The sequence below is a fragment of the Streptomyces caelestis genome (assembly GCF_001279005.1).
GTDB lineage: Bacteria > Actinomycetota > Actinomycetes > Streptomycetales > Streptomycetaceae > Streptomyces > Streptomyces heliomycini.
The window spans coordinates 1-54,795 of sequence record NZ_LGCN01000197.1 but is presented as its reverse complement, the minus strand read 5'-3'; the positions used below and the strand labels follow the sequence as shown (position 1 = coordinate 54,795).

Genomic DNA, 54,795 nt, shown 5'->3' with positions numbered 1-54,795 from the left:
GCGCCACCGGGTAGCCCACGTGCCGCCCCAGGAACAGCACCGTGTCCTTCCCCGCCAGCGACCGCGCCAGCTCCCGGACCGGCTCCATCGTCTCCAGGACCCGCTCCACGGCACCGGCGATCGACGACAGGTCCCGCACCACCGCGCGGATCTCGTCGGCCCACTTGGTGCCCCGCACCTGGCCCAGGTACAGCGCGACCAGGTAGCAGGCGACCAGCTGGGTCAGGAACGCCTTAGTCGAGGCGACCGCGACCTCCGGACCGGCGTGGGTGTACAGCACGGCGTCGGACTCGCGCGGGATCGTGGAGCCGTTGGTGTTGCAGATCGCCAGCACGTGCGCGCCCTGCTCGCGGGCGTGGCGCAGCGCCATCAGCGTGTCCATGGTCTCGCCGGACTGGGAGACGGCGATGACGAGGGTCTGCTGGTCGAGGATCGGGTCCCGGTAGCGGAACTCGCTCGCCAGTTCCACCTCGCAGGGGAGCCGGGTCCAGTGCTCGATGGCGTACTTGGCGATCAGCCCGGCGTGGAAGGCCGTGCCGCAGGCGACGATGACGACCTTGTCGGTCTCGCGCAGGACGTTCGCCGGGATGCGCACCTCGTCCAAAGTGAGCGCGCCCGATCCGTCGATACGGCCCAGCAGGGTGTCGGCGACCGCCTTCGGCTGCTCGGCGATCTCCTTGAGCATGAAGGAGGCGTAGCCGCCCTTCTCTGCGGCGGAGGCGTCCCAGTCGACGTGGTACGCGCGGACGTCGGCCGCGCGGCCGTCGAAGTCGGTGACCGTCACCGCGTCCCGGCGCAGCTCGACCACCTGGTCCTGCCCCAGCTCCACGGCGTCCCGGGTGTGCGCGATGAACGCGGCCACGTCGGAGGCGAGGAAGGCCTCCCCCTCCCCCACGCCCACCACCAGCGGGGAGTTCCGCCGCGCGCCCACCACCACGTCCGGCTCGTCCGCGTGCACGGCGACCAGGGTGAACGCGCCCTCCAGGCGCCGGCAGACCAGCCGCATCGCCTCCGCGAGGTCGGCGCAGCCGGAGAACTCCTCGGCGAGCAGGTGTGCGACCACCTCGGTGTCCGTCTCGGAGGAGAGGTCGTGGCCGCGCTCGGCCAACTCCTCGCGCAGGGCGGCGAAGTTCTCGATGATGCCGTTGTGGACGACGGCGACCCGGCCCGCGTTGTCGAGGTGCGGATGCGCGTTGGCGTCCGTCGGACCGCCGTGGGTGGCCCAGCGGGTGTGCCCGATGCCGGTGGTCCCGGTCGGCAGCGGCCGCTCGGCCAGCTCCTTCTCGAGGTTGACGAGTTTCCCGGCCCGCTTGGCGGTGGCCAGGCCGCCGTCCGCCAGCACGGCGACGCCCGCCGAGTCGTACCCCCGGTACTCCAGCCGCTTCAGTCCGGCCGTCACGACGCCCAGCGCCGACTGTGGCCCCACGTATCCCACGATTCCGCACATACTCGGCAGCCTACGGTCCGTCGGCCACCGGAAAAGGCCTTCGCCTGCCCGGAAACGGAAATTCCCACCGGTGCGCGAGGCGCCGGTGGGAACGGAACGCGGGTGCGTCAGGCGAGCTTGCCGAGCTGCGCGTCGGAGACCGCCGTCGGGAAGTCGAAGTCCTCGCCGGTGGCGGCAGCGGCGAAGTTGGTGACGGTGAAGGAGGCGACGGTGGCGCCCTTGCGGGCGACGACCAGCTTCATGGGCGCCTTCACGCCCTCCTCCGCGGCCATGAACGCCGTGACCGCGACCGCCTCGTCGCCGCCACCGGGCGCCTCGGTCTTCTCGACCGACACGATCTTGAGGGCCTCGCCCATGGCGTCGTAGGCGTAGCCTCCGGCGCACGTGCCGGCAGCGGCCTCCACCTCCTTGATCACCTGCTCGGCCCCGCCGTCCTCGTAGGAGGCGAGCGTGACGATCATCTTCTCCGCGTCGAGCCCGGCGAGCAGGGCCTCCTCGGGGCTGACGTCCCCGGCCGGCTTCTGCGGCTCGCCCGTCCAGGACCGCTTCACCGCGGCGGCCGGCGTGCCCGCGGGCACGCCCATCTGCAGCTGGGCGAGCGGCTGGCAGGCGGCGTCCTTCGACTTCACCTTGTCGGCGGAGGCGTCCTCCGCGGCGGACACCTCCGTCACCTTGCCGTCCTTGACGTCCGCCTGCGCCAGCGCGGCCTTCTCCAGCTCGGCGGCGGTGAGCGCCTTGGCCGCCGGCGCGGCGGAGGCGGAGGCGGTCGAGTCGCCCTTGCCCTTGCCGTCGCCGGCCTCGTCCTCGTCGCCGGAGCCACCGCAGGCGGTGACGAGCAGGGCGAGCGCGGCGGCGGAGGCGGCGAGCACGGTACGGCGGACGGCGGTGGTTCTCACGGGTGGGAACTCTTTCTCGAAGGCGCGGAGGACTCCGCAACGCAGTGCGCGTAATTCAAGCGGATCCCGCACACAGCCACCGCACAGATGATCATCGGGTGATCACCCGGTATGCGACCGTGACCACCGCGTGATCCGGGAAGCGGCGGGCCGGCGTGACACAGCCCACCTGTCGCCCCGTTCGAACTCCGTTAACAATGGACTGTGATCTCTCCGGTCTCCCCGATACCCCGGAGCGCCCACCGGCAGCGGCCGGAGGCGACTCCCTACCTGGACCTCACCCGCGCCGAGTGGAGCGCGCTGCGCGACAAGACTCCGCTGCCCCTCACGGCGGCGGAGGTCGAACAGCTGCGCGGCCTCGGTGACGTCATCGACCTCGACGAGGTGCGGGACATCTACCTGCCGCTGTCCCGGCTGCTCAACCTCTACGTCGGCGCCACCGACGGACTGCGGGGCGCGCTGAACACGTTCCTCGGCGAGCAGGGCTCCCAGTCGGGCACGCCCTTCGTCATCGGGGTCGCCGGCTCCGTGGCCGTCGGCAAGTCCACGGTGGCCCGGCTGCTCCGCGCGCTGCTGTCCCGCTGGCCCGAGCACCCGCGCGTGGAACTGGTGACGACGGACGGCTTCCTGCTCCCGACGAAGGAGCTCCAGGAACGGGGCCTGATGTCGCGGAAGGGTTTCCCCGAGTCGTACGACCGCCGTGCGCTGACCCGCTTCGTCGCCGACGTCAAGGCGGGCAAGGGGGAGGTCTCCGCCCCCGTCTACTCCCACCTGATCTACGACATCGTCCCGGGCGAGAAACTCACCGTGCGCCGCCCGGACATCCTGATCGTCGAGGGCCTCAACGTCCTCCAGCCCGCGCTGCCCGGCCAGGACGGCCGCACGCGCGTGGGCCTCGCCGACTACTTCGACTTCAGCGTGTACGTCGACGCCCGCACGGAGGACATCGAGCGCTGGTACCTCAACCGCTTCAAGCGGCTGCGCGAGACCGCGTTCCAGGACCCGTCGTCGTACTTCCGCAGGTACACCCAGGTCTCCGAGGAGGAGTCCCTCGACTACGCCCGCACGATGTGGCGCACCGTCAACAGACCGAACCTCGTGGAGAACATCGCCCCGACCCGGGGCCGGGCCACCCTGGTCCTGCGCAAGGGCCCCGACCACAAGGTCCAGCGCCTGAGCCTGCGCAAGCTCTGACCGCTACCCTGCCGCCATGCTGCACCTGCGCCTGATCACACCGGTCGGGAAGACCGAGGACGTGGTCCGCCTGATCGAGGGGACGATCGGCACCACGCACCTGTGCGTGCTGCCGGGCGCCGCCCGCGATCCCGCCGGGGACGTGGTGCTGTGCGACGTGGCGCGGGAGGCCGGTGACGACCTGCTCAGCGGGCTGCAGCGGCTGGGGCTGGAGACGAGCGGTTCCATCGCCGTGGAGAACATCGACCTGTCGCTGTCGACGCGGGCCGAGGAGGCGGAGAAGGCCGCACCGGGCGAGAGCGCGGACGCGGTGCTGTGGGAGCACCTGACCGAGGCCACCCACGAGGAGTCGACGCTCTCGGTCACCTATCTCGCGTTCCTCACGCTGGCCACCATGATCGCGGCGTGCGGCGTGGTGCTGGACAACGCGGTCCTGATCGTGGGCGCGATGGCGGTGGGGCCGGAGTTCGGGCCGCTGGCCGGCATCTCCACCGCGGCCGTGCAGCGCCGGCCCCGTCTCGCGCTGCGCTCGGTGATCGCCCTGCTGGTGGGCTTCGCGGTGGCGATGGCGGTGACGGTGGGGTTCAGCCTCTTCATGGACGCGGTGGGGCTGTTCACCAAGGAGCGGTTGGAGGGCGAACGGCCGCAGACCGGCTTCGTGTACGCCCCCGACTGGTTCTCCTTCGTGGTGGCGGTCCTGGCGGGTGCGGCCGGCACGCTCTCGCTGACGTCCGCCAAGTCCGGCGCCCTGGTCGGCGTCGCCATCTCGGTGACGACGGTCCCGGCCGCCGCGAACGCCGCGGTGGCGCTGAGCTACGGCGACACGGTCCAGACCTGGGGCTCCACCGAGCAGTTGCTGCTCAACCTGCTCGGCATCACCCTGGCGGGCACCCTCACCCTGCTGGCGCAGAAGTACTTCTGGTCCGGCCAGCACCGACGCCTGCGCAAACGCGCCGGGAGCTGACCGGCCGCCGGTTCCGGAGCCCTCTTGTCCACTCCGACACCCGTCGGCAATCAGCCAACTTCGGTCAGGTAATCACCACTTCCCTCATCACGTGAACACCAAAGGTTCACAAACACCCCTTGTGGCGTGAGGAAAGAGTGAACCCGGACGGCTACCGGCCAGTAGTAAAGATCGAGCCACCCCCTCTCCGGCGCGGGAACCGGCCCTCTTCCCAGTTCCTGGGGTTCTGCCTAGTGTTGCGCCCCGCGTGACCGGACCTGACCAGTCCGTCACCGCACGTCCATCAGCGACCGGGGGAACAGCGCCGTCACGGGGAGGGGCGCGTCGCATGCCGCACCATCTGCCATCCGTGCATCTCGTACCGGGTTCGTTCGCGGTTCCCAACGCCGCAGGAGTCAGGACGTCTTCATGGTCCTCCTGCGCTCACCGGCGGAACTCCGGTCGCCCTCCTCATTATGAGAAGAGAGTGCACCCTTGCATTCCAGATCACCGCTCTTCCCGACATCAGCGCCGGGGAGACCCAGGCCATTCGCCCGTGTCACCCTGCTGCTGACCGCCTTCGCCATCCCGGCCACACTCGTCGTAGGCCCCGAACCCGCTGGTCTGCCCACCGGATCGAGCACGGCCCGGTCCAGCGACCGCCCGGATGACTGGTACGAGACCACCGTCGACGAGCAGTTGCGGTTCGACCAGTGCCTGATGAACGACGCCCTGCGCTTGGGCGGGCCAGGCATGTACAGCTTCGCGCAGAACGCCCTCAACCAGACCCCGGAGAAGCTGCGCGAGCTGGCCGATTTGGACGGCTCTTTCGACGGCCCACTGCGCCAGGCGCACGAGAAGGACGAGGCCGACTGGGACGCCACGTGGGAGCGCCTCTACTCACGCCGGGATGCATGGGAGAAGCCGCTCGACGGCCTGGAGGTCCCCGGGGGATTCACCGTCGCCGAGTTCCAATGGGTGCCGGGCGTCCGCGAGGGCGAGGACTTCTACGATCAGACCGGCCTGGGCAAGTGGGCTGGCGGACCCGACTGGAATGAGGAATTCAACTTCTATGACCCGACTCCGGAGGCGGACGAGGAAACCCTCAAGGCCGTCATCGACCTCGGTACCCCGCTTTACGGTGAGAAGCCCTATGATCCGTCCCTGCCCACTGACGAGTGGCAACGGCAGTACTACGAAGAGCGGGCATTCGAGGAGCTGACGGACGGCTTCCCCACCGCGAGCGCGGACAACGCCCGTATCTTCCTGGCCTCCGGCGGCTTCCCCCGCACCGCTCCCCAGCCGGGCACGGCGGAGTACCGCATCGCGGTCGAGGACATGAAGACCCGGTTTGTGTCCTGCGCCTGGCAGGACCCGATCGATCCGAACAAGGCCCTGCGCCAGGTCGAGGACATCGCCGCGCAGGAGTGGCAGCAGGAGATCACGTCCCAGGCCACCCAGCGCAACCAGATCCTCACCGCCAACCGTGGCGCCACCGCCGCCCTGACCAAGGGCTCCGAGGCGATGGCCGACATGCTCGGCCAGTCCTGGCTCGCCGACCACCTCGCCCGCTGGCAGGACTACTGGTCCGCCGGCGGGGTGGGCTGGATCGGTGACAGCCACGTGACGATCGAGGTGCCGGGTGCGAAGGGCAGCTGCCTGGACGTGGCCGGCGGTGGCAAGACCAACGGCACTCCCGTCCAGATCTACACCTGCAACGGCGGCGCCGCCCAGCAGTGGACGCTCGAGGGCAGCGAGAACGACCTGCACCTCCGCAACGTCGGCTCACAGAAGTGCCTGGACGTGGCCGGGAACACCTCGGCGAACGGCACGAAGATCCAGATCTCGGACTGCTACAAGTCCAAGGGACAGTCGTGGAAGGGCGACGTCCGCGCCACCGCGCCGCTGAAAAGCGTGACCACCGGCAAGTGCCTGGACCTGAGCGCGTTCACCAAGAGCACGGACGCGCGGCTGTGGGACTGCAAGGACGCCTCCTCGCAGAAGTTCCTGATCAAGCCGTCCGGCCACCAGGGCACCGACAGCCTCTTCTATCCGGACAAGGCGCAGTTCGACAAGGCGAAAAAGGGTGTCACCGACGCCCAGGCTCAGGCCAAAAAGCAGCTCGCCGTCATCAAGGCGCAGCTGGAGCTCGCCAAGACGGCCGCCACTTCTTCGGACACCGCCACCCAGGCCGCCTACACCATCGCCGACGCCAAGGGTGCGCCGCGTGGTCGCGGTCTGCTGGCCGGCCAGCAGAAGGCGCAGGTCACCAAGGGAGTCGTGGCGGCGCTGACGGCCTTGGTGAAGGCCGGCGAGACCGCCGAGGCCGCCACCCGCGCGGCCGCCGGCGACAGCGCGACCATCGCCCAGCGGGCGCTGGCGCAGGCCGCCCAGTCCAAGGCCGAGTTCCGCAGGGAGGCCGCCCACGCCGCCGAACTGCAGGCGAAGGCCGCCGCCGACGCCGCCAAGGTGCACCGGGACAACGCCAAGAAGGACAAGGAGACCGCGGAGGCCAAGCTCACCGAGGCCCTGAAGGCCGAGGGCGAGGCCAAGACGGCCGCCGCCGAGGCCCGCGCCGAGCGCCTGGCCGCCGAGGCCGAGGAGAAGACGGCCGAGGCGGAGAAGAAGAAGGCCGCCGCCAAGCAGGCCGAGGCCGCCGAGCACCGGAAGACCGCCGAGGCCGAGGCGACGAAGGCCAAGGACGCCAAGGACAAGGCCGAGGCGGCCGAGGGCACGGCGTCCGACAAGCGCGACGCCGCGGTCAAGGCCAAGGACAAGGCCCGCGACCTGCGCGACGACGCCTGGGACGCCGAGCAGAAGGCCGACGCCGCACGCGCCAAGGCCGACGCGAAGGAGGCGTACGCCCAGGCGCACGAGTCCGACGCCAACGCCCAGGAGGCGAGGGCCGCGGCCGACGCGGCCAACGGGCACGCCAATGACGCCGAGGCCGCCGCGGTGAAGGCCCGCTCCGCGGCCGACGCCGCGACGAAGGCGGCCGCCGACGCGGACGCCGCCGCGACCCGCGCCGAGGCCGCCGCCAAGCGGGCCCGCGCGCACGCGGACGACGCCCAGGCGGCGAAGCTGAAGGCCGACGCCGCGGTGAGGACCGCGACCAGTGCCGCGGCGGACGCCATCAAGGCGGCGAAGCACGCCGCCTCCGAGGCCAAGACGGCCGTCGAACTGGCCGACGAGGCGGAACAGCAGGCCAAGACCGCCAAGACCCACGCGAACGAGGCGAGCAAGGAGGCCGCCAAGGCCCTCGTCGCGTCGGCGAAGGCGGCGGGATTCGCCCATGTCACCGCCCAGGCCGCGGTGGACGCCGGCAACGCCGCCGCGCAGGTCGCCAAGCCCGCCAACGACGCGATCCAGCTCGGCTCCCCCTACGTCGACACCGACTCGGCCGCCGGCCTGGTGGTGCTGACGGGCCAGGCGTCGAAGTCGATCGCCGAGCAGCAGAAGGCCGTCGCCGAGGCCCACGCCAAGAACGCGCAGGCCGAGGCCTCCGCCGCCAAGAACCTCGCCGACCAGGCGACGGGCGACGCGAAGCAGGCCTACGTCCACGCCGCGAACGCCGCCGGCCACGCCGCCGACGCCCGCGGTTACGCCAAGGAGGCCCTCGGCTACGCCGCCGACGCCGCCACCGCCGCGTCCAAGGCCGCCGCCTCACTGGCCCGCACGGTCGAGTACGACCGCCAGGCCACCGAGGACGCGGAGGCCGCCGACAAGGCCGCGGGCCGCGCCGAGAGCCACGCCGAGGCCGCCCGCGACTCCGCCGACGAGGCCGCGCTCGACGCGGAGGCCGCCCGCGAGGCCGCCACGGAGGCCGAGGAGGCCGCCAGGGACGCCCGGTCGGCCGCCGACCGCGCGGACGCCGCCGCCACTGAGGCGGAGGAGGCCGCGAAGGACGCCCTGAAGTACGCGGAGGAGGCCCAGGAGGCGGCGGAGTCCGCCGAACGCAAACAGGCCAACCAACAGGTCGCGTCGGGCGCCGGCACGGGCATCGGCGGCACGTTCTACGTCGTCGACAAGGTCACCGAGGCGGGACCGGCCAAACAGCTCAACGAGTGCGTCTACACGCTCCAGGGCTGCACGGTCACCTATGAGCTGCACGTCGACGTCACGGTCAGCTACTACTACTGCCTCAACCCCGATGTCCCCGCGACCGAGAGCGGCTGCCCGAAGCAGGACACGCAGTACCTCGGCACGGAGACGCTGAAGGACCAGACCAACAACTGGACCCACCACTTCACCTTCGAGGAGATCACCAGGATCGGCTGGCAGAACCTCTTCGGGGAAACGGTCGGAGCGGTCCTGTACGAGCTGGTGCTGGGTGATGCCTTCCAGTGCTTCCACGGCGACAAGTCCAGCTGTGCCTGGGCCGCCGCGATCCTCGTACCGCCGTCGGTCGCAACCAAGCTCGCCGAGGCCGTCAAGCTCGCCACACGGGCCGAGAAGGCCATCAAGACCGGTGAGGACGCCGCGCAGGTACTCAAGGACCTGAAGAAGATCTATGGGGAGAAGGGAGCCGCCCAGGTCGGTGACGCCACGAGCGCGGCAGGAATGGGGCTGCGCATCGCACTCGGCGTGGCGGAACGAGCCAAGATCCATCGCGGCGCACTCGATCCGAAGCTCCTGGACAAGCTCAAGGACGCCGGTGTGAAGTTCAACCAGGCGGACACGATCTGGGTGATCCAGTACGCCAAACCCGGTGTGCCTCTCGCTTGGCTCGAGAAGGGCAACGTCAACGCGGGCCTGACCCACATCATCTTCCGTCACGCGGGAGAATTCGCGGACGCGGGAGTCCGAGTGGACGACATTCCCGCCCTCGTGAAGACCGCCCTGACCGAAGGCACGAGGGTCGGCACCCAGGGGGCCGGGAGGCCGATCTTCGAGGTCGTCTTCCAGGGTAAAACCCAACGCGTGGCTGTCAGCGTGGGCGACAACGGATACGTGATCGGAGCGAACATCGCATGACCCTCGAAGAACCGCGGCACGTCCTCGTGCACGCCCGGGGCGAGCCGTCTCCGTTGTACGAGCCGCAGGACGGCGGTGTCCACGACGACCTCGGTGCCTTCACCCTTGGGGTCTCCCTGGACGACGGCCGGCTGGACCTGCCCGACGACTTGGCCGACACGCTGCGCTCCTGGTCGCTGTCCCGCCCGTCAGAGGGCTTCGCCTCCCGGCCGGACCTGCGTAAGCACGCCGAGCAAGGCTTGGTGATCGCCCGGCGTCTGGCTCGGCGACTCGGACCGTCATGGGTGGTGCGTTACCGGGACGAGCGCCACCGGACGGCGACGTGGGTGTGCTGGGGCTGTGACCGCCTGCATTGGGAACGCGACGAACACAACGCGCCACCGCACCCCGTCCACATCACGGTCGAAGGCGAGTACAAATTCGCTCCACTCCGCTCGGACGGCTTCGGTGACTTCTTTCCCGACGACCCCGCCGCAGCCCTGGACCTGTCCGACGGACTCGTCTCCTCGCTCCGCGCCTGGGCGGACGAGATCGACACCACCCTGAACCTGGACCTGCGAGACCGGGAAGAGGGGAAGTACGACACCGTGTGGCAGAGGTTGTTCCACCAGGGGATGGAGCTGGCCCAACAGGTCGCGCACGAACTCGGCCCCGCCCGGACCGTGACCTACAAGGGCTTGGCCCACGGAGGTCTCGCCGCGATGACGTCGGTCACCTGGCAAGGGGACCGGCAGATCTAGTCACGGGACGAAACCGGCCCGGTGGAACGGGGAGATCACCTGCCCCGTTCCACCGGGCCGAGTCGGAACACTCTGCGCGTCTACCCCAGCGCCGACTTCACCGCGTCCGCCAGGCGGCTCGCCACCGAGCGGGCCTGGTCGATGTCCGCGGCCTCGACCATGACGCGGACCAGCGGTTCCGTGCCCGAGGGGCGGAGGAGCACGCGGCCCGTCTCCCCCAGCTCGCGCTCGGCCTCGGTGACGGCCGTGGCGAGTTCCGCGGAGGTCTTCACGCGGGACTTGTCCACGTCCGGCACGTTGACGAGGACCTGCGGGAGGCGCTCCATCACCGAGGCCAGGTCCCGCAGCGTACGGCCGGTCCGGGCGACCCGCGCCGCGAGCAGCAGGCCGGTGAGCGTGCCGTCGCCGGTCGTCGCGTGGTCGAGGACGATGACGTGGCCGGACTGCTCGCCGCCGAGGGCGTAGTCCTTCTCCTTCATCTCCTCCAGCACGTAGCGGTCGCCGACCGCGGTCTGGACGAGCCGGATGCCCTCGCGTTCCATGGCGAGCTTGAAGCCGAGGTTGGACATCACGGTCGCGACGACGGTGTCGGAGCGCAGCGCGGAACGCTCCCGCATCGCCAGCGCGAGCACGGCGAGGATCTGGTCGCCGTCGACCTCCGCGCCGGTGTGGTCCACGGCCAGGCACCGGTCGGCGTCGCCGTCGTGCGCGATGCCCAGCGCGGCCCCGTGCTCGACGACCGCGGCCTTCAGCCGGCCGAGGTGGGTCGAGCCGCAGCCGTCGTTGATGTTGAGCCCGTCCGGGTCGGCGCCGATGGTGACGACCTCGGCCCCGGCCCGGGTGAACGCCTCCGGGGAGACCTTCGCGGCGGCGCCGTGCGCCTCGTCGAGGACGATCTTCAGACCGTCCAGCCGGTTCGGAAGGGCGCCGACGAGGTGGGCGACGTAACGGTCGAGCCCCTCCTCGTAGTCGCGCACGCGGCCGACGCCGGCGCCGGTCGGGCGGTCCCAGGGGGCGCCGGTGCGGTGCTCCTCGTACACGGACTCGATCCGGTCCTCCAGCTCGTCGGCGAGCTTGTGACCGCCGCGGGCGAAGAACTTGATGCCGTTGTCCGGCATGGCGTTGTGGCTCGCGGAGAGCATGACGCCGAGGTCGGCGCCGAGCGCACCGGTGAGGTACGCCACCGCCGGCGTCGGCAGCACGCCGACCCGCAGGACGTCCACGCCCGCGCTGGCGAGGCCCGCGACGACGGCGGCCTCCAGGAACTCCCCGGACGCGCGTGGGTCACGTCCGACCACGGCGGTGGGCCGGTGTCCCTCGAACGTGCCCGCCTCGGCCAGTACGTGCGCGGCGGCGACGGACAGCCCGAGCGTCATCTCCGCCGTCAGGTCCGCGTTGGCGACACCGCGCACGCCGTCCGTGCCGAAGAGTCGTCCCACTTGTCCTCCTGAGGGTGCGTCAGTATCGAAAGCCGTCGCCGAGGCCGTGCCGGGGCGCCGGGCCCGTCCGCGCGGTCGACGGTCGCGCCGCTGACGGTGCTGGTGAGGTGTTCGACGGTCGCGACGCGCGTGCGGCTCCGCATCCGCGGACATACGCCCCAGCGACGATATCCGACCATCCGATCACATGAGCCTTTGAGGGCCTTGTGCCGTTATACGCCCACAGCAGTGAATAAACGAACGCCCCGACAGCACTGTGGCGTGCCGCCGGGGCGTTCGGAGTACGCGCGAGCGCCTGCGAGATCAGCGCTTGCTGTACTGCGGGGCCTTACGGGCCTTCTTCAGACCGGCCTTCTTGCGCTCGACCGCACGGTCGTCGCGCTTGAGGAAGCCGGCCTTCTTCAGCGGGCCGCGGTTGTTGTCGACGTCCGCCTCGTTCAGCGCACGGGCGACACCGAGACGGAGCGCACCGGCCTGACCGGAGACACCGCCACCCGCGATGCGGGCGATGACGTCGTAGCGGCCTTCGAGCTCGAGCACCTTGAAGGGCTCGTTGACTTCCTGCTGGTGCACCTTGTTCGGGAAGTAGTCCTCGAGGGTGCGACCGTTGATCTTCCACTTGCCGGAGCCCGGGACGATCCGGACGCGGGCGATGGCGTTCTTGCGACGGCCCAGGCCGGCGGCCGGCTGGGGCTCGCCGAAGCGGGAGGCCATGGACTCCGAGGTGTACTCGCCCTCGACGGGCACCTCGGACTCGGTGGTGTAGCTGTCGATGTCAAGCTCTTCGAGCGGCTGCTCGGCAGTGGTCTCGGCCACGATTCTCCTCAGATTCTCTTCAGTCTTAGGGGGTGGCCGGACTTACTGCGCGACCTGGGTGATCTCGAACGGCACCGGCTGCTGGGCAGCGTGCGGGTGCTGGTCGCCCGAGTAGACCTTCAGCTTCGAGAGCATCTGACGGCCCAGGGTGTTCTTGGGGAGCATGCCCTTGACGGCCTTCTCGATGGCCTTCTCGGGGTTCTTGTCGAGCAGCTCGTCGTAGCGGACGGAGCGCAGACCACCCGGGTAACCCGAGTGGCGGTACGCCATCTTCTGGGTCCGCTTGTTGCCGGAGAGGTGCACCTTGTCCGCGTTGATGATGATGACGAAGTCACCGGTGTCGACGTGGGGCGCGTAGATCGGCTTGTGCTTGCCGCGCAGGATGGAGGCCGCAGTGGAGGCCAGACGACCCAGGACGACGTCCTGAGCGTCGATGACGTGCCACTGGCGCGTCACATCGCCGGGCTTGGGGCTGTACGTACGCACGGTTCGTAGCCTTCGCTTCTTCAGTGAATGAGTCCTGACAAGGTCACCGAAGACGATCACGACAGCCCTGACCGCACAGCGGTGACGCAAACCGCGTGCTGGTCGCTGGTCATCGGCCCGGTGGACCGGTGTAAGGGCCCCTCACGTGAGAATGAGTAAGCCACTACACACAACGAAAATGCAGGATACCCATCGTCGGCCGGACGGGTCAAAACGACCCCGTCCGCGAGGGGCTACGCCGATTCTACGGCCGTGCGCCGCTCCCCCGCCGCCCCACCCGGGCGGGCCGCCTCCCGCGTCCCCCGTACGCAGTGACGGGCGACCGTCGCCGCCAGCGCGCACAGCGTGAAGGAGTCGCGGAAGGCCCGGCGCCTGCCCGACTCCAGCCACGGCCAGGTCACCCCCGGCAGCTGCGGCACCAGGGCGAGCCAGAACCAGGGCCGCCGCGCCGCCGCCCCGGCGTACGGCAGGCCGGCGAGCAGCGGCGGCAGGACCACCAGGAGGTAGTGGTCGTAAGAGGGGCGCGACACCAGGAACGCCGAGAGCATCAGCCCCGCGGACGTCTCCGCCAGCCGCGGCTCCGCCGGACCCGGCCCGCGCCAGCGCCGGTACGCGCACCCCACTCCCACGGCGGCAGCGAGCAGCGCGAGCGCCGTGGCCACGGCCCCGGGCACGCCGAGCCGGGGCAGCACGGCCGCCGGCTCGGCCTCGTAGAGCCGCATGAAGGCGTCGTGGCCGCTCAGCAGGAACGGCAGGGTGCGGGTGAGGAAGCCCGTGGGGTCCGGCAGGAACAGCGCCGCCACCGCCGAGGCGACCACCGGGACCAGCACCAGCACCGCCAGCGCCGCCCAGCGGCGCGCGAAGAGGAACAGCAGCGCCATCGGCGCGAGCAGCGGCTTCAGCGCCACCGCCACCCCGATGACCGCGCCCGCCGCGACCCACCGGCCCCGGCTCGCCAGCAGCAGGCACAGCGGCAGCGCCAGCACGGCCGTCACCGTCCAGTTGCCCAGCCGCACCAGCTGCCCGAACGGCGCGAAGCCGGCCGCGAGGCCCAGCAGCCCGAGGACGGCGAGCCTGCTGCGCAACGGCACCCGGTGCAGCCGCAGGGCGCAGGCCCAGCCCAGCACGAGGGCGAGGACCGCCGCCACCGGTACGACCACGTCGAGCACGGACCGCGGCAGCAGCGCCTGTGGGGCGGCGGCCACGACCGCGCTCGGAAAATAGAGGAAGCGCCGGTCGTCATAGGGCGAACCACCGGCCAGCCAGGTCCGCCCGGCGTCCACGACGATCGCGTTGTCCATCCCTCCGCCCGAGGTCACCAGCACCGTGTGCACCGCCAGCGCCCCCAGCACCGCCGCGAGTCCGGTCCACAGGGGCCCGCTCGCGGAGCGCACCAACCACCCGGAGATGTCGCTTTTGCCCGTCGTCATGGCGGCAACGCTAAGGCCCGCGGGCCCCGTTGAGGCGGACCAGCACGCCCCGGGCCCCGTCTAAGATGCGCCCCATGAGTCTTGGGCAGGGGGGACCTCAGCCGCAGTGGGATCCCTGGAAACCGAATTCCCAGCAGCCCTGGAGCGGCGGCGGCTCCGGCCAGTCACCCGACTGGGCCGCGCTCGCCGACGCCTCCGAGGCCCGCGCCAAGCGGCGCCGGCTGCTGTTCATCGGCGGCGGGGCGCTCGCCGCCATCGCGGTGGGCACGGCCGTGGCGGTCGCCGTCGTCTCGTCCGACGGCGGCGACGAGGCCTCGCCGGGCACCTCCTCCCAGCTGCCCGGGGGCTCCGACATCGCCGTCCCGAGCCCCACGGGCACGGCCCCGTCGTTCGCCCCGACGAGCGCCCCGCCGCCGCTGGACCCGATGGACTTCATCGCCAGCGCGAAGAAGGACAAGGCCCCGCTGAGCCCCGACGTCCTCTTCCCCGGCACCCAGCTGACCATGGGTGAGACGGTGTACAAGAAGGGCCCGACGGCGGACACCGGGAACTGCGCCTCGGCCGCGAAGTCCACGCTCCCGAAGGTCCTGGACGACAACGGCTGCACCCGTCTGATCCGGGTCACGTACACCAAGGACGACATGGCGGTGACGGTCGGCGTGGCCGTCTTCGACACCGAGGCCCGGGCGACGAAGGCCAAGCAGCAGGCCGACGAGAAGAGCATCGTCAAGTCGCTGTCGGGCGGCGGCGTCAAGGACTTCTGCTCCGGCGCGGTCTGCCGCTCCACCACCAACTCCTACGGCCGCTACGCCTACTTCACCATCGCCGGCTTCACCGCCGGCAAGGACGTGACGACGAAGGACACGGCCGTCTTCACCACCGGCGACGACCTGCAGGAGTTCACGTTCCGCCAGATCCGCCGCCGGGGCGTGGCCCAGGCGTCGGCGGCGGCGAACGAGTAACCGCCGCCGGCCCGTCCGTCCGCGCCCCGGACGCGGCCGGAGCGTCGCCTTCGGCGGACACCGCGGCGCCCGGACGACCGCGGTGGCGGTGAGCCGCGTGCGTACGGCCCTTCCCGACGCGGGAGCGGCCCCCGCTCACGAGGTCTTGACCCGGATGCGGTACTCGCCGGTGCCGGCGGAGTTGCGGAACGGCAGGTTCGCCAGGAGCCGGTAGTGCGGATTGCCCCTGACCGCGCCCGCGATGACGTCGTCCACCCGGGGGTCGGTGAGCCCGTCGAGGACGATCAGGTCGAACGCGCCGTCGCGCAGCGCCGCCCGGTAGGCGGCGTCCCCGGCGGAGTACTCGCCCTTCCCGTCCGTGTACTCCATGCCGAAGACGCTCTGCCACTGGCGGTGCGTGGTCTTCTCACGGAAGGAGTAGAGGGGCGCCTCGGGCGTGGAACCGAGGTAGCGGCCGCGGGAGTTCACGTGGGGCTCGATGATCCGGACCGTCTTCGAGGAGTCGGGCCAGAGGGCGAACCGCCAGTCCGCCTGCGCGATGTCGAAGTCACGGGTGAAGCCGTTCACCCGGAGCGACACCAGGTAGTGGGCGACCGTGAAGGCGAGCAGCGGCGTGTACGCCCACAGCAGCGGCACGGACCGCGCCGGCCTGTTCTCGACGCCCTTCTTCCAGGCCTCGGGCATGACCCGGGCCCAGTCCGCCGACGAGCCCGCGGCTGCCGTGAGCGGCCTGCTCACCGCCTGGGCGGAGGACTGAGCGGCCCGCCCCGGTTCAGCAGCAGCCGGCCGTCGGGAGCGACCGCTTGTTGCGGGCCTCCTTGCTGCGGGCGGCGAGGAGTTCGTCGGCCGGGTAGCCGACCTCCTCCAGGGTCAGGCCGTGCGGGCGTACGACGTGGACGGCCGAGTCCCGTACGCCCGCCGCCAGCACCTTGCCCGGCCAGTCGGGCGGACGGTGGCCGTCGCCGACGAACAGCAGCGCGCCGATCAGCGAGCGGACCATGTTGTGGCAGAAGGCGTCGGCCCGGACGGTGGCGGTGACGATCCCGTCCTCGCCGCGCACCAGGCTCAGCTCCTGGAGGGTCCGGATGGTCGTGGCCCCCTCCCGCTTCTTGCAGTACGCGGCGAAGTCGTGCTCCCCCAGCAGATCGCGGGCCGCCTCGTTCATGGCGTCGACGTCGAGCGGCCAGTCGTGCCACAGCACGTGCCCGCGCAGCAGCGGGTCCACCCCGCCGGGGTTGTCGGTGACGCGGTAGGCGTAGCGCCGCCAGATCGCGGAGAACCGGGCGTCGAAGCCGCTGGGCGCCTCCCTGAGCGCCCACACCCGTACGTCCCTCGGCAACCGCCCGGCGAGCCGCTTGAGCAGCTTCGTGTGGTGCTCGGCCCACACCTCGCGGGGCAGGTCCACGTGCGCGACCTGACCCCGCGCGTGCACACCGGCGTCGGTCCGCCCCGCCACGGTCAGCTCGTACGTCGTCCCCCCGGACCGCGTCACGGTCCGCAGGGCGTCCTCGATCTCCCCCTGCACGGTCCGCCGCCCGCCGGCCTGTTTGGCCCACCCGGAGAATTCGGTCCCGTCATAGGAAAGGTCCAACCGGACCCGCACGCACCCTGGCTGCACTTCGTCACTCACGTACAGATCCTCTCAGACACACGAAAGCGGGCCCGCTCCTGAAAAGGAACGGACCCGCCAACACCCTCAAGGGGCGCGGGACTGTCGCTCGTATGCGGCTCCGCCGCGCGGGCGCGATCAGCCTCGCCGGTGCCGCAGCCGCCATCACACAGCCCCGGCGGAACGCTTACGCGTCCTTCGACTCCTCGGCCGGAGCCTCGGCGGCCTCGTCGGACTTGGCCTCGACGGCCTCGTCCTTCTTGAGGGCGTCTTCCTTGACCGCACGCTTGGTCGCGGCCTCGGCCTCGCCGGTGGCCTCCTGCGCCACCGTCAGCGCCTCGACCAGCTCGATGACGGCCATGGGCGCGTTGTCGCCACGGCGGTTACCGATCTTGGTGATGCGGGTGTAGCCACCGGGACGGTTCTCGTACCGCGGGCCGATCTCGGTGAAGAGCGTGTGGACGATGCTCTTGTCCGTGATGACCTGGAGCACCTGACGGCGGTTGTGAAGGTCGCCCTTCTTCGCCTTGGTGACCAGACGCTCGGCGTACGGACGCAGCTTGCGCGCCTTCGCCTCGGTGGTGGTGATACGGCCGTGCTCGAACAGCGCCTTCGCGAGGTTCGCGAGGAGCAGCTTCTCGTGCGCGGCGCTGCCGCCCATACGGGCGCCCTTGGTGGGCCTCGGCATGGTGTCTCTCCTAGGTGTCTGCCCCGGCCGTATCAGGTACCGGGGTCAGTATCCGAGCGGGCGGTCGCCCGTCGGAGATCCGGGCGCCATTTCTGACGCCCGGAGGGTCCGCGCCCCAGAGGGGCGCGGGGAACTGCGCGACCGGCCACAGCCGACCGGCAGCCGAGTACGGACCGAAGGTCCCGAGCCCTCAGTACTGCTCGGTCTCGACGAAGCCCGCGTCCGCGTCGTCGTCCGCACCGAACGCGTCCGCCGCAGCGGTCGGGTCGAACCCGGGGGGCGAGTCCTTCAGCGCGAGGCCCATGCCGGCCAGCTTGGCCTTGACCTCGTCGATGGACTTCGCACCGAAGTTGCGGATGTCGAGCAGGTCCGCCTCGGAGCGGGCGACGAGCTCACCCACGGAGTGGATGCCCTCACGCTTGAGGCAGTTGTACGACCGAACGGTGAGCTCCAGCTCCTCGATCGGCAGCGCCAGGTCGGCGGCGAGGGCGGCGTCCGTGGGGGACGGGCCCATGTCGATGCCCTCGGCGTCGATGTTGAGCTCGCGGGCCAGACCGAACAGCTCGACCAGGGTCTTGCCGGCCGACGCCATGGCGTCGCGCGGACGCATGGCCTGCTTGGTCTCGACGTCGACGATCAGCTTGTCGAAGTCGGTGCGCTGCTCGACACGGGTCGCCTCGACCTTGTAGGTGACCTTGAGGACCGGCGAGTAGATCGAGTCGACCGGGATGCGCCCGATCTCCTGACCCACCTGCTTGTTCTGCACGGCGGAGACGTAGCCGCGACCGCGCTCGACGGTCAGCTCCATCTCCAGCTTGCCCTTGCCGTTGAGCGTGGCGAGGACGAGGTCGGGGTTGTGCACCTCGACACCGGCCGGCGGCGCGATGTCGGCGGCGGTGACCAGACCCGGGCCCTGCTTGCGCAGGTACATCACGACCGGCTCGTCGTGCTCCGAGGAGACGACCAGCTGCTTGATGTTGAGGATCAGGTCGGTGACGTCCTCCTTGACGCCCGGCACGGTGGTGAACTCGTGCAGGACGCCGTCGATGCGGATGCTGGTGACGGCGGCACCGGGGATCGACGACAGGAGGGTACGGCGGAGGGAGTTGCCGAGGGTGTAGCCGAAGCCCGGCTCCAGCGGCTCGATCACGAACCGGGAGCGGAATTCGTCGACGACCTCTTCGGTCAACGAGGGACGCTGAGCGATCAGCATGTGGTGATCAGATCCTTCTTTCGTGGGCACCCGCTATTTGACGCCCGACGGAAACCGCACCCGGTGAAAAGTGCGGGTACTACAAGGGTACGGGCGGCACGGCCCTTGCGAGCCGTACCGCCCGAACCCGAAGCCGAACGAAGCGGCCGGCGTCTTGGACGCGGCGGCGCTTCGACGGACGGCAGCCGTGCTGCGGCACCGCGGGGGACGACCCCGCACCCCCAGCAGGGAGCCGACCGGCCGAACCGTCGCGTCAGACGCGGCGGCGCTTCGGCGGACGGCAGCCGTTGTGCGGGGTCGGGGTGACGTCCTGGATGGAGCCGACCTCGAGGCCCGTGGCCTGCAGGGAGCGGATCGCGGTCTCACGACCGGAGCCCGGGCCCTTGACGAACACGTCGACCTTGCGCATGCCGTGCTCCTGAGCGCGGCGGGCAGCCGACTCGGCGGCCATCTGCGCGGCGAACGGCGTGGACTTCCGGGAGCCCTTGAAGCCGACGTGGCCGGCGGAGGCCCAGGAGATCACGTTGCCGGACGGGTCCGTGATCGACACGATCGTGTTGTTGAACGTGCTCTTGATGTGCGCGTGGCCGTGAGCGACGTTCTTCTTTTCCTTGCGGCGCACCTTCTTGGCAGCGCCCTGACGACCCTTGGGGGGCATGTCGTTCTCCTACGGGAGGTGGTCGGTCCTACAGCGAAGACCGTGGACAGAGGTCCGCTGCGGACTACTTCTTGCCCGGCTTCTTCTTGCCGGCGATGGCGCGACGCGGGCCCTTGCGGGTACGCGCGTTGGTGCTGGTGCGCTGACCGCGGACGGGCAGGCCGCGACGGTGACGCAGACCCTGGTAGGTGCCGATCTCGACCTTGCGGCGGATGTCGGCCTGGACCTCGCGACGGAGGTCACCCTCGGTCTTGATGTTGTTGTCGACGTACTCGCGGATCGCGACGAGCTGCTCCTCGGAGAGGTCGCGAACGCGGGTGTTCGGGTCGACGCCGGTGGCGGCCAGCGTCTGCTGCGAAAGGGTCCGGCCGATGCCGAACACGTAGGTGAGGGCGATCTCCACGCGCTTTTCGCGCGGGATGTCAACACCGGAAACGCGTGCCATTCAATGGCTCCAGTTGATTGTCGGAGGTCTTCCGCAGGACCGGATCCCAGCCCGCCGTACCAGGTACGGACCAGGTCCCCGGCCTCCGAGCCGGGGGTGTCGAGCCGTGCGGCTCGGGACCTGCGTATGAACGTGTACTGCTCGCGTCGCGCGAATTTCTGCGGAAGTCGCAGAGGGTCGATCGTGCTGCGGTCAGCCCTGGCGCTGCTTGTGGCGCGGGTTCTCGCAGATGACCATGACCCGGCCGTGACGGCGGATCACCCTGCACTTGTCGCAGATCTTCTTGACGCTCGGCTTGACCTTCATGGGTGTGAGGTTCTCCGGGTCAGTGCCATCACCCCGGCGGGCCGGGGAGCGGGCAAGATCTACTTGTACCGGTAGACGATCCGGCCACGCGTCAGGTCGTACGGAGAGAGCTCCACCACGACCCGGTCGTCAGGGAGGATGCGGATGTAGTGCATACGCATCTTGCCGCTGATGTGTGCCAGGACCTGGTGGCCGTTCTGGAGCTCGACCCTGAACATGGCGTTCGGAAGAGACTCGACGACAGTGCCCTCGATCTCGATGGCACCTTGCTTCTTGGCCACGCTTCGCCCTTCGAATCGACTACCTTGATCGACTCTGGCGTGCACCGTGTGTAGTACATGCGGACATGCGGGTGCACGAGAGCCGACGAGTCAGTCTACGTCAGCACACCCGGAAAAACGAATCGAGAATCCTGCCCCGCCTCGGAGATCCTTAACCGGACGAAGCCCCTCCCCGGCGCCGCCCGCGACCGGTCGCCGGCCGAGCGGACCCGGCGCCGTGATCCCCGTCGCCGCCGGCTTCGCCCTGCCTCCGCCGGGAGCCGCCGTCAGGACCAGCGCCCCCCGCTCGGCCAGGGCCACCGCATGCTCCCCGTGCGAGGGCCAGGTGCCGCCGGTGATGACGGCCGTCCGGCCGGCCGGTTCTCCACGCCGCTCCCGCGGGCTCGGCGCCGGGGCGTCCCACAGGCTTCGAGCGGCTGCACCGGCCTCCGCCGGCCCGCCCGCCCGCGGCCGGTCGTCAGCCGAGCGGGTCCGGCGCCGCCGTGATGCCCATCTCCGCCAGCTTCGCCCTGCCCCCGTCGGGAGCCGTCAGGACCAGCGGCCCCTGCTCGGTCAGGGCCACCGAGTGCTCCCAGTGCGAGGACCAGGTGCCGTCGGTGGTGATGACCGTCCAGTCGTCGGAGAGGACCTTCGTCTTCGGGGTGCCCAGGGAGACCATCGGCTCGATGGCGAGGCAGAAGCCCGGGACCAGCTTGGGGCCCTTGCCCCGCTTGCGGTCGACGTAGTTCAGCAGGTGCGGGTCCATGTGCATCTCGGTGCCGATGCCGTGGCCGCCGTAGTCCTCGATGATCCCGTACTTGCCGCCGCCCGGCTTGGGCTGGCGCCGGATGTACGTCTCGACGGCGCGGGAGATGTCGACGAGCCGGTTGCCCTGCTTCATGGCCGCGATGCCGGCCCACATCGACTCCTCGGTCACCCGGGACAGCTCGACCAGCTCCGGGGAGTGGCCGGACCCGACGAACGCGGTGTAGGCGGCGTCGCCGTGCCATCCGTCGATGATCGCGCCGCAGTCGATGGAGATGACGTCGCCGTCCTTGAGGACGACGTCGTCGGAGGGGATGCCGTGGACGACGACGTCGTTCACCGAGGTGCAGATCGTCGCGGGGAAGCCGCCGTAGCCGAGGAAGTTCGGCTTGGCGCCGTGCTCCGCGAGCACCTTGCGGGCGACCTGGTCCAGATCCTTCGTCGTGGCCCCGGGCACGGCGGCCTCACGGGTGGCCGCGTGGATGGCGGCGACGACCAACCCCGCCTCACGCATCTTGGCGATCTGCTCAGGGCTCTTGATCTGCACCATGGGGACGACGGCCTTTCTGGGACCAGGAGAGGGGACGAACACGTCCAACGATACGGGGCCCCGACCTCGCCACCGCGGGCAGTCGCGCCTCCCCCGGCGCCTTAAGGGCCTGGGAGGCACCCCGGGGGCGATGAGGGTGCTTTCCTGTTCGAGCGAAGCCGGAAGCGGTGGAGGGTGGGCACAGGCGGCGCCCCCTCCGGGGGAGGCGCCCCGCGGACGCCGGGCCGCGCGAACACCGCCCGGCCAAGCCACAGCCGCAGCCCCTCGCACAAGGGAACCGCGGCTGTGACCGACGTACAGCACTACTTACCGCTCTTCAGCGCCTCCAGCGCACGGCCCGTGACCTCGTCGACGGGCCCCATCGCGGAGATGGTGACGACCAGCCCCTGCGCCCGGTAGTAACCGATGATCGGCTCGGTCTGCGTGTGGTAGACCTCCAGCCGCGTCCGCACGGTGTCCTCGGAGTCGTCGTCGCGCTGGTACAGCTCACCGCCGCAGAGGTCGCACACGCCCTCCTGCTTCGGCGGGCTGTACGTCACGTGGAACACGTGCGCCGAGTCCTTGCGGCAGACCCGCCGCCCGGCGATCCGCTTGACGACCTCGTCCTCGGGGGCTTCCAGATCGAGCACGGCGTCCAGCTTGATGCCCTCGGTCTGCAGCAGCTCGTCCAGCGCCTCGGCCTGCGACACGTTGCGCGGGAAGCCGTCCAGCAGGAAGCCTCCCTCGGCGTCGGACTGCTCCATGCGGTCCTTGGCCATGGCGATGGTGACCTCGTCGGGGACGAGATTGCCCGCGTCCATGTAGGACTTGGCGAGCTTCCCCAGTTCGGTCTGCCGGCTGATGTTGGCGCGGAACAGGTCGCCTGTGGAGATGTGCGGGATGCGCAGTTTCTCGGCAAGGCGGGTGGCCTGCGTACCCTTACCGGCACCCGGCGGCCCGACGAGGACGATTCGCATCAGCGGAGGAACCCTTCGTAATTGCGCTGCTGGAGCTGGCTCTCGATCTGCCTCACCGTCTCGAGACCGACACCTACGATGATCAGGATGCTGGTCCCGCCGAACGGGAAGTTCTGGTTTGCCCCGAAACCGGCCAACGCCATTGTCGGCACGAGAGCGATCAGACCCAAGTACAGCGAACCCGGCCAGGTGATCCGGTTGAGTACGTAGCTGAGGTACTCAGCGGTCGGTCGGCCAGCCCGGATGCCCGGGATGAAGCCACCATACTTCTTCATGTTGTCGGCGACTTCCTCGGGGTTGAAGGAGATCGCCACGTAGAAGAAGGCGAAGAACACGATCAGGAGGAAGTACAGAACGATGTGCGCCGTGGCCCCGGGGTTGGCGAGATTCGCCTCGATCCACGTCGCCCAGCCCGCCGTCGAGCTGGAGAACTGGACGATCAGCGCCGGGATGTACAGCAGCGACGCGGCGAAGATGACGGGGATCACGCCCGCCTGGTTCACCTTGAGCGGGATGTACGTCGACGTGCCGCCGTAGGAGCGGCGGCCGACCATGCGCTTGGCGTACTGCACGGGGATCCGGCGCTGGGCCTGCTCGACGAAGACGACCAGGCCGACCATGACGAAGCCGACGAGCATGACGGTGCCGAACTCGATCCAGCCGCCCGCGAGGCTGCCCTGCTCCTTGATGGCCCACAGGGCGGAGGGGAAGGTCGCGGCGATCGAGATGAACATCAGGATCGACATGCCGTTGCCGATGCCGCGGTCGGTGATGAGCTCACCGAGCCACATGACGAGGGCCGTACCGGCGGTCATGGTGATGACCATGGTGACGGTCACGAAGATCGACTGGTCCGGGACGATCTGGCTCGCGACCGGACAGCCCTGGAACAGGGCGCCGCTGCGGGCGGTGGCCACCAGGCCGGTGCCCTGCAGGATGGCCAGCGCCACCGTCAGATAACGGGTGTACTGCGTGATCTTCGCCGTGCCGGCCTGGCCCTCCTTCTTGAGGGCTTCCAGACGCGGGATCACCACGGTCAGCAGCTGCAGGATGATCGACGCGGTGATGTACGGCATGATGCCCAGGGCGAAGATCGTGATCTGGAGCAGCGCACCGCCGCTGAACATGTTGACCAGACCGAACAGACCCGAATTGGCTTCGGCATTGTCGATGCAGGTCTGGACGTTGCGGTAGTCGACGCCCGGAATGGGAACGTTGGTACCGACGCGGTACACCACGATGATGCCGAGCGTGAAGAGCAGCTTCTTGCGCAGGTCGGGCGTCTTGAACGCCCGGGCGAACGCGGTGAGCACGGTGCCTCCTGCGACCCCCCGCGCATCTGCGTCAAGGGTGACGGTCTTGAGATTCCGACTAAGGACGAATTACGTAACGGTCAACTGCCGTCCCGAGTGCCCGTACGAGGCGCCCGGGGTCAGTGGGCAGCGCAGGCCACCTTACCGGCGACCATGCCGCCCTAGGAACGACCAACCGGGGATACCCCAAATGTGGAGTATCCCCGGTCGGGATCGTTCTACGTCATCGAGACACCTGAAAGGGTCAGACGAGCTCGGTGACGGTACCGCCGGCGGCGGTGATCTTCTCCTTGGCGGAGCCGGAGACGGCGTCGACCGTCACCTGCAGCGCCACCGAGATCTCGCCCTGGCCGAGGACCTTGACGAGGCTGTTCTTGCGCACGGCACCCTTGGCCACGAGACCCTCGACGGTGACCTCGCCACCCTCGGGGTAGAGCGCGGCCAGCTTGTCGAGGTTCACGACCTGGTACTCGGTCTTGAACGGGTTCTTGAAGCCCTTCAGCTTCGGGAGGCGCATGTGGAGCGGCATCTGGCCACCCTCGAAGCGCTCCGGAACCTGGTAACGGGCCTTGGTGCCCTTCGTACCACGACCGGCCGTCTTACCCTTCGACGCCTCACCACGACCGACACGGGTCTTGGCGGTCTTGGCGCCCGGGGCGGGACGGAGGTTGTGGATCTTGAGCGGGTTCTGCTCCGCCATGATCAGTCGACCTCCTCGACCGTCACGAGGTGGCGGACGGTGTGCACCATGCCGCGGAACTCGGGGCGGTCCTCCTTGACGACCTGCGTGTTGATGCCCTTGAGACCAAGGGAGCGCAGGGTGTCACGGTGGTTCTGCTTGCTGCCGATGTAGGACTTGACCTGCGTGATCTTGAGCTGCGCCATGATCACACACCCGCCCCGGCACGCGCACGGAGAAGAGCCGCGGGGGCGACGTCCTCGAGCGGCAGACCACGGCGGGCCGCGATCTCCTCGGGACGCTGCAGGCCCTTGAGGGCCGCCACGGTCGCGTGCACGATGTTGATCTGGTTGTCGGAGCCGAGCGACTTCGACAGCACGTCGTGGATACCGGCGCACTCGAGCACGGCACGCACCGGACCACCGGCGATCACACCGGTACCGGGCGACGCGGGCTTGAGCAGCACGACGCCGGCAGCCTTCTCACCCTGGATGGGGTGCGGGATGGTGCCCTGGATGCGGGGGACCTTGAAGAAGTGCTTCTTGGCCTCCTCAACGCCCTTGGCGATGGCGGCCGGCACCTCCTTGGCCTTGCCGTATCCGACACCCACGGTGCCGTCACCGTCGCCCACCACGACCAGCGCGGTGAAGCTGAAGCGACGACCACCCTTCACAACCTTGGCGACGCGGTTGATCGCGACGACGCGCTCAACGTACGCGGTCTTCTCGGCGGCAGCTGCGCCGCCGTCACGGCCCTTCCGGTCCCGCCGCTCGCCGCCACCGGCACCGCCACCGCGGCGCTGGGGTCCAGCCATTGGAATTACCTCTCTCTGTTTCCGCTAGCTACGGAACCGGCTCAGAACTTCAGTCCGGCTTCGCGGGCGGCGTCCGCCAGGGCGGCGATGCGCCCGGCGTACTGGTTGCCACCACGGTCGAACACGACGGCCTCGACACCGGCGGCCTTGGCGCGCTCGGCGACCAGGGCGCCGACCTGCTTGGCCTGCGTGGACTTGTCGCCCTCGCCGCCCCGGACCGACGCGTCCAGGGTGGACGCCGACGCCAGGGTGTGGCCCTTCAGGTCGTCGATCACCTGCGCCACGATGTGGCGGTTGGAACGGGTCACGACCAGGCGAGGACGCTCGGCGGTGCCGGCGACCTTCTTGCGGATCCGGATGTGACGACGCTTGATAGCAGCACGCTTGTAGGCGTCGCCCTTGAGGATCTTCTGCCCGTATGCCATGGCTTACTTACCCGCCTTTCCGACCTTGCGGCGGATGACTTCGCCCTCGTACTTGACGCCCTTGGCCTTGTACGGGTCGGGCTTGCGCAGCTTGCGGATGTTGGCCGCAACCTCGCCGACCTTCTGCTTGTCGATGCCCTCGACCGAGAAACGGGTCGGGGCCTCGACCTTGAAGGTGATGCCCTCGGGCGCCTCGACCGTGATCGGGTGGCTGTAGCCGAGGGAGAACTCCAGGTTCGAACCCTTGGCGACAACGCGGTAACCGACACCGCTGATCTCGAGCTTCTTCACGTAACCCTGGGTCACGCCGGTGATCATGTTCGCCACCAGCGTGCGGGACAGGCCGTGCAGGGCCTTGTTCTGACGCTCGTCGTTGGGGCGGGTGACGCTCAGCACGCCGTCCTCGCCCTTGGCGATCTCGATCGGCGCCACGACGGTGTGGGTCAGCGTGCCCTTGGGGCCCTTGACCGAGACCGTACGGCCGTCGATGGTGACGTCCACGCCGGCGGGAACCGCGATGGGGAGCTTGCCGATGCGCGACATAGCTGTTTCCTCCGTTCCCTTCCGCTACCAGACGTAGGCGAGGACTTCCCCACCCACGCCCTTCTTGCCGGCCTGCTTGTCGGTGAGGAGCCCGTGCGACGTGGAGATGATCGCCACGCCGAGGCCGCCCAGCACCTTCGGCAGGTTGGTGGACTTCGCGTACACCCGGAGACCGGGCTTGGAGATCCGCTTGATGCCCGCGATGGAGCGCTCACGGTTCGGGCCGAACTTCAGCTCGAGAACGAGGTTCTTGCCGACCTCGGCGTCCTCGGTCTTCCAGCCCGTGATGAAGCCCTCCTGCTGGAGGATCTCCGCGATGTGCGACTTGATCTTCGAGTGCGGCATCGCCACGGAGTCGTGGTACGCCGAGTTCGCGTTCCGCAGACGCGTGAGCATGTCTGCGATCGGATCAGTCATGGTCATGAATTGGCCTTCGGCCTCTCTCGCCGGGGTTTCCTGGTGCGCCATCCCTCTCCCCGATCCGAGACGGGACGGGTGCGGCGCGGTGGACCTACGGCGTAGTAAGTCGTCTGGGGCACGGCAGGTGCCCAACCCCGCAAGCCTAAGCCATACGGAGCGGGCCTCCCGCCGTTCCCCTTGCTTACCGAGAGTCCTGGGGGTCCGGAATTACCCGGACTACCAGGAGCTCTTGGTCACGCCCGGCAGCTCGCCACGGTGAGCCATCTCACGAAGGCACACGCGGCACAGGCCGAACTTGCGGTACACGGAGTGCGGACGGCCGCAGCGCTGGCAGCGGGTGTAGCCGCGCACTCCGAACTTGGGCTTGCGAGCAGCCTTCGCGATGAGAGCCTTCTTCGCCATCTCGCTCACGCCTCCTTGAACGGGAAGCCGAGGTGACGGAGAAGGGCGCGGCCCTCTTCGTCGTTGGTCGCCGTGGTGACCACGGTGATGTCCATACCCCGGACACGGTCGATCTTGTCCTGGTCGATCTCGTGGAACATGACCTGCTCCGTGAGACCGAAGGTGTAGTTGCCACGGCCGTCGAACTGCTTGGGGGACAGACCGCGGAAGTCGCGGATGCGCGGCAGCGCGAGCGACAGGGTGCGGTCCAGGAACTCCCACATGCGGTCACCGCGGAGCGTGACGTGGGCACCGATCGGCTGGCCCTCACGCAGCTTGAACTGCGCGATGGACTTGCGGGCCTTGGTGACGGCCGGCTTCTGACCGGTGATCGTGGTGAGGTCGCGGATGGCGCCATCGATCAGCTTGGAGTCGCGGGCGGCGTCGCCCACACCCATGTTGACCACGATCTTGACGAGGCCGGGAACCTGCATGACGTTCTCGTAGGAGAACTGCTCACGCAGCTTGCCCGCGATCTCCTCGCGGTACTTCGTCTTCAGACGCGGAGTGGTGGTGGTAGCCATCAGATGTCCTCACCCGTCCGCTTGGCAACGCGGATCTTGTTGCCTTCGTCGTCGAAGCGGTAACCGACGCGCGTGACGACCTTGTTGCCGTCCTTCTCCACGACCAGCTGGACGTTGGAGACGTGGACCGGGGCCTCGGTGGTCACGATGCCGCCGGCCTGCGAACCGCCGGCGGTCGGGCCGGCCTTGGTGTGCTTCTTGACCCGGTTGACACCCTCGACCAGGACGCGGTCCTCCCGCGGGTAAGCGGCAATGACCTTGCCCTGCTTGCCCTTGTCCTTGCCGGTGATGACCTGGACCAGGTCGCCCTTCTTGATCTTCATGCTTACAGCACCTCCGGCGCGAGCGAGATGATCTTCATGAACTTCTTCTCGCGCAGCTCACGGCCGACCGGGCCGAAGATACGGGTGCCGCGAGGGTCGCCGTCGTTCTTCAGAATGACGGCGGCGTTCTCGTCGAAGCGGATGTACGAGCCGTCCGGACGGCGGCGCTCCTTGACGGTGCGAACGATGACCGCCTTGACGACGTCACCCTTCTTCACGTTGCCACCGGGGATCGCGTCCTTGACGGTGGCGACGATGACGTCACCGATGCCCGCGTAGCGGCGACCGGAGCCACCGAGCACACGGATGCAAAGGACTTCCTTCGCCCCCGTGTTGTCGGCGACGCGCAGTCGCGACTCCTGCTGGATCACGTCTATCTCCTGTTTGTCTGCCGGTTCCCCGGGGGCCGTTCGGCTGAACGGCCCCCGGAGCCTGGCGGAACTGTCCTGCGAGGGATGCCTAGCAGGAACGTACTTTTGGGAACTCCCTTGCGGGAATTACCTACTTGGCCTTCTCGAGGATCTCGACGATGCGCCAGTGCTTCGTCGCGGACAGCGGCCGGGTCTCCATCAGGAGGACGCGGTCGCCGACGCCGGCGGCGTTCTGCTCGTCGTGGGCCTTGAGCTTGCTCGTGCTGCGGATGACCTTGCCGTACAGCGCGTGCTTCTTGCGGTCCTCGACGGCGACGACGACGGTCTTGTCCATCTTGTCGCTGACGACGATGCCCTCGCGGGTCTTACGGTCGCCCCGAGCCTCGGTGTTCGTCTCAGTCACGTTGTTCTCGCTCATGCGTTCTCCACCGTTTCGATGCCCAGCTCGCGCTCGCGCATCAGGGTGTAGATCCGCGCGATGTCCTTACGGACGGCCTTCAGCCGACCGTGGTTCTCGAGCTGACCGGTCGCCGCCTGGAAGCGGAGGTTGAACAGCTCTTCCTTGGCTTCGCGGAGCTTCGCCAGAAGCTCCTCGTCACCCAGCTCGCGCAGCTCGGACGCCTTGGTACCGGCCGACATCACGCTTCACCTGCCTCGCGCTTGACGATCCGGCACTTCATCGGCAGCTTGTGGGCTGCGCGAGTGAGGGCCTCACGGGCGATCTTCTCGTTGGGGTAGGACAGCTCGAACATGACCCGGCCCGGGTGCACGTTCGCGATCCACCACTCCGGCGAACCCTTACCGGAACCCATGCGGGTCTCGGCCGGCTTCTTCGTGAGCGGGCGGTCCGGGTAGATGTTGATCCAGACCTTGCCGCCACGCTTGATGTGGCGGGTCATCGCGATACGGGCCGCCTCGATCTGGCGGTTGGTCACGTATGCCGGCGTGAGGGCCTGGATGCCGTACTCGCCGAACGCGACCGTCGTACCACCCTTGGCCATACCGCGGCGCTTCGGGTGGTGCTGCTTGCGGTGCTTGACCCTACGGGGGATCAGCATGTCGGTCAGGCCTCCGTTCCGGTGCTCTCAGCCGGAGCGGCAGCCGGAGCCTCGGCCTTGGGGGCCTCGGCAGCGGGAGCCTGCTGCGGCTTGCGGCCGCGACCGCCACGCTCGCCACCGCGGCCACCACGGGCCGGGCGGTCAGCGCCACCACGGGCCGGGCGGTTGCCGGCACGGGCGGCGGCGTTCTCGGCGCGGACCTCGGCGATGTTCTTGACGTCGCCCTTGTAGATCCAGACCTTCACGCCGATGCGGCCGAAGGTCGTCTTGGCCTCGAAGAAGCCGTAGTCCACGTTCGCGCGGAGCGTGTGCAGGGGCACGCGGCCCTCGCGGTAGAACTCCGAGCGGGACATCTCGGCGCCACCGAGGCGGCCACCGCACTGGATCTTGATGCCCTTGGCGCCCGCCTTCATCGCCGACTGCATGCTCTTGCGCATGGCGCGGCGGAAGGAGACGCGGGAGGAGAGCTGCTCGGCGACGGCCTGGGCCACGAGCTGAGCGTCCGTCTCGGGGTTCTTGACCTCGAGGATGTTCAGCTGGACCTGCTTGCCGGTGAGCTTCTCGAGGTCGCCGCGGATGCGGTCGGCCTCGGCGCCGCGGCGGCCGATGACGATGCCCGGACGAGCGGTGTGGATGTCCACCCGCACGCGGTCACGGGTGCGCTCGATCTCGACCTTGGAGATGCCGGCGCGCTCCATGCCGGACGTCATCATCCGGCGGATGGCGACGTCTTCCTTGACGTAGTCCTTGTACAGCTTGTCGGCGTACCAACGCGACTTGAAGTCGGTCGTGACACCGAGCCGGAACCCATGCGGGTTAACCTTCTGGCCCATTACCGGGTTCCTTCCTTGCTGCTGACGACCACGGTGATGTGGCTGGTCCGCTTGCGGATCCGGTAGGCGCGGCCCTGGGCGCGCGGACGGAACCGCTTCAGGGTCGGGCCCTCGTCGACGTAGGCCTCGGAGATGTAGAGGCTGTCGGCGTCGGTGTGGTCGTAGTTGTGCGCGGCGTTGGCGATGGCGCTGTCCAGCACCTTGCCGACCGGCACGCTCGCGGCCTGCGGGGCGAAACGCAGGACCGCCTGAGCCTCCGTGGCGTCCATGCCACGGATGAGGTCCACCACTCGGCGGGCCTTCATGGGCGTGACGCGGATGTACCGCGCCTGGGCCCTGGCTTCCATGGTTGTCCCTTCAGTGTTTGTCATGGTCATCACCCCGCTGACTAGCGGCGCTTCGACTTCCGGTCGTCCTTGACGTGACCCCGGAAGGTGCGCGTCGGCGAGAACTCGCCGAGCTTGTGGCCGACCATGGACTCGGTGACAAACACCGGGATGTGGGTCTTGCCGTTGTGCACCGCGATCGTGTGGCCCAGCATCGCCGGGACGATCATCGAGCGACGGGACCAGGTCTTGATGACGTTCTTGGTACCGGCTTCGTTCTGGACGTCCACCTTCTTGATCAGGTGGTCGTCGACGAAGGGTCCCTTCTTCAAGCTACGAGGCATCTCAACCCGTCCTTAGCGCTTCTTGTTCGTCTTGCGGCGGCGGACGATGTACTTGTTCGACGCCTTCTTGGGCGAACGAGTACGGCCTTCCTTCTTGCCCCACGGGGACACGGGGTGGCGGCCACCGGAGGTCCGGCCCTCACCACCACCGTGCGGGTGGTCGACCGGGTTCATGACGACACCACGGACGGTCGGGCGGACGCCCAGCCACCGCTTACGGCCGGCCTTGCCCCAGTTGATGTTCGACTGCTCGGCGTTGCCGACCTCGCCGACCGTGGCGCGGCAGCGCTGGTCGACCAGGCGGATCTCTCCGGACGGCATGCGGAGGTGGGCCATCGAGCCCTCCTTCGCGAGCAGCTGCACGGAGGCGCCGGCGGAGCGGGCGAACTTGGCGCCGCCACCGGGACGGAGCTCGATCGCGTGGATCGTGGTACCGACCGGGATGTTGCGGAGGGCCAGGTTGTTGCCCGGCTTGATGTCGGCCCCGGGACCGTTCTCGACGCGGTCGCCCTGCTGCAGGTTGCGCGGGGCGAGGATGTAGCGCTTCTCGCCGTCGGCGTAGTGCAGCAGCGCGATGCGCGCGGTGCGGTTGGGGTCGTACTCGATGTGCGCGACCTTCGCCGGCACGCCGTCCTTGTCGTGACGACGGAAGTCGATCACGCGGTAGGCGCGCTTGTGTCCACCACCCTGGTGGCGGACGGTCACACGTCCGGAATTGTTACGGCCGCCCTTGCTGTGCAGGGGACGGACCAGCGACTTCTCCGGCGTGGACCGCGTGACCTCGACGAAGTCGGCGACGCTGGAGCCACGACGGCCCGGAGTCGTCGGCTTGTACTTGCGGATACCCATTTCTCAGTCCTCGTCCGATATCGAACGATCCTGACCGCTTACGCGGTCGGACCGCCGAAGATGTCGATACGGTCGCCCTCAGCGAGGGTCACGATCGCGCGCTTGGTCGCCGCGCGCTGGCCGAAGCCGGTGCGGGTGCGCTTGCGCTTGCCGACGCGGTTGATCGTGTTGACCCCGGTGACCTTGACCTCGAAGACCGCCTGGACGGCCTCCTTGATCTGGGTCTTGTTGGAGCCCGGCGCGACGATGAACGTGTACTTGTTCTCGTCGATGAGCGCGTAGCTCTTCTCGGACACGACCGGCTTCAGCAGGACGTCACGGGGGTCCGTGAACGCCTTGCTCGCCGGGGTGACGACGGTGTTCTTGCCTTCGGCCTCGTGGCGGCGCGCCTTGGCGACGCGGGCGGCCTTGGCCGCCTTGGCGGCCTTCGAGGCGATCGAGGGGTGACGGGCAGCCATCAGACCTCGCTCCCTTCGTTGTCGTTGGCCTTGTTCGGGCCGGCGACGAAGGACTCGAAAGCGGCCTTGGTGAAGACCACGTCGTCCGAGACGAGAACGTCGTACGTGTTCAGCTGGCCCGGCTCCAGGATGTGGACCTGGGGCAGGTTGCGGGCGGACAGCCACGCGGCCTCGTCGGCGCGGTCGACGACCAGGAGCAGGTTCTTGCGCTCCGAGATCTTGCCGAACAGCGACTTGGCGGCCTTCGTGGAGGGGGTCTCGCCCTCGATCACGCCGGAGACGACGTGAATGCGGTTGTGGCGCGCCCGGTCGGTGAGGGCGTGACGCAGAGCGGCGGCCTTCATCTTCTTGGGGGTGCGCTGGGAGTAGTCGCGCGGCACGGGACCGTGCACGACGCCACCACCGGCGAACTGCGGCGCGCGGGTCGAGCCCTGACGGGCGCGGCCGGTGCCCTTCTGGCGGTACGGCTTCTTGCCGCCACCACGGACCTCGCCGCGACGCTTGGTCTTGTGCGTGCCCTGGCGGGCAGCGGCGTTCTGCGCGACGACGACCTGGTGGATCAGCGGAATGCTGATCTTCTCCACGCCGAAGATCTCCGCGGGGAGCTCGACGCTACCGGTCTTCTCGCCCGCAGGCGAAAGGATGTCAACAGTGCTCATCGGTTACCTCAGGCCCCCTTGGCCGCGGTGCGGACCAGGACGAGGCCGCCGTTCGGACCGGGAACCGCGCCCTTGATGAGCAGCAGACCCTTCTCCGCGTCAACGGCGTGGACGGTCAGGTTCTGGGTGGTGACCCGCTCGTTGCCCATGCGACCCGCCATGCGGAGGCCCTTGAACACGCGGCCCGGGGTGGCGCAGCCACCGATGGAGCCCGGCGAGCGGTGCTTGCGCTGGGTGCCGTGACCGGCGCCGAGGCCCTTGAAGTTGTGACGCTTCATGACACCGGCGAAGCCCTTGCCCTTGCTCTTGCCGGTGACGTCGACCTTCACGCCCGACTCGAAGACCTCGGCGGTGACTTCCTGGCCCAGCGTGTACTCGGAGGCGTCCGACGTGCGGATCTCGACGAGGTGACGACGGGGGGTGACGTCGGCCTTGGCGAAGTGGCCCTTGAGGGGCTTGTTCACCTTGCGCGGGTCGATCTCGCCGAAGGCGATCTGGACCGACTCGTAGCCGTCGACGTCGTTCGTGCGGACCTGGGTGACGACGTTGGGGCCGGCCTTGACGACGGTGACCGGAACAACACGGTTGTTCTCGTCCCACACCTGCGTCATGCCGAGCTTCTCGCCCAGGATGCCCTTGATCTGCTTTGCCATCTCTTCAGATCACCGGCCTCAGAGCTTGATCTCGATGTCGACACCGGCCGGGAGGTCGAGTCGCATCAGAGAGTCAACGGTCTTGGGGGTCGGGTCGAGGATGTCGATCAGGCGCTTGTGCGTGCGCATCTCGAAGTGCTCGCGCGAGTCCTTGTACTTGTGCGGCGACTTGATGACGCAGTACACGTTCTTCTCAGTGGGCAGCGGCACCGGGCCCGCGACCGACGCACCAGTGCGAGTCACCGTCTCGACGATCTTCTTCGCCGAGGAGTCGATGACCTCGTGGTCGTAGGCCTTGAGCCGGATGCGGATCTTCTGTCCCGCCATGGCTACTTCGTAGTCCTGTCTCTCTTTACGCTCCGGAACCCGATGTCCAGGGCTCGTCCTCCGACCCACGCGGTCGGGTGTGTCGCAGTCCCGCCGACATGAATGTCCCTTGTTCGAACATCCCTGCGGGATTGACACGGCCCTACCAGAACCGCGGACCGGGGGCGAAAGGCCCACCGGGCGCCTGGCCGGCGCCGCGCAACACTTCCCGGAAGATTCCCGTACGTCCGTTCCTGATCAGGAACGACGAGTACTGTGGGACTCGCTTCCGGTCCTCCCGGCGGGAGGCGCGCAGCATCAACGCTCGACCGAGCAACTCGGACAGTCTGCCACACGGGGGCCGGGACTGGCCAATCGAGCGGAAGAGATTACCCCGGAAGTGACGGGGATCAAACGCAGGTGCCCTGAAACGGCGCGGTGGGCCGGCCACCCCGCGGCACCGTCCCCTGCACGGATTCACGGGCGGCGCCGTCGCAGGGCGCGCCGGGCGTCCTCCACCGCGTCCTCGGCGCTCAGCCACCAGCCCTCCAGGGTGCCCCGCACCGTCAGACACACCGACCGCCGCTTGAACCAGGGCGGCAGATCCCGGAACGGTACGAACGTCAGCGTGTCCCTGATGGCGTCCTCGGCGGTGCCGACGAGTCCTTCGTCCCGCAAGGCGGCGTACAGCTCCGGCGTCAACGCCCCGTTGAGCCGGGCCGCGGCGCCCACCGCCGTGAACGCGAACCCGCGCTGAGCGGCGTCCGGCAGCCGCGTCGCCCGGACGATCCGGGGCGACGCCTCCTCCAGCAGGCAGTTGAGGGCCAATCCGATCGCCGCCGTCCCCAGGCTCCGCTCGCCGCGCTCGAACGCGGCGTCCCAGTCCGCGGGGTCGTCGACGCCCAGCAGCCCCTCGCCGGTTTCCCAGTCCCACTCGGATCCCACAGGTCCCCGCCCGCCTTCCCTCTCCCCGCGGCCCCGGCTCCCGGACACGTCACATCACGCGGGAGAGGCCGGCGGTGGTGTGGACGTCGGTGAGGTCCTCGATGAGGCGGAGGTCGTCGCACAGGGCCTGGAGGGCCGAGCCGGCCGCGGCGGCGCGCGGGACTCCGCCGACCAGGCCGAAGACCCGGAAGCCCGGCCGGCGCCCGGTGGCGTTCCAGGCACGCGTCCACTGCTCGGTGACGCCGCAGTCGTCATCGGTGATCATCGCGATGTCGCCGCGGGCGCGGGCGGTGTCGTGGAACTCCGCCCTCCCGGGCGGCCCGAGCACCGACGAGTGCTGCCCGGCGAGCAGCGTCACCAGCAACGTCCTTACGATGTCGGCCCGTTCGTGGGACCGCTCCGACGGCTCGTCACCGACCGGCCGCAGCCGCCCGGCCGTGTCCTCCGCGCCCATGCCCCCTCCCCTTCCGTACGCCCCCGCGGCCCTCGGTCCACGATGCCTTACGTCCGCGCGGGCCGGACCGACGGCTGTCCGGCCCAGCGGCGGTTCAGGGTTCCCCGTGCCACGGGGACGACCCGGAAGAAACGGTTCGCCCCTCTGCTCCGGTCCCGGAGACGCCCCGGCGCGGGAGATCCCGGCCCTCACCGCCCGATCGATTTCATCGGCCGGACCATATCTCGTCCCGACCGTCCGCTCCGTTCCAACGGTGCCCGTCACCACGAACCGTCCTTCCCCGTTCGGGTCGCTCCGCCCTCGCCGCGGTACCGACCACTCGGTGAGGCCGTGCACCGGCGCCCGTGCCGACGGAAGCCGCACCTCTCACAGAACGACTGCATTCACGAACACTCGTACGCTTGTATGCCTTCATGCGAAGATCCACGACGGGAACGCGTGCATGGGGTGGGGCGGCGCTGGTGTGGGCCGCGGTCGCGGCGCTGCTGCCGTTGTCGCGTTACGGCGCTCCGACTCCCCGCTGGGACGTCCTCGCCGCGCTGGGCGCGGCGCTGCTGTGCGGACTGGGCTGGGTGGCGGCGACCTGGCGGGCCCCGCGGTTCGTCCCGGCGCCCCCGGAGGACCGGCCCGCGGACGATGCCGCCCGCCTGCCCGCCCGGCTGCCGCACCCGCCGCTGGTCTCCCTGGCCCGCGGCCTGGCGGGCGCCCTCGCCGGGTACGCGCTGGTGTCGGCGCTGCTGCTGGCCTGGCAGCCGGACGGCCGTCAGGCACGCACCCTCGCCGCGCTCCAGGACGCGGGCGCGACCGTCTCCACCGGCACGATCACGGCGGTGACGTCGCAGGAGGAGTCGAACGTGGGGGTCTCCGGACAGAAGTTCGGCAGCTACTGGTACGCCTCCTTCACCGCCGAACTGTCCGACGGCACCCGGCTGCCCGTGGACCGCGGCATCGTCGCGGGCGTCCCTTCGGGGTGGCGGGAGGTCGAGGTGCTGCACGTCCCGGGCCGGCCCGAGCTGGGCGGCTGGGTGGACGACAGCACCGACATCACGGCGTACGTCCGGACCTGGCGGCCCCCGTTCACCGCCGGCCCCTGGTTCCTGACCGCCTTCGCGGTCGCGGCGAGCCTGGCGCACCTCGGCAGGCGCAGCGGGCGCTTCGGGCCCCACCGGGTGCTTGCCGAGGACGCGGCGGCGGGCCGGGTGAAGGCGTTCCGGGTGGACACCCTCACCGCGGTGCGAAACGAACACACGACCGTCGGCTCCCGCGCCGGCACCACCCAGGTGGTGGTCCACCGCTCCCTGCGTGCCTCCGGTGAGCGAGGGAAACTCGAACTGCACGTTCCGGACGCGGACATACCCGCCCTGGCGGCGGAGTTCGGGGCGTCGGGGGGTTGGCTGATGTGGGCGAACCGCTGGCGGCTGGTGCGCGAGAGCAGGTTCGTTCCCTGCTTCTTCGTCGCCCCCGACGGCCGGGTCTTCCGCTGTACCGCCTACCCGAAGGACCTCGCCCGCCTGCGGGAACGCGAAGTGGCGTCGGAGCGGTCGACGGACCCGTCCGTCACGGTCCGCGACTGGGCCGGCCTGTGCGGGACGTCGCCGGCCGTCCGTCTGCTGCTGGTCGTCCTCCACACCGCCGTGGCCGCCTGCGCGCTGCCCGCGCTGACGGGCACGGCGAGCCACCTCACGGGCTATCTGCCGCTGGCGGCGGCCGGGGTGGCCGCGGCCGTCACCGGGTACCTGGTGACGCGCCCCGCCGCCACGGACGACCTGCCGGTCTGGGAGCGGCGCAGGAGCCGGGACCGGAGAGTGCGGCGGGCGGAGGCCTGAGCGGGCCCGGCGAATTCCGCCGCGGTCCGGCAGCGCTCTGCGGGGGCACGGGACTGCGTCTCCGTGCGGCTACCATCGCGCGGGCGCGACCGGCCGACGGCACGTCGTCGTACCGCCGGCGGGGCGCTCAGCCCTGTCTCGCGACCGTGAGCAGCACCGCCGCGTCCTCCAGGGCCTCCAGGCCGTGCCGGGCGGGAGGGATGACGATGAGATCACCGGTGCGGCCTTCCCAGTCGGCGTCGCCGCTGGTGAGGCGGACGCGGCCGCGCAGGACCAGGAGGGTGGCCTCGCCGGGGTTGTCGTGCTCGGCGAGGGCGGTGCCGGCGGTCAGCGCGAGGAGGGTCTGGCGCAGGGTGTGCTCGTGGCCGCCGTGGACGGTGGTGGCGCTGCGGCCGTGAGAGGCGGCGGCGGCATGTTCCAGGTGTTCGCGGGCGAGGGCGTCGAGGGAGATCTTCTGCATGGCTCCGAGCCTTCCCGAAGCGCCCCGCGGTCGCCAGGGCCATGTGGGGTACGTCGTGGCGGCCGCCACGTCCGCCCGTCGTGCCGTACGGCCGTCCGCGCCCTCCGCGATACTGGCGTGGTGCCGTCGACACCGCCGCCCCCGCAGCCCATCACGCCCGACCCGCCGGAGGCGATCGCGCGTCCGCTGCTCACCCAGTCGTGGCTGGACCTGACCTTCGTGCACTGGGCGGTGGACCCGGCCGACGTGGCCCCCCTGCTGCCGCCGGGCACCGTGCCCGACACCCTGGACGGTGTCACGTACGTCGGTCTCGTCGCGTTCCGGATGCACCGGGTGGGGTGGCTGCGCCTGCCGGGCGTCCCCTATCTCGGGAGCTTCCCGGAGACCAACGTCCGCCTGTACTCGGTGGACGCGCACGGGCGGCGCGGGGTGGTCTTCCTCTCCCTGGACGCCTCCCGGCTGATCCCGGTGGTGGTCGCCCGCCTCGGGTTCCGGATGCCGTACCTCTGGTCCCGGATGCGCGTGGAGCACCTCGACGGCAGCACCGTGAGGTACACCGCTTCCCGGCGCTGGCCCGGGCCGCAGGGCGCCGGCGGACGCATCACCGTGCGCAGGGGCGAGCCCATCGAGGAGCCGACCGGGCTGGAGCACTTCCTCACCGCCCGCTGGGGCATGCACAGCGTCTTCTTCGGGCGGTCGATGTACCTGCCCAACGCCCATCCGCGCTGGCCGCTGCACCGGGCCGAGCTGCTGGAGTGCGAGGAGGACCTGGTCACCGCGGCCGGGCTGCCGAGGCCGGCCGGGGAGCCGGTGAGCGTGCTGTACTCACCGGGCGTCCCCGCCCGCTTCGGACGCCCGGCCCGGCCGGCCGGCATCCCCACACCCTGACGGCGTGCCGGACCCGGTTCCGCGGCCTCGGGGGGGGCGGTCAGGCGGTGCCGTTCAGCATCGCGGCCGTGAGGACGTTGCCGGCGACGCCCCAGCCGCCGTCGGGGACCTCGTCGACGAGGACGACGGTGGTGGGGCGGGCCCGTTCCCCGTAGATCTCCGCGTAGAGGTCGGTGGTGCGCTCGACGAGCTTCCTCTTGTCCTCGGCGGTGAGGGTGCCCGCGGGGACCTTGAACTGGGCGAAAGGCATGGGTGTCTCCTGACAGGGGGTGGTGGGTTCGTTGTCGTGCGGTCGCGCCGGCGTCAGACCATGCCGCCGTTGGCGCGCAGGACCTGGCCGTTCACCCAGCGCCCCGCGGGGCTGCCGAGGAAGGCGACCACGGCGGCGATGTCGTCGGGCGTGCCCAGTCGCTCCAGCGGCGGCGTCTTGGCCAGCCGGTCGACCTGCTCGGGGGTCTTGCCCGTGAGGAACATGTCCGTGGCCGTCGGGCCGGGGGCCACGGTGTTCACCGTGACGTCCCGTCCGCGCAGCTCGCGCGCCAGGATGAGCGTCAGCGCCTCCACGGCGCCCTTGCTCGCCGCGTACCCCCCGTACTCCGGGAACTGCGTGCCGACCACGGAGGACGAGAACGCCACGAACGAGCCACCCGCGCGCAGCCGACGGGCCGCCTGCTGGGCGACCACGAAGGTGCCCCGGATGTTGGTGCGGTGCATGGCGTCGAGTGCCGCCAGGTCCAGGTCGGCGATGGGCGACAGGACCATCCGACCGGCCGAGTTCACGACCACGTCGACGCCGCCGAACTCCTCCTCCGCCCGGTCGAACAGCGCGGCGACCTCCTTCTCCTCCGCCACGTCCGCCCGTACGGCGACCGCCCGTCCGCCGGCCCCGGTGATCGCCGCCACCGTCTCCTCGGCGGCGGCCTCGTCACGGGTGTAGTTCACGACGACGGCCAGGCCGTCCTCGGCGAGCTTGCGCGCGACCGCCCGGCCGATGCCGCGCGATCCGCCGGTGACGACGGCGACGCGTACGGCTGCCGGAGCGGAAGTGTCCTGGTCCCGGTTCTGGTTCTGGTGCTGGTTCGTGGTCATGCCTCCACCCTGCGCGGCGGCGGCCGGCGCATCCAGGGGATGACATCCCCTGGGTCGGCGGCCCGGCCCGACGCACAATGGGCGTCATGAGCGCTGCGAAGTACGCCGAGCTGGGGACGTTCCTGCGTTCGCGGCGGGAACGCATCCGCCCGGCCGACGTCGGTCTGCCGGCCGGGCCCAGACGTCGGGTGCCCGGGCTGCGCCGCGAGGAGGTGGCCCAGCTCGCCGGAGCGTCGGTGGACTACTACAACGAGCTGGAGCGCGGGGCCGGATCCCAGCCGTCCGAGCAGATGATCGCCGCGCTGGCGAGGGCGCTGCGGCTGAGCGCCGACGAGCGCGACTACCTGTACCGCCTGGCGGACCGCCCGGTGCCGGTGCAGGGCGGGGCCGCCTCGCACGTCCACCCCGGCATGCTGGACCTGCTCGGCCGCCTGGCCTCGACGCCGGCGCAGGTGATCACCGACCTGCACGTCACCCTCGTGCAGAATCCGCTCGCGGTGGCGCTGCTCGGGGACCAGTCCGGTTTCCGGGGCCCCCGGGCCAGCTTCGTCCACCGGTGGTTCACCGAGCCCGCGGCCCGGGACCAGTACCCCGAGGCCGACCACGAGAGGCACTCCCGCTCCTTCGTCGCGGACCTGCGGGCCGCCGTCGCGCGGAGGGACGCGAAGGACCCCGAGGCCGGGGCGATGGTACGGACGCTGCTCGACGTCTCACCGGAATTCGCCGCGCTGTGGGCCGACCACGACGTGGCCTTCCGGCGGGACGACCGGAAGCGGCTCGTACACCCCACGCTGGGTCCGATCGAGGTCAACTGTCTGCACCTGTTCAGCGAGGACGGGCGTCAGCGGCTGCTCTGGTTCACCCCGGCCGTCGGGACGGACAGCGCGGGGCTGCTGGATCTGCTGTCGGTGGTCGGAACGCAGGAGGTCGTCGAGCCGTCGGGCTGACGCCCTTCCCTCGCGCGCCCTTCCACGCGCACCCTTCCCCGCGCGCTTTCCCCCCGCGCGCCCCACCGTCGGAGGCCGGACGGTCCCCGGCCGGCCGGTCACCGGGCGCTGGTGCGGTGGCGCACGGCCGCGGGACGGCGCCGGCCCACAGGGCCCGGGCGGGCGGGCGGCGGAAGCGGCTGCTTCGACCGCCCCGCCGCTCGTCCCGCTACCCGCCGCCCGCGCCCCTCGCGGGGGCCGGCGGCGGGCTCACCCGTGCGTCAGATGACGCCCTGCGCGAGCATCGCGTCCGCCACCCGCTCGAAGCCGGCGATGTTCGCGCCGGCCACGTAGTCGCCGGGGGCGCCGTAGCGCTCGGCGGTCTCGGCGCAGGTGGTGTGGATGTCGGTCATGATGCGGGCCAGCTCGTCCTCGACCTGGTCGGCCTTCCACGACGTGCGCGACGCGTTCTGCGTCATCTCCAGCGCGCTGACCGCGACCCCGCCCGCGTTGGCCGCCTTGCCGGGGCCGAAGGCGACGCCGGCCCGCTGGAACAGCTGCACGGCCTCCGGCGTGGTCGGCATGTTGGCGCCCTCGGAGACCGCCTTCACGCCGTTGCGGATGAGGGCGTCGGCGTCCACGGCGTTCAGCTCGTTCTGGGTCGCCGACGGCAGGGCGACGTCCGCCGGGACCTCCCAGACCCGCCCGCCGGGCACGAACCGCGCGGAGGCGCCCCGGCGCTCCGCGTAGTCGTTCACCCGGCCGCGCTCGACCTCCTTGATCTGGCGCAGCAGCTCCAGGTCGATGCCCTTCTCGTCGACGACGTAGCCGCTGGAGTCGGAGCAGGTGACCGGGTTGGCGCCGAGGGCGGCCAGCTTCTGGATGGTGTAGATCGCGACGTTGCCGGAGCCGGAGACGACCGCGGTCTGCCCCTCCAGGTCCTCGCCGCGGGCGCGCAGCATGGCCTCCGCGAAGAGCACGTTGCCGTATCCGGTCGCCTCCGGGCGGATCAGCGAGCCGCCCCAGCCGGCGCTCTTGCCGGTGAGCACGCCGCCCTCCCAGCGGTTGGTGATCCGCCGGTACTGGCCGAAGAGGTAGCCGATCTCGCGGGCGCCGACGCCGATGTCGCCGGCCGGGATGTCGGTGTACTCACCGATGTGCCGGTACAGCTCGGTCATGAAGGACTGGCAGAAGCGCATGACCTCCGCGTCGCTGCGGCCCTGCGGGTCGAAGTCGCTGCCGCCCTTGCCGCCGCCGATGCCGAGGCCGGTGAGCGCGTTCTTGAAGATCTGCTCGAAGCCGAGGAACTTGATGATCCCGAGGTTCACGGAGGGGTGGAAGCGCAGGCCGCCCTTGTAGGGGCCGAGGGCGCTGTTGTATTCGATCCGGAAGCCCCGGTTGACGTGGACCCGGCCCTGGTCGTCCTGCCACGGCACCCGGAACATGATCTGGCGCTCCGGCTCGACCAGTCGCGCGACGAGTCCCGGCTCGGCGTACTCGGGGCGCGCGGTGAGCACCGGGGCGAGGGTGTCCAGCACCTCGCGTGCGGCCTGGTGGAACTCGGGCTCCGCCGGGTTGCGGCGCTCGATCTCGGCGCGGAGCAGGTCGAGGGAGGTCTTGGGGTCGGGTCGTGAGGTCACGAGGTCCCTTTCTGGCGCGGCTGACACCGATACGGTGACCGGTGATGGGCGCTCGGCGCCGTTGCCGCGCGCAGGACAGCGGCCGCTCGGGGATGGTTGCCCAAGGCGGCCAGCCTTTCAGTGTTACCTCTGTGTAAACCGGAACGGCAAGACGCTCGCACGATTGTCCGCTATCTGAGACCTCCCGCACGGACACAGGACGCCACGGCGTCTCACTCCCTGTATACGATCGGGAGCGGGATCTCGCCCCTGGGAGAGCCGGGTCCCCACGTCCTTCCGGGGTGCCGGATCCCCTCGGCGTCCTCCCGCGACGAAGCACGAGGGCCCTCATGAGTTTCACGGTCTCCGCGGACGAACTCCTCGGCGCGTTCGGTCTCACGGGTGTCGTGTACTTCCCCCGCCACGAGGAACCGGACAGCCGCCTCGACGTACGGACGGCGGACTTCCTCAGCAGGATCGGTCTTCCGGACGACGAGTACTTCAAGTCGAAGGCCGGCGTCGGCCAGGAGGAGTCGATCCGCCTGGCCGAGTGGTTCGGGCCCGAGGGCGGGCCCCTGCCCGAGGAGTGCGGGTCCTGGCTGGTGCTCGCCCACTTCGCCGCCTCCCTCATCACCCTCGACCCCGAGAGCGGGAAGGTGTACGCGTTCGGCGAGGGCGAACCCCTGGACTCGTACACGCAACTCCACCGTGACGTCGAGTCCCTCGTCTACGCCCTGCTCCTCTTCAAGAGGTTCGAGGAGCACGCACGGGACGACGCCGGCATCGACGAGCAGGTCGACCGGTTGCGCGCGCGGATCGAGGCCTTCGACTTCCTCCCCTTCGAGGACGACCAGTCGCAGTGGAACCTCGTCCTCGACGAGGTCGCCGAGGGCATCTGGTGAGACGGGCCGCCGAGCCCACGCGTCCTTGACCGGCCGCGTCACCACAACCTCCGACATCACCCGGATCGCCCTCTAGGCTTTCCCGGGTGCGACCAGCCGTGTACGGCGGTCGCCGGACGGGCCGGGACGGGAGAAGAGGACGTCATGACCAGGGGTGGGGCAGCTGTGCGGCCGGTAACGGATGACACTGACGACACGGCGGCCGACGACGGTCCCGACCTCGCCCGCCCCGCCGACGGCGCGGCGCCCGTGGCTCCCGGCCAACTGGTGACCGTACGCAATCGCCCTTGGGTGGTGACGGAGGTGACCCGTTCCGCCCTGACCACCGACGACCCCGCCCGCAGCGCCGGGGCCGCCGCACCGCACCTCGTCTCCCTGACGTCCGTGGAGGACGACGCCCGTGACGAGGAGCTGCGGGTGGTGTGGGAGCTGGAGCAGGCGACGAGCGTCCACGACCAGTACGAACTGCCGTCACCGGCCGCCGGGTTCGACGAACCGGGCCGCCTTGACGCCTTCCTGGACGCCGTGCGCTGGGGCGCCATCGCCTCCGCCGACAAGACGGCGTTGCAGGCGCCGTTCCGCTCCGGCGTGGAGATCCAGCACTACCAGCTGGACCCGGTGGTCCGCGCCCTGTCCATGCCCCGCACGAACCTGCTGATCGCCGACGACGTCGGCCTCGGCAAGACCGTCGAGGCCGGCCTGGTCATGCAGGAGCTGATGCTGCGGCACCGGGCGCGTTCCATGCTGATCGTCTGTCCCGCCGGTCTGACCCTGCAGTGGCGGGACGAGATGCGGGACAAGTTCGGCCTGGACTTTCGCATCGTCGACACGAAGCTGCTACGCGAGCTGCGCCGCTCGGCCGGCCTGTACGCCAACCCGTGGACGCACCACCCGCGCCTGATCGTGTCGATCGACTGGCTGAAGCGGGAGCGTCCGAAGCGGATGCTGCGGGAGATCCTCCCGCCGGTGCCGGAGTACCCGCGCGCCTTCGACCTGCTGGTGGTGGACGAGGTCCACACCTGCGCCCCGTCCGGCACGGGCAGGTACGCGGTCGACTCCCAGCGCACCCAGGCCGTGAAGCTCCTCGCCCCGCACTGCGAGCACCGCCTCTTCCTCTCCGCGACCCCGCACAACGGCTACCTGGAGTCCTTCACGGCCCTCCTCGAACTGCTCGACGACCACCGCTTCGCGCGCGGCGTCAAGCCGACGGACGAGCAGCTGCGCCGCGTGATGGTGCGCCGGCTGAAGTCGGAGCTGCCACGGACGTGGAACGACAAGCCCCGCTTCCCGCAGCGCGTTCCCCACGCCCTGGAGGTGCGGTACAGCGACGAGACGCGGGCGGCCTACGCGAAGCTCGCCGAGTACGCCCGCTCCCGCCGTGAGGGGAACGGCGGCGGGAAGGCGGGCGGGACGGCGGCGGACTTCGTGACGACGCTGCTGAAGAAGCGGTTCCTGTCGTCGCCGAAGGCGTTCGCGGAGACGATCGCCACGCACCTGGAGACGATGACGTCCCGGCGGCCCGCCGAGGAGGCGGAACCCGCACCGAGCGTCCGCGTGCTCAGGCCGCTGATCGACGGCGTGGAGGAGGCCGAGGAGGACGGCGAGCAGGAGCAGGCGGAGGCCGCGGCCCGCGCCCTCACCGCCGCCCGCCAGGCCATGCGGCCCCTGTCGGATCGCGAGCGCACCCTGCTGAAGGAGCTGGACACCTGGGCCGTGACGGCCGGCAAGCGCCCGGACGCCAAGTTCGCGCGCTTCCGCGAGTGGCTGGACCGGATCACGTGCCCGGACGGCCCTCTCGGTGAGTGGGAGGACCAGCGGGTCATCGTCTTCACCGAGTACCGGGACACCCAGCGCTGGCTGTACGAGCAGCTGATCGCGGCCAAATACCCGGCGGACCGGATCGCCCTGCTGTACGGCGGCCAGGACCCGAAGGAACGCGAGCACGTCAAGACGGTGTTCCAGGAGAGCCCCGACCTCTCCCCCGTGCGCATCCTGCTCGGCACCGACGCGGCCAGCGAGGGCATCAACCTCCAGGCCCACTGCCACCGGGTCCTGCACTGGGAGATCCCCTGGAACCCCAACCGCCTGGAGCAGCGCAACGGCCGTGTCGACCGGCACGGCCAGCGGGCAGACCAAGTGGACGTCCACCACTTCGTCCCGGAGGGCTGGCAGGGCTTCGACGCCGCACACGACCACCAGACGGAATCCGGGTACGAGGACGGGGCGCTGGAGGACGAGATGCACTTCCTCGCGGTGGCCGCCCGCAAGACCGAGCGCATCCGCGAGGACCTGGGCAGCGCGGGCGAGATCATCGCCGCGCAGGTCGAGCAGAAGATGCTGGGGCGCCGGTCCAGCTGGACCACGGCCGACGTGGAGATCACCAAGCGGTCCGGCAAGGCGGTGCTGAAGGTCGAGCGGGACCTCGCCCGCGACCTGGAGCAGCTGGTGAAGGCTCTGACGGGCAGCCGGCAGGAACTGCACCTGAACGCCGAGACGCTGGAACGCGTCGTGCGTACGGGTCTCCAGCTCGCCCACCGCAAGGACCTGACCGAGGTTCCCGACCCGCAGCCGGGCAAGGGTGCCCGTTGCTTCCGGCTGCCCGAGCTGCCCGGTGCGTGGGCGCGGGCCCGCAACGACGGTCTGCGGCACCCGCTCACCGGCGCGGACCGCCCGGTCGTGTTCGACGAGGCCGAGGCCCGCGACCGCACGGACGTGGTCTACCTCCACCTGGGCCACCGCCTGACGCAGATGTGTCTGCGGCTGCTGCGGGCGGAGCTGTGGTCGGGCGGGGACGCGCAGTCGCTGGGCGCGGGCGGCAACGGTGTGCAGGGCAGGAAGCTGTCCCGGGTGACGGCCCGCGTGGTGCCGGACGGTGTCCTGCGCGGTCCCGCCGTCGTCGCGCACGGCCGTGTCGTCATCAGCGGCAGCGGTGGCGCGCGCCTCCACGAGGAGGTGATCGCGGCGGGCGGCCTCATCGAGAGCGGGAAGCTCGCCGCGGCGAGGAGGGAGGACGTGGAGGGCTGGCTCGCCGCCGCGACGGACGACCTGCCGCCGGAGGGGATCCGCGACGACCTGTCCGCGCTGTGGCCGGACAACCTGGACAAGCGGCTCTCCAAAGCCCTGAACACCCAGGCGAACCGCCGCTTCCGTTCCCTTCAGACCCTGCTCGCCAAACGCTGCGACGAGGAGGTCGACGGGATGCGCGCGGTCCTGGAGGACCTCGGCCGGTCGATCCGGGAGCGGCTGGACGATACGGGACACTGGCAGCAGGAGTCGCTGTTCGACGTCGACGACGAACGCCGCCAGCTGAACGCCGACCGGGACGCCCTCAAGGAGCGCCTGAGGCGGCTGCCGGAGGTGATCGAGTCCGAGACGTCGGCCCTGCGCCGCCGCTGGGCCGACCCCACGACCCGCTGGTTCCCGGTGTCCGTCACCTTCCTCGTCCCCCGTTCCCTCACCATGACCGCCGCCCGCCAGGAGAGCCGCTGATGCCGACCGCCGCCAAGAAGAAGGTGCTGCCGAAGGGCAAGGTCCCCACGCCCGCGGAACAGCACGAGGACTGGCTGCGCCTGCTCCGCCCCGACGGCCCGTTCGTCTCACTGCCGGTGCTGGTCGGCGCGTTCCCGCAGGGCCTGGACACCATCCCGTCCGAGATGTGGACGCGGCTGCGGCAGGCCTGGGCGGAGGTCCAGGAGGACCCGGCGCTGCTGCGTCACGCCTGGGAGAAGCTGGTCCTCGACGAGCTGCTCGGCTGGCGCTCCCCCGGCTTGCGCGACGGCTCCGCGATCCCCGAGTCCCTGCGGGCCGGCGCGAACACCCCCGACGCGGTCCTTCTCGGTCCCGGCGAGTCGGGGCTCACCCCGCGCGCCCTCCTCTTCCGTACGCCGGAGTGGGAGGCTTCCCTCATTGATTCGCGCGGGGACCAGCCTTCTCTCGCCGACCGGGCCGCCGACCTGTGCCGGGCACGTCAGGTCCCGCTCGCCCTGCTGACCAACGGCCGCGAGTGGGCCCTCGTCCACGCCCGTCCCAAGGAGGCCACGACCGTCGCCGTCTTCGACGCCGACCTGTGGTCCGAGGAACCGCTGCTGGCCCGCGCCTTCGCGAGCCTGCTCACCGCCCGCCGAATCGTCCGCCCGCCGCTGGACGCCGCGGGCAAGCCGTCCGACTCCACGGCGGGCCTGTTCGCCCGCACCGCCGACGCGCAGTCCGAGGTCACCGACACCCTCGGCCGCCAGGTCCGCGAGGCGGTGTCCCTGCTGGTCGCCGAGGTGTCCCGGCTGGACCGCGAGTCGCACGGCGCCGTGCTGCGGGACGTCCCCGCCAAGCAGGTCTACGAGGGTGCGCTCACCGTCATGATGCGCCTGGTCTTCCTCCTCTACGCCGAGGAGCAGCGCCTCCTACCGGCCGGGGACGAGCTGTACGACGCCTCGTACGCCGTCGGCCCGCTGCACGAGGAGCTGCGCACCGCCCGTCGCCTGCACGGCGGTGAGCTGGGTGACCGCTCCGCGGCGACCTGGCCGCGCCTGCTGGCCACGTTCGCCGCGATCCACGGCGGCTGCACCCACGACCGCCTGTGGATCCCCCCGTACGGCGGCTCCCTCTTCGACCCGTCCCGCTTCCCCTGGCTGGTGGACGCCAAGGTCACCGACCGGGTCGTCTACGAGATCCTCGACGCCCTCCTCACCCTGCGCGCGCGTAAGGGGTTCAAGGGAGAGGAGCGGCTGTCGTACAAGGGCCTGGACGTCGAGCAGATCGGCCACGTCTACGAGGGTCTGCTGGAGTACGGCTGCCACTGGGCCGACGAGCCGTACGTGGGGGTGTCCTTCGGGCGGGACAAGAAGTACGAGGCGGTGCTGCCGCTGGCCCGCCTGGAGGAGTGGACGGCGGCCGGCACGCTGGCGGAGGAGGTCGCCGCGGCGGCCGGGACCAAGTCGGCGACGGTGACGGCGGCGCAGGCCAAGTCGGGTGTCGTCACGGTCGAGTTGGAGACCGCGTGCGGCAGTGATGCGGCTCTCGTCGAGCGGGCGGTCGTCTTCTCGGGGCTGTACGGCATCGACCTGCGCGGCGAGCCGAAGGTGTGGCCGGCGGGCTCGGTCGTCGTGGTGCGGTCGGGCAACCGGCGTGACACGGGCACGCACTACACGCCGAAGGCGCTGGCGGAGGAGGTCGTCGAGCACACGCTCGCGCCGCTGTGCTTCGCGCCCGGTCCGGCGGAGGGGGCCCAGCCGGGTGTGTGGCGGGCGAAGACGGCCGAGGAGCTGCTGAAGCTTCGGGTGCTGGACCCCGCGATGGGCTCGGGCGCGTTCCTGGTGTCGGCGTGCCGGTACCTGTCCGACCGGGTGGTCGAGGCGTGGCTGCGGGACGGCTTGCCGCCGGAGATCGCGCGGGACGTCGACGTGGACGACCGCGAGCAGGTGCACCAGATGGCACGGCGGCTGGTGGCCGACCGGTGCCTGTACGGGGTTGACCGCGACCCGATGGCGGTGGAACTGGCCAAGCTGTCGCTGTGGCTGGTCACGCTGTCGAAGGGGCGGCCGTTCTCGTTCCTGGACCATGCGCTGCAATGCGGGGACTCGCTGGTCGGGGTCATCGATGTGGAGCAGGTGAAGGCGTTCCATCTCGACTCGAGAGCACGGCAGTTGAGCCCCGAGGTGTCGCGGGCGCTGGACGTGACGGAGACGCTGCTGTCGGAGGCGGCGGAGCTGCGCCGGAAGATCGAGTCGACGGCGGTCAATGACATCCGGGTGGTCCGGGACAAGGTCGAGCTGCTGAAGAAGGCAGAGGCGTTGAGCGGCAAGCTGCGGCTGGCGGCGGATGCGGTGGTGGGGGCCGCGCTGGCGGCGGAGGGCATCTCCGACGAGGAGGCCAGCGAGATCTCCGGCGTGGAGAACGTCGGGGGTGCGCGGGGGCGGGCGGCTCACGCGGAGGCCAAGGAGGACGCCAAAGGGAAGGCGTACCGGAACCGGTTGGAGGCGGTGGCCGGGCTGGTCGCGGCTGCTATGGGGGACGGGGCTGGGGCTGAGGAGGCTGCGGGTCGGGCTCGGGGGATCGTGGAGGGGTGGCTGAAGGGGTCGAGGACTGAGGCGATCAAGCCGCTGCATTGGCCGTTGGAGTTTCCCGAGATTATGGGAGTGGAGGGCTCCAGCGGGTTCGATGCGGTGGTGGGAAATCCGCCGTTTGTGGGCGGGCAGAAGCTCACGGGTGCGCTAGGGCACGACTACCGCGAGTACCTGGTCAATCGGATCGGGGGCGGTAAGCGGGGCAGCGCGGACCTGTGCTCGTACTTCTTGCTGCGGAATCTTTCACTGGCTCCGGGATGCCGTACGGGAATCATTGCTACCAACACGATCGCCCAAGGCGACACCCGTGAGGTCGGGCTCGATCAGGCTACGGCGAACGGCTGGACGGTGTACCGGGCAGTCAAGTCGCAGCCGTGGTCGGGGACTGCTGCGGTGGTCGTATCGCTGTTGTGGCTAGCTGGGAAGCTCGGCGCAAGCGAGGTTCCCGTGCTGGACGGCAATAAGGTACTGGGGATCACATCGGGACTTGATCTTGCATCGAGGGTGTCGGGAACGCCACATCGATTGGTGGCAAATGAGGCCCAAATTTTCATCGGGTCGTACGTACTAGGGAAGGGCTTCGTGCTGCGGCCTGAACAGGCGCGGGCACTCATTGCGAAGGATCCGAAGAACGCGGAAGTACTGTTTCCGTACCTCAACGGTGAGGACCTCAATCAGCAGCCCGGGGCCATCGCGAGCAGATGGGTGATCAACTTTCACCACTGGTCTCTGGAGAAGGCAGCGGAATACCCGGATGTGTTCGCGATTGTTGAGCGGGACGTCAAGCCCGTGCGGGCGCAGAACAACCGTGCAGTGCGGCGGGAACGATGGTGGCAGTACGCCGAGCGGGCCCCGCAGCTTTACGAGGCGATCGCAGACCTGGAGAAGGCAATCGTGATCGTCCGCCACAGCAACTCACTGGTTCCCAGTCGACTGTCTACCAGCCAAGTTCTTTCAGATGCATTGTCCGTAATTGCAAGCTCATCACCCGCGCAACTCGCTATCGTATCAAGCGGACTGCACGTGGCCTGGGCCTGGAAATGGGGTTCCAGCCTAAAGGGCGACCTTCGTTACAACCCGTCCGACGTCTACGAAACCTTCCCTCGACCCGACGAGACCTCGCGTCTCCACACTGCTGGTGAGGTCCTGGAAGCAACCCAGCGCGCCATCATGGCTGCCAGGAACATCGGTCTCACTCAGGTCTACAAGCTCGTACACCTACAGTCCGAAACCACCCCCGACGTCGAGTCAGTTCGGCGAGCGCAAGTCGAGGTGGACCAAGCTGTCGCCGAGGCGTATGGCTGGACCGATCTCGATCTCAAGCATGGCTCCCACACCACACCCCAAGGGGAACGGTTCACTATCGCTCCCGATGTCCAGACCGAGGCGCTCGACCGGCTCCTAGAATTGAACCACGCCCGCTATAAGGAAGAGCTGGATAAGGGCCTGCATACGCCCGAGGCAAAAAGGCGGAGGGCTGCCGCCCGTAAGGCCAAGGCGAAGGCGCGGGCCGCTACGCGTAGCCCTCAGCACGCTATGGAGAACTTCTCTGACGACGGGCTGTTCCCCAAACCCGACGCATTGTTCTGAGCTATACGCCAGCGCGCCCCGTTCCCTGTGCCAACCAGGCGCGGGGCGCATGCCGTTGGTGCGTCAGCGTTCCGACGTGTACGTCACGAAGCTCGCCCACGCGTCTGGCGTGAGCGCGAGCCGAGGGCCTGCCACGTTCTTGGAGTCGCGGACGTGGATGGTGCGGGGCGCTATCGCGATCTCCACACAGGAGTCGCCCTCGGGACCATCGCTGTAACTGCTCTTGAACCATGCCAGTTCGGAGGCATCACCGGCAGCGGTCTCGCGGATCATTCTTCTCCCAGCAGTTGCTCGATGAAGGCCAAGGACTCCCTCGGGCAGAGAGCCTGAGCCCGAATAGTGCTGTACCGCAGCTCAAGGATGCGGAGCTGCTTCAGTTCAGAGGTCGGGCGGCCGTTGAACGCCCCATCGGAGCGCCCTACCGCCGTACCGTCCCCGAACTTCAGCACCTCGATCTTGCCGCTCAGCCCGGGGTGCTCCCCCGCGCTCGTCGGCATCACCTGGAGAGTGACGTTGCGCCGCTGTGCCAACTCCAGCAGGTGTTCGAGTTGCTGACGCCACACCATTGTGCCCCCAACCCGTCGGCGCAGCGCCACCTCTTCCTGCACGAAGCTGAGCATCGGTGCCGGGCTCCGCTCGAAGATCGATTTGCGTGCCATCCGCGCGGCCACCAGCTCATCCAACTCTTCTTCTGAATAGGCGGACTGGGACACCTCGAACAAGGCCCGCGCATGCTCCGGCGTCTGCAACAACCCATGGATGCTGAGCCCGACGTACACACCCAGCTCAACCGCCTTGGCCTCCAGCTCCGCCAGTGCCCGCACGCTCTTCGGATACCGGACCCTCTTCACGTCCTCCCAAGCCGCCGAGAGCAACCCACCCGCCCCCAACACCTCGTCGGCCCTGTCCAGATACTCCCGTTGAGGGATCCGCTTCCCGCCCTCGACCTTGTAGACGAGGTCCTCCCCATACCCGATCGCCGCCCCGAACTGGCCGGCCCGCATCCCCGCCGCCTCGCGCCGCAGCTTCAACTGCCGCCCCACCGTGGTGATGACGGCGACGCCCCACTCGTCGTCCGGGTCCACCTCCCACCCCGGCTCGTCCGCCTCACCCTTGAGCCGTACCGCCTCACCATCCACCGCCGTCATGCCGCACCCCTCCGTCGTCCCGCGCCGTACCGCGGCGCCCTACCCGTACCAACCACCCCGACAGCCCGGACAGCACCGGACAACCAGCGGACAGTCACCACATGTAGGGAAATCCGCCACCACTCACGTTAGATCGCGACATGAACCCCAGTGCAGGCCGAACGCACAATTCACACGTTCGAGCGGCTGCGCCCCGCCCTCGGTCAGCGCGCCAGTACCGAGTTCCCGGTGCGGGTTGCCGCCGGGAGTTGAATCGTGAAGAGCGGTGTACCAAGCAGGTGTTGGCTGGCCAGCGGCAGGACGGACGGGTCCGCGATCCGGCGGTGCGGCTGACAGCGGAGCGCAACCGGCGCCCCACCGCTCAGCCGATGTCGGATTCCGGGAAGATGCCCTCGCCCCCGAACTCGAAGGGCGTACGCAATAGCACGCCCTTGTAGGTGTCGCCCGGGGAGAAGTCGCGGAAATTGCGGGTCATGAACACCTCGGCCCCGGCGAAGCAGGCGCACGCCAGATGCACCGCGTCAGCGCCCTTGATCTTCGGGCGGTCGGCGGTGAGGTCGTTCGCGAGGAGCCCGACGCGCCGGGTCACGTCCACGAGCGTGATGTACGGCTCCTGAAGCAGGGTCCGGATGCGTAGCCGGTGTTCGCTCGCACTCGTGCCCCGAGCCTCGGCCAGGGTGAGCGTGGAGGTGAAGAGACGAACGTGTCCGGCGCGCCCGGCCCGGAGCATGCTTTCCGCCTCACGGTGACAGTGGGTTCCCTGCGCCCAGTCGACGAAGCAGTTGGTGTCCAGGTAGACCGAGTCGGGGCGGTCAGTTGTCCCCACGAAGGGCCTCCACATACTCCACCGCGTCCTGGCCGCTCGTCATGTCGGGCCAGAACCCGCCCCGCAGATCGTCATCGGAGAGCTGGGGACTCGTCGCCAGGAGTTCGATGTCCCGAGCGCGCATCCACATGCTCTGCCCCTGCGCGTTCTCGGTGATCTCACCGGTGATCTCCACCCGGTCACGCCGCCAGGCCCGCCTGAGCTCGGGGTCGAGGTCGTCACCGAAGTACACGGGGATCACCTCACCGCCGACCTCGGTACGGAGCACGCCTCGAAGACGGCGCTGCCTGCCCCCTTCCTGCAGACCGCTCAGGCGGCCCCTGCGAGAACCGAACGTGCGGTGGCGCGTCCTGGTGGCTTCGTCCAGGTGCAGCGCGGCCCGCTGGGTGATCTCCGCGGTGCGCAGGGCCTCCCCATCGCCCCGCACCTCAAGGATCATGCCGACGTCGGGAGACGCCCCGAGCGACTTGGCGACCCGCCGGCCGAGACCCGCGGCCTTCAGCGTCCAGCCGGTGGGAATGCGCGCGGTGGACTCGGCCTCGTACAGTCCGCCCACCGCGTTGCGCGCCACCCGTTCGACCACGTCGTAGGTCGAGTGTTCGGCGATCCGCAGCGGCTCCAGAACGCACGTCACACTGCCGAGCCGTAGTTCGTTGAAGGTCCAGCGGGTTCCCTGCACACCCGGCCGGGCGGTCTCGGTGGCCTCCAGTTCCCGCAGGAGGGCCAGCATGGTGGTGAGCGTCTGGAGCGAGTCCTGGGCGTCCATGCCCGCGTGCGGGCCGAGCAGCTTCAGCGCGAGCTCGATCCTCATGATGTCCCTCCCTCCCACGGCCGCAGTTTTCCAGCGTCACAGTATGCGAACCCTTCCATCAGACTGGGCGCATTCCCCGCAACTGTCACCCGCAGGAGATCGGCGAGCCCACGGGGAAGTCTGACGCCCATGCGCCCGGAGCATCGTTCTGCCGCACCGAAGCGTGAGCGATCTCCCCGCTCTGCCGGTCCGCATGTGATCGTGGGCGGGCGCCGCAGCGTAGGGACCACGCTGTCACACAGTCGAGCCGACAACGCCGACAGCCTCGGACACATCACCGACAGTCACGGCACGCGCCTCCGTAATCACGCACGGCGACGGATGCGAGCCATCACTCTGAATGCCGTGCATCAGGAAACCGCCGGCATCACGGCTCAACCGACCAGCCCTTTCCCCCACTTCAGCGTGCTGCTGTCCGCCACCCCGCGCAGTGCCCGCCTCGCCCGCCTCCTCACGGACGCCCAGCTCCGCAGCTGGGGATACGACTCGGACGCCGCCCGTCATGTCGTGGCCGAGCTGGCGGCCAACGCCGTCACCCACGGTCGCGTCCCGGGCCGGGACTTCCGTCTCGATTTCTACGTGGTGGACCACACGCTCCGTATCGAGGTCACCGACACGCGGGGCGAACGCCTACCCGAGCCCCAACCGCCCTCCCCCGAAACCGAGTCGGGTCGCGGCCTGCTTCTCTTGGAGGCGCTCGCGGACCGCTGGGGTGTGACCGAGGGCCGCTTCCCGCGTAAGACCATCTGGGCCGAACTACGGCTTACGGCACCGGAACCCGGGATCTGAAGCTCCGGTGCCGTCGGCGCCTCACCAAGCAAGAACATGAGGGGAAAGAACCCCACCAGGCCCCACCCTTTCCCGCCCGAGGCGCGTGATCACTCGGGCGGGTGAACATCACCGGCTCAGCTGGATTTCCGCACCCCCGACACCCTTACGCTCAGCGCACACGACCCGAAAAAGACTTCGGCCCCCGCCGGGATTGCCGTCCCGGTGCGAGGGCCTAACCACCAAGGAAACGAGACCTTTCCCGATGGATACCCAAAACACTAGCGCGCCCCCGCGCGCCCGGTCAGCCCCCGCCGGCAATCCGACCCGATCGCGTCACCACACCGGCGGTGTCCTCCACGAGAACA

Annotated in this window: 59 protein-coding genes and 1 pseudogene (1 of these 60 only partly in view); 12 read left to right on the top strand and 48 right to left on the bottom strand. The window is 69.8% G+C overall.

The features are described 5' to 3' along the window. Positions 1-1,447: the 5' portion of a glutamine--fructose-6-phosphate transaminase (isomerizing) gene (gene glmS, locus ADK41_RS19390; protein WP_078662080.1), read on the bottom strand. It extends 401 nt beyond the left edge of the window; only the first 1,447 of its 1,848 coding nucleotides appear in the window; the start codon lies at positions 1,445-1,447; its stop codon lies off the left edge, out of view. Between the two features lie 107 nt (positions 1,448-1,554). Beyond that, positions 1,555-2,343, bottom strand: coding sequence for a hypothetical protein (locus ADK41_RS19385; RefSeq protein ID WP_030831614.1), 789 nt, complete (start codon positions 2,341-2,343; stop codon positions 1,555-1,557). A gap of 204 nt (positions 2,344-2,547) precedes the next feature. On the opposite strand from ADK41_RS19385, the gene coaA reads away from it, so the two are divergent. The 4 genes from coaA to ADK41_RS19365 all read left to right on the top strand — a co-directional run bounded on the left by coaA (position 2,548) and on the right by ADK41_RS19365 (position 10,194). Then, positions 2,548-3,537, top strand: coding sequence for a type I pantothenate kinase (coaA, locus tag ADK41_RS19380; protein ID WP_030831623.1), 990 nt, complete (start codon positions 2,548-2,550; stop codon positions 3,535-3,537). A 16-nt stretch (positions 3,538-3,553) separates the two neighbouring features. Beyond that, complete coding sequence (locus tag ADK41_RS19375) at positions 3,554-4,501, top strand: DUF389 domain-containing protein (RefSeq protein ID WP_030831626.1); 948 nt, start codon at positions 3,554-3,556, stop codon at positions 4,499-4,501. 699 nt (positions 4,502-5,200) lie between these two features. Next, the gene (locus ADK41_RS19370; protein WP_106979535.1) at positions 5,201-9,454 is read left to right on the top strand and encodes an RICIN domain-containing protein; all 4,254 of its coding nucleotides are present in this window, start codon (positions 5,201-5,203) and stop codon (positions 9,452-9,454) included. After that, a complete protein-coding gene (locus ADK41_RS19365) occupies positions 9,451-10,194 on the top strand; it encodes a hypothetical protein (RefSeq protein WP_030831632.1) in 744 nt (247 codons plus the stop codon). The genes ADK41_RS19370 and ADK41_RS19365 overlap by 4 nt, the downstream gene beginning before the upstream one ends. Before the next feature lie 80 nt (positions 10,195-10,274). Here the strand turns inward: ADK41_RS19365 and glmM are convergent, their stop codons facing one another. The 4 genes from glmM to ADK41_RS19345 form a co-directional block, all read right to left on the bottom strand. Next, a complete protein-coding gene (gene glmM / locus ADK41_RS19360; protein ID WP_030831635.1) occupies positions 10,275-11,633 on the bottom strand; it encodes a phosphoglucosamine mutase in 1,359 nt (452 codons plus the stop codon). A 303-nt stretch (positions 11,634-11,936) separates the two neighbouring features. Then, the gene (rpsI, locus tag ADK41_RS19355; protein WP_030831638.1) at positions 11,937-12,449 is read right to left on the bottom strand and encodes a 30S ribosomal protein S9; all 513 of its coding nucleotides are present in this window, start codon (positions 12,447-12,449) and stop codon (positions 11,937-11,939) included. Positions 12,450-12,491: 42 nt separating this feature from the next. Continuing rightward, positions 12,492-12,935, bottom strand: coding sequence for a 50S ribosomal protein L13 (rplM, locus tag ADK41_RS19350; protein WP_004927173.1), 444 nt, complete (start codon positions 12,933-12,935; stop codon positions 12,492-12,494). Positions 12,936-13,168: 233 nt separating this feature from the next. Next, a complete protein-coding gene (locus tag ADK41_RS19345) occupies positions 13,169-14,365 on the bottom strand; it encodes a glycosyltransferase 87 family protein (RefSeq protein WP_037804817.1) in 1,197 nt (398 codons plus the stop codon). A gap of 74 nt (positions 14,366-14,439) precedes the next feature. Between ADK41_RS19345 and ADK41_RS19340 the strand changes: the two genes are divergently transcribed. Continuing rightward, on the top strand, positions 14,440-15,327 hold the full coding sequence (locus tag ADK41_RS19340; protein WP_030831647.1) for a hypothetical protein: 888 nt from the start codon (positions 14,440-14,442) through the stop codon (positions 15,325-15,327). A 135-nt stretch (positions 15,328-15,462) separates the two neighbouring features. On the opposite strand, the gene ADK41_RS19335 is transcribed toward ADK41_RS19340, so the two are convergent. The 34 genes and pseudogenes from ADK41_RS19335 to ADK41_RS40940 form a co-directional block, all read right to left on the bottom strand. Continuing rightward, positions 15,463-16,065 (bottom strand): hypothetical protein, encoded by a 603-nt coding sequence (locus tag ADK41_RS19335; protein WP_234318941.1) that lies wholly within the window; start codon positions 16,063-16,065, stop codon positions 15,463-15,465. A gap of 34 nt (positions 16,066-16,099) precedes the next feature. Beyond that, on the bottom strand, positions 16,100-16,957 hold the full coding sequence (gene truA / locus ADK41_RS19330; protein WP_030831653.1) for a tRNA pseudouridine(38-40) synthase TruA: 858 nt from the start codon (positions 16,955-16,957) through the stop codon (positions 16,100-16,102). Positions 16,958-17,123: 166 nt separating this feature from the next. Further along, complete coding sequence (rplQ, locus tag ADK41_RS19325; protein WP_030831656.1) at positions 17,124-17,624, bottom strand: 50S ribosomal protein L17; 501 nt, start codon at positions 17,622-17,624, stop codon at positions 17,124-17,126. 190 nt (positions 17,625-17,814) lie between these two features. Further along, positions 17,815-18,837: a DNA-directed RNA polymerase subunit alpha gene (locus ADK41_RS19320; protein WP_003966937.1), complete on the bottom strand. Its 1,023-nt coding sequence runs from the start codon at positions 18,835-18,837 to the stop codon at positions 17,815-17,817. A gap of 253 nt (positions 18,838-19,090) precedes the next feature. Beyond that, entirely contained in the window at positions 19,091-19,495 is a 405-nt protein-coding gene (rpsK, locus tag ADK41_RS19315) for a 30S ribosomal protein S11 (RefSeq protein ID WP_003956432.1), read from the bottom strand. Between the two features lie 64 nt (positions 19,496-19,559). Next, positions 19,560-19,940 (bottom strand): 30S ribosomal protein S13, encoded by a 381-nt coding sequence (gene rpsM / locus ADK41_RS19310; RefSeq protein WP_003974244.1) that lies wholly within the window; start codon positions 19,938-19,940, stop codon positions 19,560-19,562. A gap of 192 nt (positions 19,941-20,132) precedes the next feature. Continuing rightward, positions 20,133-20,246, bottom strand: coding sequence for a 50S ribosomal protein L36 (gene rpmJ / locus ADK41_RS19305; RefSeq protein WP_003998809.1), 114 nt, complete (start codon positions 20,244-20,246; stop codon positions 20,133-20,135). 59 nt (positions 20,247-20,305) lie between these two features. Continuing rightward, positions 20,306-20,527, bottom strand: coding sequence for a translation initiation factor IF-1 (gene infA, locus ADK41_RS19300; RefSeq protein ID WP_004927214.1), 222 nt, complete (start codon positions 20,525-20,527; stop codon positions 20,306-20,308). A 457-nt stretch (positions 20,528-20,984) separates the two neighbouring features. Continuing rightward, positions 20,985-21,821, bottom strand: a complete 837-nt coding sequence (gene map / locus ADK41_RS19295) for a type I methionyl aminopeptidase (protein WP_030831660.1) — start codon at positions 21,819-21,821, stop codon at positions 20,985-20,987. A gap of 302 nt (positions 21,822-22,123) precedes the next feature. Continuing rightward, positions 22,124-22,777, bottom strand: coding sequence for an adenylate kinase (locus ADK41_RS19290; protein ID WP_030831663.1), 654 nt, complete (start codon positions 22,775-22,777; stop codon positions 22,124-22,126). Further along, positions 22,777-24,090, bottom strand: coding sequence for a preprotein translocase subunit SecY (gene secY, locus ADK41_RS19285; RefSeq protein WP_030831665.1), 1,314 nt, complete (start codon positions 24,088-24,090; stop codon positions 22,777-22,779). The genes ADK41_RS19290 and secY overlap by 1 nt, the downstream gene beginning before the upstream one ends. Positions 24,091-24,334: 244 nt before the next feature. Continuing rightward, a complete protein-coding gene (rplO, locus tag ADK41_RS19280; RefSeq protein WP_014674382.1) occupies positions 24,335-24,790 on the bottom strand; it encodes a 50S ribosomal protein L15 in 456 nt (151 codons plus the stop codon). 2 nt (positions 24,791-24,792) lie between these two features. Then, positions 24,793-24,975: a 50S ribosomal protein L30 gene (gene rpmD, locus ADK41_RS19275; protein ID WP_003974250.1), complete on the bottom strand. Its 183-nt coding sequence runs from the start codon at positions 24,973-24,975 to the stop codon at positions 24,793-24,795. Positions 24,976-24,977: 2 nt separating this feature from the next. Then, positions 24,978-25,583, bottom strand: a complete 606-nt coding sequence (gene rpsE, locus ADK41_RS19270; RefSeq protein WP_030831667.1) for a 30S ribosomal protein S5 — start codon at positions 25,581-25,583, stop codon at positions 24,978-24,980. Between the two features lie 41 nt (positions 25,584-25,624). After that, complete coding sequence (rplR, locus tag ADK41_RS19265; RefSeq protein WP_030831668.1) at positions 25,625-26,008, bottom strand: 50S ribosomal protein L18; 384 nt, start codon at positions 26,006-26,008, stop codon at positions 25,625-25,627. A 3-nt stretch (positions 26,009-26,011) separates the two neighbouring features. After that, the gene (gene rplF / locus ADK41_RS19260; protein WP_030831669.1) at positions 26,012-26,551 is read right to left on the bottom strand and encodes a 50S ribosomal protein L6; all 540 of its coding nucleotides are present in this window, start codon (positions 26,549-26,551) and stop codon (positions 26,012-26,014) included. 24 nt (positions 26,552-26,575) lie between these two features. Beyond that, positions 26,576-26,974 (bottom strand): 30S ribosomal protein S8, encoded by a 399-nt coding sequence (gene rpsH, locus ADK41_RS19255; RefSeq protein WP_030831671.1) that lies wholly within the window; start codon positions 26,972-26,974, stop codon positions 26,576-26,578. Between the two features lie 213 nt (positions 26,975-27,187). Next, on the bottom strand, positions 27,188-27,373 hold the full coding sequence (locus ADK41_RS19250; RefSeq protein ID WP_003948630.1) for a type Z 30S ribosomal protein S14: 186 nt from the start codon (positions 27,371-27,373) through the stop codon (positions 27,188-27,190). A gap of 5 nt (positions 27,374-27,378) precedes the next feature. Further along, the gene (gene rplE / locus ADK41_RS19245; protein WP_030831674.1) at positions 27,379-27,936 is read right to left on the bottom strand and encodes a 50S ribosomal protein L5; all 558 of its coding nucleotides are present in this window, start codon (positions 27,934-27,936) and stop codon (positions 27,379-27,381) included. Continuing rightward, a complete protein-coding gene (gene rplX / locus ADK41_RS19240; RefSeq protein WP_030831677.1) occupies positions 27,936-28,259 on the bottom strand; it encodes a 50S ribosomal protein L24 in 324 nt (107 codons plus the stop codon). The genes rplE and rplX overlap by 1 nt, the downstream gene beginning before the upstream one ends. A gap of 2 nt (positions 28,260-28,261) precedes the next feature. Next, positions 28,262-28,630 carry a 50S ribosomal protein L14 gene (gene rplN, locus ADK41_RS19235; RefSeq protein WP_030831680.1) on the bottom strand — a complete coding sequence of 123 codons (369 nt, stop codon included), beginning with the start codon at positions 28,628-28,630 and terminating at the stop codon, positions 28,262-28,264. Positions 28,631-28,760: 130 nt separating this feature from the next. Further along, on the bottom strand, positions 28,761-29,048 hold the full coding sequence (gene rpsQ / locus ADK41_RS19230) for a 30S ribosomal protein S17 (protein ID WP_004927263.1): 288 nt from the start codon (positions 29,046-29,048) through the stop codon (positions 28,761-28,763). Further along, entirely contained in the window at positions 29,045-29,269 is a 225-nt protein-coding gene (gene rpmC, locus ADK41_RS19225; protein ID WP_030831683.1) for a 50S ribosomal protein L29, read from the bottom strand. The genes rpsQ and rpmC overlap by 4 nt, the downstream gene beginning before the upstream one ends. Then, positions 29,269-29,688: a 50S ribosomal protein L16 gene (gene rplP, locus ADK41_RS19220; protein ID WP_007443989.1), complete on the bottom strand. Its 420-nt coding sequence runs from the start codon at positions 29,686-29,688 to the stop codon at positions 29,269-29,271. Before rplP ends, rpmC begins: the two co-directional genes overlap by 1 nt. A 5-nt stretch (positions 29,689-29,693) precedes the next feature. Further along, positions 29,694-30,521 carry a 30S ribosomal protein S3 gene (gene rpsC, locus ADK41_RS19215; RefSeq protein WP_004927271.1) on the bottom strand — a complete coding sequence of 276 codons (828 nt, stop codon included), beginning with the start codon at positions 30,519-30,521 and terminating at the stop codon, positions 29,694-29,696. Then, positions 30,521-30,868, bottom strand: coding sequence for a 50S ribosomal protein L22 (gene rplV, locus ADK41_RS19210; protein WP_019329637.1), 348 nt, complete (start codon positions 30,866-30,868; stop codon positions 30,521-30,523). Before rplV ends, rpsC begins: the two co-directional genes overlap by 1 nt. A 41-nt stretch (positions 30,869-30,909) precedes the next feature. After that, a complete protein-coding gene (gene rpsS / locus ADK41_RS19205) occupies positions 30,910-31,191 on the bottom strand; it encodes a 30S ribosomal protein S19 (protein WP_003948639.1) in 282 nt (93 codons plus the stop codon). 12 nt (positions 31,192-31,203) lie between these two features. Next, complete coding sequence (gene rplB / locus ADK41_RS19200) at positions 31,204-32,040, bottom strand: 50S ribosomal protein L2 (protein ID WP_004927281.1); 837 nt, start codon at positions 32,038-32,040, stop codon at positions 31,204-31,206. A gap of 38 nt (positions 32,041-32,078) precedes the next feature. Then, positions 32,079-32,498 carry a 50S ribosomal protein L23 gene (gene rplW / locus ADK41_RS19195; RefSeq protein ID WP_030220990.1) on the bottom strand — a complete coding sequence of 140 codons (420 nt, stop codon included), beginning with the start codon at positions 32,496-32,498 and terminating at the stop codon, positions 32,079-32,081. Beyond that, the gene (gene rplD / locus ADK41_RS19190; protein WP_030831688.1) at positions 32,498-33,157 is read right to left on the bottom strand and encodes a 50S ribosomal protein L4; all 660 of its coding nucleotides are present in this window, start codon (positions 33,155-33,157) and stop codon (positions 32,498-32,500) included. The genes rplW and rplD overlap by 1 nt, the downstream gene beginning before the upstream one ends. Before the next feature lie 8 nt (positions 33,158-33,165). After that, positions 33,166-33,810 (bottom strand): 50S ribosomal protein L3, encoded by a 645-nt coding sequence (gene rplC / locus ADK41_RS19185; protein ID WP_004927290.1) that lies wholly within the window; start codon positions 33,808-33,810, stop codon positions 33,166-33,168. 18 nt (positions 33,811-33,828) lie between these two features. Further along, the gene (gene rpsJ / locus ADK41_RS19180; RefSeq protein WP_003948644.1) at positions 33,829-34,137 is read right to left on the bottom strand and encodes a 30S ribosomal protein S10; all 309 of its coding nucleotides are present in this window, start codon (positions 34,135-34,137) and stop codon (positions 33,829-33,831) included. A 456-nt stretch (positions 34,138-34,593) separates the two neighbouring features. Further along, positions 34,594-35,061 carry a hypothetical protein gene (locus ADK41_RS19175; RefSeq protein WP_030831691.1) on the bottom strand — a complete coding sequence of 156 codons (468 nt, stop codon included), beginning with the start codon at positions 35,059-35,061 and terminating at the stop codon, positions 34,594-34,596. 301 nt (positions 35,062-35,362) lie between these two features. Then, positions 35,363-35,515, bottom strand: a pseudogene (locus tag ADK41_RS40940) (AAA family ATPase); the annotation flags it as partial. Positions 35,516-35,928: 413 nt separating this feature from the next. Between ADK41_RS40940 and ADK41_RS19165 the strand changes: the two are divergent. Beyond that, positions 35,929-37,341: a hypothetical protein gene (locus tag ADK41_RS19165; RefSeq protein WP_158717697.1), complete on the top strand. Its 1,413-nt coding sequence runs from the start codon at positions 35,929-35,931 to the stop codon at positions 37,339-37,341. Between the two features lie 127 nt (positions 37,342-37,468). On the opposite strand, the gene ADK41_RS19160 is transcribed toward ADK41_RS19165, so the two are convergent. Next, a complete protein-coding gene (locus tag ADK41_RS19160; RefSeq protein ID WP_030831700.1) occupies positions 37,469-37,801 on the bottom strand; it encodes a cupin domain-containing protein in 333 nt (110 codons plus the stop codon). A 120-nt stretch (positions 37,802-37,921) separates the two neighbouring features. On the opposite strand from ADK41_RS19160, the gene ADK41_RS19155 reads away from it, so the two are divergent. Further along, positions 37,922-38,689 (top strand): YqjF family protein, encoded by a 768-nt coding sequence (locus ADK41_RS19155; protein WP_030831702.1) that lies wholly within the window; start codon positions 37,922-37,924, stop codon positions 38,687-38,689. 40 nt (positions 38,690-38,729) lie between these two features. Here ADK41_RS19155 and ADK41_RS19150 read toward each other — a convergent pair whose 3' ends face one another. Together ADK41_RS19150 and ADK41_RS19145 are read right to left on the bottom strand one after the other, a co-directional pair. Further along, positions 38,730-38,939, bottom strand: coding sequence for a 4-oxalocrotonate tautomerase family protein (locus tag ADK41_RS19150; protein WP_030831705.1), 210 nt, complete (start codon positions 38,937-38,939; stop codon positions 38,730-38,732). A gap of 53 nt (positions 38,940-38,992) precedes the next feature. Then, positions 38,993-39,778 carry an SDR family oxidoreductase gene (locus tag ADK41_RS19145; RefSeq protein WP_030831706.1) on the bottom strand — a complete coding sequence of 262 codons (786 nt, stop codon included), beginning with the start codon at positions 39,776-39,778 and terminating at the stop codon, positions 38,993-38,995. Between the two features lie 86 nt (positions 39,779-39,864). On the opposite strand from ADK41_RS19145, the gene ADK41_RS19140 reads away from it, so the two are divergent. After that, positions 39,865-40,725 carry a helix-turn-helix transcriptional regulator gene (locus tag ADK41_RS19140; RefSeq protein ID WP_106979537.1) on the top strand — a complete coding sequence of 287 codons (861 nt, stop codon included), beginning with the start codon at positions 39,865-39,867 and terminating at the stop codon, positions 40,723-40,725. Positions 40,726-40,985: 260 nt separating this feature from the next. Here the strand turns inward: ADK41_RS19140 and gdhA are convergent, their stop codons facing one another. After that, the gene (gene gdhA / locus ADK41_RS19135) at positions 40,986-42,344 is read right to left on the bottom strand and encodes an NADP-specific glutamate dehydrogenase (RefSeq protein ID WP_030831713.1); all 1,359 of its coding nucleotides are present in this window, start codon (positions 42,342-42,344) and stop codon (positions 40,986-40,988) included. 329 nt (positions 42,345-42,673) lie between these two features. Between gdhA and ADK41_RS19130 the strand changes: the two genes are divergently transcribed. From ADK41_RS19130 to ADK41_RS43950, 3 genes are all read left to right on the top strand, one after another. Then, positions 42,674-43,225 (top strand): SUKH-4 family immunity protein, encoded by a 552-nt coding sequence (locus tag ADK41_RS19130; protein ID WP_030831716.1) that lies wholly within the window; start codon positions 42,674-42,676, stop codon positions 43,223-43,225. Positions 43,226-43,528: 303 nt separating this feature from the next. Then, positions 43,529-46,714 carry a DISARM system SNF2-like helicase DrmD gene (gene drmD, locus ADK41_RS19125; RefSeq protein WP_234318944.1) on the top strand — a complete coding sequence of 1,062 codons (3,186 nt, stop codon included), beginning with the start codon at positions 43,529-43,531 and terminating at the stop codon, positions 46,712-46,714. After that, positions 46,714-50,874 (top strand): Eco57I restriction-modification methylase domain-containing protein, encoded by a 4,161-nt coding sequence (locus ADK41_RS43950; protein WP_063756576.1) that lies wholly within the window; start codon positions 46,714-46,716, stop codon positions 50,872-50,874. Before drmD ends, ADK41_RS43950 begins: the two co-directional genes overlap by 1 nt. 63 nt (positions 50,875-50,937) lie before the next feature. On the opposite strand, the gene ADK41_RS19115 is transcribed toward ADK41_RS43950, so the two are convergent. The 4 genes from ADK41_RS19115 to ADK41_RS19100 all read right to left on the bottom strand — a co-directional run bounded on the left by ADK41_RS19115 (position 50,938) and on the right by ADK41_RS19100 (position 53,659). Then, positions 50,938-51,147, bottom strand: coding sequence for a DUF397 domain-containing protein (locus tag ADK41_RS19115; RefSeq protein WP_030831729.1), 210 nt, complete (start codon positions 51,145-51,147; stop codon positions 50,938-50,940). Beyond that, positions 51,144-52,022 carry a helix-turn-helix domain-containing protein gene (locus ADK41_RS19110; RefSeq protein WP_030831732.1) on the bottom strand — a complete coding sequence of 293 codons (879 nt, stop codon included), beginning with the start codon at positions 52,020-52,022 and terminating at the stop codon, positions 51,144-51,146. Before ADK41_RS19110 ends, ADK41_RS19115 begins: the two co-directional genes overlap by 4 nt. 361 nt (positions 52,023-52,383) lie before the next feature. Continuing rightward, positions 52,384-52,848, bottom strand: coding sequence for a type II toxin-antitoxin system VapC family toxin (locus tag ADK41_RS19105; RefSeq protein WP_158717698.1), 465 nt, complete (start codon positions 52,846-52,848; stop codon positions 52,384-52,386). Beyond that, positions 52,835-53,659, bottom strand: a complete 825-nt coding sequence (locus ADK41_RS19100) for a hypothetical protein (RefSeq protein ID WP_030831738.1) — start codon at positions 53,657-53,659, stop codon at positions 52,835-52,837. The genes ADK41_RS19105 and ADK41_RS19100 overlap by 14 nt, the downstream gene beginning before the upstream one ends. Before the next feature lie 336 nt (positions 53,660-53,995). On the opposite strand from ADK41_RS19100, the gene ADK41_RS19095 reads away from it, so the two are divergent. Then, positions 53,996-54,448, top strand: coding sequence for an ATP-binding protein (locus ADK41_RS19095; protein WP_420706777.1), 453 nt, complete (start codon positions 53,996-53,998; stop codon positions 54,446-54,448). Positions 54,449-54,795: the final 347 nt, after the last annotated feature.

Coding starts and splice junctions, on each gene's coding strand:
- rplP (WP_007443989.1), bottom strand. CDS start 29,688: ATGCTGATCCCCCGTAGGGTCAAGCACCGCAAGCAGCACCACCCGAAG.
- ADK41_RS19165 (WP_158717697.1), top strand. CDS start 35,929: ATGCGAAGATCCACGACGGGAACGCGTGCATGGGGTGGGGCGGCGCTG.
- rpsS (WP_003948639.1), bottom strand. CDS start 31,191: ATGCCTCGTAGCTTGAAGAAGGGACCCTTCGTCGACGACCACCTGATC.
- ADK41_RS19130 (WP_030831716.1), top strand. CDS start 42,674: ATGAGTTTCACGGTCTCCGCGGACGAACTCCTCGGCGCGTTCGGTCTC.
- ADK41_RS43950 (WP_063756576.1), top strand. CDS start 46,714: ATGCCGACCGCCGCCAAGAAGAAGGTGCTGCCGAAGGGCAAGGTCCCC.
- ADK41_RS19370 (WP_106979535.1), top strand. CDS start 5,201: ATGAACGACGCCCTGCGCTTGGGCGGGCCAGGCATGTACAGCTTCGCG.
- rpsE (WP_030831667.1), bottom strand. CDS start 25,583: ATGGCTGGACCCCAGCGCCGCGGTGGCGGTGCCGGTGGCGGCGAGCGG.
- rplO (WP_014674382.1), bottom strand. CDS start 24,790: ATGGCGGAGCAGAACCCGCTCAAGATCCACAACCTCCGTCCCGCCCCG.
- ADK41_RS19340 (WP_030831647.1), top strand. CDS start 14,440: ATGAGTCTTGGGCAGGGGGGACCTCAGCCGCAGTGGGATCCCTGGAAA.
- ADK41_RS19110 (WP_030831732.1), bottom strand. CDS start 52,022: ATGACGGCGGTGGATGGTGAGGCGGTACGGCTCAAGGGTGAGGCGGAC.
- rpsC (WP_004927271.1), bottom strand. CDS start 30,521: ATGGGCCAGAAGGTTAACCCGCATGGGTTCCGGCTCGGTGTCACGACC.
- ADK41_RS19250 (WP_003948630.1), bottom strand. CDS start 27,373: ATGGCGAAGAAGGCTCTCATCGCGAAGGCTGCTCGCAAGCCCAAGTTC.
- ADK41_RS19345 (WP_037804817.1), bottom strand. CDS start 14,365: ATGACGACGGGCAAAAGCGACATCTCCGGGTGGTTGGTGCGCTCCGCG.
- ADK41_RS19320 (WP_003966937.1), bottom strand. CDS start 18,837: ATGCTGATCGCTCAGCGTCCCTCGTTGACCGAAGAGGTCGTCGACGAA.
- rplR (WP_030831668.1), bottom strand. CDS start 26,008: ATGGCATACGGGCAGAAGATCCTCAAGGGCGACGCCTACAAGCGTGCT.
- ADK41_RS19290 (WP_030831663.1), bottom strand. CDS start 22,777: ATGCGAATCGTCCTCGTCGGGCCGCCGGGTGCCGGTAAGGGTACGCAG.
- rpsM (WP_003974244.1), bottom strand. CDS start 19,940: ATGGCACGCGTTTCCGGTGTTGACATCCCGCGCGAAAAGCGCGTGGAG.
- rpmC (WP_030831683.1), bottom strand. CDS start 29,269: ATGTCGGCCGGTACCAAGGCGTCCGAGCTGCGCGAGCTGGGTGACGAG.
- rplF (WP_030831669.1), bottom strand. CDS start 26,551: ATGTCGCGCATCGGCAAGCTCCCCATCGCGGTTCCCGCCGGCGTGGAC.
- rpsJ (WP_003948644.1), bottom strand. CDS start 34,137: ATGGCGGGACAGAAGATCCGCATCCGGCTCAAGGCCTACGACCACGAG.
- ADK41_RS19100 (WP_030831738.1), bottom strand. CDS start 53,659: ATGAGGATCGAGCTCGCGCTGAAGCTGCTCGGCCCGCACGCGGGCATG.
- rplC (WP_004927290.1), bottom strand. CDS start 33,810: ATGGCAAAGCAGATCAAGGGCATCCTGGGCGAGAAGCTCGGCATGACG.
- ADK41_RS19150 (WP_030831705.1), bottom strand. CDS start 38,939: ATGCCTTTCGCCCAGTTCAAGGTCCCCGCGGGCACCCTCACCGCCGAG.
- rpsH (WP_030831671.1), bottom strand. CDS start 26,974: ATGACCATGACTGATCCGATCGCAGACATGCTCACGCGTCTGCGGAAC.
- ADK41_RS19375 (WP_030831626.1), top strand. CDS start 3,554: ATGCTGCACCTGCGCCTGATCACACCGGTCGGGAAGACCGAGGACGTG.
- ADK41_RS19145 (WP_030831706.1), bottom strand. CDS start 39,778: ATGACCACGAACCAGCACCAGAACCAGAACCGGGACCAGGACACTTCC.
- rpsQ (WP_004927263.1), bottom strand. CDS start 29,048: ATGAGCGAGAACAACGTGACTGAGACGAACACCGAGGCTCGGGGCGAC.
- ADK41_RS19365 (WP_030831632.1), top strand. CDS start 9,451: ATGACCCTCGAAGAACCGCGGCACGTCCTCGTGCACGCCCGGGGCGAG.
- ADK41_RS19140 (WP_106979537.1), top strand. CDS start 39,865: ATGAGCGCTGCGAAGTACGCCGAGCTGGGGACGTTCCTGCGTTCGCGG.
- rpmJ (WP_003998809.1), bottom strand. CDS start 20,246: ATGAAGGTCAAGCCGAGCGTCAAGAAGATCTGCGACAAGTGCAGGGTG.
- rplV (WP_019329637.1), bottom strand. CDS start 30,868: ATGGAAGCCAGGGCCCAGGCGCGGTACATCCGCGTCACGCCCATGAAG.
- rplX (WP_030831677.1), bottom strand. CDS start 28,259: ATGAAGATCAAGAAGGGCGACCTGGTCCAGGTCATCACCGGCAAGGAC.
- ADK41_RS19160 (WP_030831700.1), bottom strand. CDS start 37,801: ATGCAGAAGATCTCCCTCGACGCCCTCGCCCGCGAACACCTGGAACAT.
- ADK41_RS19115 (WP_030831729.1), bottom strand. CDS start 51,147: ATGATCCGCGAGACCGCTGCCGGTGATGCCTCCGAACTGGCATGGTTC.
- rplD (WP_030831688.1), bottom strand. CDS start 33,157: ATGAGCACTGTTGACATCCTTTCGCCTGCGGGCGAGAAGACCGGTAGC.
- rplB (WP_004927281.1), bottom strand. CDS start 32,040: ATGGGTATCCGCAAGTACAAGCCGACGACTCCGGGCCGTCGTGGCTCC.
- rpmD (WP_003974250.1), bottom strand. CDS start 24,975: ATGGCGCAGCTCAAGATCACGCAGGTCAAGTCCTACATCGGCAGCAAG.
- rpsK (WP_003956432.1), bottom strand. CDS start 19,495: ATGCCCCCCAAGGGTCGTCAGGGCGCTGCCAAGAAGGTGCGCCGCAAG.
- map (WP_030831660.1), bottom strand. CDS start 21,821: ATGGTGCAGATCAAGAGCCCTGAGCAGATCGCCAAGATGCGTGAGGCG.
- rplE (WP_030831674.1), bottom strand. CDS start 27,936: ATGGCTACCACCACCACTCCGCGTCTGAAGACGAAGTACCGCGAGGAG.
- rplQ (WP_030831656.1), bottom strand. CDS start 17,624: ATGCCGAGGCCCACCAAGGGCGCCCGTATGGGCGGCAGCGCCGCGCAC.
- rplW (WP_030220990.1), bottom strand. CDS start 32,498: ATGGCTGCCCGTCACCCCTCGATCGCCTCGAAGGCCGCCAAGGCGGCC.